Annotated in this window: 52 protein-coding genes (1 of these 52 only partly in view); 25 read left to right on the top strand and 27 right to left on the bottom strand. The window is 71.5% G+C overall.

Annotation, left to right across the window (positions count from 1 at the left end; genetic code table 11):
• Positions 1 to 287, bottom strand: partial view of a MarR family winged helix-turn-helix transcriptional regulator gene (locus tag ITJ54_RS14490; protein WP_194629468.1) — the 5' portion only. The gene continues 199 nt to the left of window position 1, outside the view; only the first 287 of its 486 coding nucleotides appear in the window; its start codon is at positions 285 to 287; its stop codon lies beyond the left edge, outside the window.
• Between the two features lie 60 nt (positions 288 to 347).
• Here ITJ54_RS14490 and ITJ54_RS14485 point away from each other — a divergent pair, with 60 nt between their 5' ends.
• From ITJ54_RS14485 to ITJ54_RS14475, 3 genes are all read left to right on the top strand, one after another.
• Entirely contained in the window at positions 348 to 716 is a 369-nt protein-coding gene (locus ITJ54_RS14485) for a VOC family protein (protein ID WP_194629467.1), read from the top strand.
• Between the two features lie 131 nt (positions 717 to 847).
• A complete protein-coding gene (locus ITJ54_RS18375) occupies positions 848 to 1,798 on the top strand; it encodes an AraC family transcriptional regulator (RefSeq protein WP_194629466.1) in 951 nt (316 codons plus the stop codon).
• A complete protein-coding gene (locus tag ITJ54_RS14475; protein WP_194629464.1) occupies positions 1,795 to 2,493 on the top strand; it encodes an NUDIX hydrolase in 699 nt (232 codons plus the stop codon). The genes ITJ54_RS18375 and ITJ54_RS14475 overlap by 4 nt, the downstream gene beginning before the upstream one ends.
• A gap of 421 nt (positions 2,494 to 2,914) precedes the next feature.
• Here ITJ54_RS14475 and ITJ54_RS14470 read toward each other — a convergent pair whose 3' ends face one another.
• The 9 genes from ITJ54_RS14470 to ITJ54_RS14430 all read right to left on the bottom strand — a co-directional run bounded on the left by ITJ54_RS14470 (position 2,915) and on the right by ITJ54_RS14430 (position 14,002).
• Positions 2,915 to 3,880, bottom strand: coding sequence for a class I SAM-dependent methyltransferase (locus tag ITJ54_RS14470; protein WP_194629462.1), 966 nt, complete (start codon positions 3,878 to 3,880; stop codon positions 2,915 to 2,917).
• 406 nt (positions 3,881 to 4,286) lie between these two features.
• Positions 4,287 to 4,922, bottom strand: coding sequence for a hypothetical protein (locus ITJ54_RS14465; RefSeq protein WP_194629460.1), 636 nt, complete (start codon positions 4,920 to 4,922; stop codon positions 4,287 to 4,289).
• Between the two features lie 4 nt (positions 4,923 to 4,926).
• Positions 4,927 to 6,306 (bottom strand): family 1 glycosylhydrolase, encoded by a 1,380-nt coding sequence (locus ITJ54_RS14460; protein WP_194629458.1) that lies wholly within the window; start codon positions 6,304 to 6,306, stop codon positions 4,927 to 4,929.
• Complete coding sequence (locus tag ITJ54_RS14455; protein WP_228509480.1) at positions 6,303 to 7,220, bottom strand: carbohydrate ABC transporter permease; 918 nt, start codon at positions 7,218 to 7,220, stop codon at positions 6,303 to 6,305. The genes ITJ54_RS14460 and ITJ54_RS14455 overlap by 4 nt, the downstream gene beginning before the upstream one ends.
• Positions 7,210 to 8,178: a sugar ABC transporter permease gene (locus tag ITJ54_RS14450; RefSeq protein ID WP_323741737.1), complete on the bottom strand. Its 969-nt coding sequence runs from the start codon at positions 8,176 to 8,178 to the stop codon at positions 7,210 to 7,212. The genes ITJ54_RS14455 and ITJ54_RS14450 overlap by 11 nt, the downstream gene beginning before the upstream one ends.
• Complete coding sequence (locus ITJ54_RS14445; RefSeq protein WP_194629456.1) at positions 8,175 to 9,437, bottom strand: sugar ABC transporter substrate-binding protein; 1,263 nt, start codon at positions 9,435 to 9,437, stop codon at positions 8,175 to 8,177. The genes ITJ54_RS14450 and ITJ54_RS14445 overlap by 4 nt, the downstream gene beginning before the upstream one ends.
• A 183-nt stretch (positions 9,438 to 9,620) precedes the next feature.
• The gene (locus ITJ54_RS14440) at positions 9,621 to 10,670 is read right to left on the bottom strand and encodes a LacI family DNA-binding transcriptional regulator (protein ID WP_194629454.1); all 1,050 of its coding nucleotides are present in this window, start codon (positions 10,668 to 10,670) and stop codon (positions 9,621 to 9,623) included.
• A gap of 438 nt (positions 10,671 to 11,108) precedes the next feature.
• Positions 11,109 to 12,995: an arabinofuranosidase catalytic domain-containing protein gene (locus ITJ54_RS14435; RefSeq protein WP_194629452.1), complete on the bottom strand. Its 1,887-nt coding sequence runs from the start codon at positions 12,993 to 12,995 to the stop codon at positions 11,109 to 11,111.
• Between the two features lie 536 nt (positions 12,996 to 13,531).
• Complete coding sequence (locus tag ITJ54_RS14430) at positions 13,532 to 14,002, bottom strand: hypothetical protein (protein WP_194629450.1); 471 nt, start codon at positions 14,000 to 14,002, stop codon at positions 13,532 to 13,534.
• Positions 14,003 to 14,242: 240 nt separating this feature from the next.
• Between ITJ54_RS14430 and ITJ54_RS14425 the strand changes: the two genes are divergently transcribed.
• Complete coding sequence (locus ITJ54_RS14425; protein ID WP_194629448.1) at positions 14,243 to 14,902, top strand: hypothetical protein; 660 nt, start codon at positions 14,243 to 14,245, stop codon at positions 14,900 to 14,902.
• A complete protein-coding gene (locus ITJ54_RS14420; protein ID WP_194629445.1) occupies positions 14,899 to 15,627 on the top strand; it encodes a hypothetical protein in 729 nt (242 codons plus the stop codon). The genes ITJ54_RS14425 and ITJ54_RS14420 overlap by 4 nt, the downstream gene beginning before the upstream one ends.
• A 119-nt stretch (positions 15,628 to 15,746) precedes the next feature.
• Here the strand turns inward: ITJ54_RS14420 and ITJ54_RS14415 are convergent, their stop codons facing one another.
• From ITJ54_RS14415 to ITJ54_RS14400, 4 genes are all read right to left on the bottom strand, one after another.
• Complete coding sequence (locus ITJ54_RS14415) at positions 15,747 to 18,101, bottom strand: glycoside hydrolase family 3 N-terminal domain-containing protein (RefSeq protein ID WP_416354915.1); 2,355 nt, start codon at positions 18,099 to 18,101, stop codon at positions 15,747 to 15,749.
• A 104-nt stretch (positions 18,102 to 18,205) separates the two neighbouring features.
• Positions 18,206 to 19,093 carry a carbohydrate ABC transporter permease gene (locus ITJ54_RS14410; protein ID WP_194629441.1) on the bottom strand — a complete coding sequence of 296 codons (888 nt, stop codon included), beginning with the start codon at positions 19,091 to 19,093 and terminating at the stop codon, positions 18,206 to 18,208.
• On the bottom strand, positions 19,090 to 20,118 hold the full coding sequence (locus tag ITJ54_RS14405) for a carbohydrate ABC transporter permease (RefSeq protein WP_071273980.1): 1,029 nt from the start codon (positions 20,116 to 20,118) through the stop codon (positions 19,090 to 19,092). Before ITJ54_RS14405 ends, ITJ54_RS14410 begins: the two co-directional genes overlap by 4 nt.
• Positions 20,119 to 20,126: 8 nt before the next feature.
• A complete protein-coding gene (locus ITJ54_RS14400; RefSeq protein WP_194629439.1) occupies positions 20,127 to 21,422 on the bottom strand; it encodes an ABC transporter substrate-binding protein in 1,296 nt (431 codons plus the stop codon).
• A 159-nt stretch (positions 21,423 to 21,581) separates the two neighbouring features.
• Here ITJ54_RS14400 and ITJ54_RS14395 point away from each other — a divergent pair, with 159 nt between their 5' ends.
• Entirely contained in the window at positions 21,582 to 22,634 is a 1,053-nt protein-coding gene (locus ITJ54_RS14395) for a LacI family DNA-binding transcriptional regulator (RefSeq protein ID WP_194629437.1), read from the top strand.
• Positions 22,635 to 22,640: 6 nt separating this feature from the next.
• On the opposite strand, the gene ITJ54_RS14390 is transcribed toward ITJ54_RS14395, so the two are convergent.
• Positions 22,641 to 23,609, bottom strand: coding sequence for an AraC family transcriptional regulator (locus ITJ54_RS14390; protein WP_194629435.1), 969 nt, complete (start codon positions 23,607 to 23,609; stop codon positions 22,641 to 22,643).
• Between the two features lie 119 nt (positions 23,610 to 23,728).
• On the opposite strand from ITJ54_RS14390, the gene ITJ54_RS14385 reads away from it, so the two are divergent.
• Both ITJ54_RS14385 and ITJ54_RS14380 read left to right on the top strand, forming a co-directional pair.
• Positions 23,729 to 24,187 carry a MarR family winged helix-turn-helix transcriptional regulator gene (locus ITJ54_RS14385; protein ID WP_194629433.1) on the top strand — a complete coding sequence of 153 codons (459 nt, stop codon included), beginning with the start codon at positions 23,729 to 23,731 and terminating at the stop codon, positions 24,185 to 24,187.
• 156 nt (positions 24,188 to 24,343) lie between these two features.
• Positions 24,344 to 24,493 carry a hypothetical protein gene (locus ITJ54_RS14380; RefSeq protein ID WP_175481309.1) on the top strand — a complete coding sequence of 50 codons (150 nt, stop codon included), beginning with the start codon at positions 24,344 to 24,346 and terminating at the stop codon, positions 24,491 to 24,493.
• Positions 24,494 to 24,783: 290 nt separating this feature from the next.
• Here the strand turns inward: ITJ54_RS14380 and ITJ54_RS14375 are convergent, their stop codons facing one another.
• A complete protein-coding gene (locus ITJ54_RS14375; RefSeq protein ID WP_194629849.1) occupies positions 24,784 to 25,797 on the bottom strand; it encodes a LacI family DNA-binding transcriptional regulator in 1,014 nt (337 codons plus the stop codon).
• Between the two features lie 232 nt (positions 25,798 to 26,029).
• Between ITJ54_RS14375 and ITJ54_RS14370 the strand changes: the two genes are divergently transcribed.
• The 6 genes from ITJ54_RS14370 to ITJ54_RS14345 all read left to right on the top strand — a co-directional run bounded on the left by ITJ54_RS14370 (position 26,030) and on the right by ITJ54_RS14345 (position 32,115).
• Positions 26,030 to 27,259, top strand: coding sequence for a sugar ABC transporter substrate-binding protein (locus tag ITJ54_RS14370; RefSeq protein WP_194629431.1), 1,230 nt, complete (start codon positions 26,030 to 26,032; stop codon positions 27,257 to 27,259).
• 222 nt (positions 27,260 to 27,481) lie between these two features.
• Positions 27,482 to 28,342 carry a carbohydrate ABC transporter permease gene (locus ITJ54_RS14365; protein ID WP_194629430.1) on the top strand — a complete coding sequence of 287 codons (861 nt, stop codon included), beginning with the start codon at positions 27,482 to 27,484 and terminating at the stop codon, positions 28,340 to 28,342.
• Positions 28,339 to 29,226 carry a carbohydrate ABC transporter permease gene (locus ITJ54_RS14360; RefSeq protein WP_194629429.1) on the top strand — a complete coding sequence of 296 codons (888 nt, stop codon included), beginning with the start codon at positions 28,339 to 28,341 and terminating at the stop codon, positions 29,224 to 29,226. The genes ITJ54_RS14365 and ITJ54_RS14360 overlap by 4 nt, the downstream gene beginning before the upstream one ends.
• A 50-nt stretch (positions 29,227 to 29,276) precedes the next feature.
• On the top strand, positions 29,277 to 30,080 hold the full coding sequence (locus tag ITJ54_RS14355) for a ThuA domain-containing protein (RefSeq protein ID WP_194629428.1): 804 nt from the start codon (positions 29,277 to 29,279) through the stop codon (positions 30,078 to 30,080).
• Positions 30,077 to 31,180 (top strand): Gfo/Idh/MocA family oxidoreductase, encoded by a 1,104-nt coding sequence (locus tag ITJ54_RS14350; RefSeq protein ID WP_323741734.1) that lies wholly within the window; start codon positions 30,077 to 30,079, stop codon positions 31,178 to 31,180. Before ITJ54_RS14355 ends, ITJ54_RS14350 begins: the two co-directional genes overlap by 4 nt.
• Positions 31,181 to 31,320: 140 nt before the next feature.
• A complete protein-coding gene (locus tag ITJ54_RS14345; protein WP_194629427.1) occupies positions 31,321 to 32,115 on the top strand; it encodes an SDR family NAD(P)-dependent oxidoreductase in 795 nt (264 codons plus the stop codon).
• Positions 32,116 to 32,469: 354 nt separating this feature from the next.
• Here ITJ54_RS14345 and ITJ54_RS14340 read toward each other — a convergent pair whose 3' ends face one another.
• The gene (locus ITJ54_RS14340) at positions 32,470 to 32,949 is read right to left on the bottom strand and encodes a MarR family winged helix-turn-helix transcriptional regulator (protein WP_194629426.1); all 480 of its coding nucleotides are present in this window, start codon (positions 32,947 to 32,949) and stop codon (positions 32,470 to 32,472) included.
• 163 nt (positions 32,950 to 33,112) lie between these two features.
• On the opposite strand from ITJ54_RS14340, the gene ITJ54_RS14335 reads away from it, so the two are divergent.
• The 5 genes from ITJ54_RS14335 (at position 33,113) to ITJ54_RS14315 (ending at position 39,128) form a co-directional block, all read left to right on the top strand.
• Positions 33,113 to 35,260 (top strand): MDR family MFS transporter, encoded by a 2,148-nt coding sequence (locus ITJ54_RS14335; protein ID WP_194629424.1) that lies wholly within the window; start codon positions 33,113 to 33,115, stop codon positions 35,258 to 35,260.
• On the top strand, positions 35,257 to 35,913 hold the full coding sequence (locus ITJ54_RS14330) for a TetR/AcrR family transcriptional regulator (RefSeq protein WP_323741733.1): 657 nt from the start codon (positions 35,257 to 35,259) through the stop codon (positions 35,911 to 35,913). The genes ITJ54_RS14335 and ITJ54_RS14330 overlap by 4 nt, the downstream gene beginning before the upstream one ends.
• Before the next feature lie 200 nt (positions 35,914 to 36,113).
• Complete coding sequence (locus tag ITJ54_RS18370; protein ID WP_194629423.1) at positions 36,114 to 37,520, top strand: sensor histidine kinase; 1,407 nt, start codon at positions 36,114 to 36,116, stop codon at positions 37,518 to 37,520.
• Positions 37,514 to 38,143, top strand: coding sequence for a response regulator (locus ITJ54_RS14320; protein ID WP_194629422.1), 630 nt, complete (start codon positions 37,514 to 37,516; stop codon positions 38,141 to 38,143). Before ITJ54_RS18370 ends, ITJ54_RS14320 begins: the two co-directional genes overlap by 7 nt.
• A 97-nt stretch (positions 38,144 to 38,240) precedes the next feature.
• Positions 38,241 to 39,128 carry a hypothetical protein gene (locus ITJ54_RS14315; protein WP_194629421.1) on the top strand — a complete coding sequence of 296 codons (888 nt, stop codon included), beginning with the start codon at positions 38,241 to 38,243 and terminating at the stop codon, positions 39,126 to 39,128.
• A 185-nt stretch (positions 39,129 to 39,313) separates the two neighbouring features.
• Here ITJ54_RS14315 and opgC read toward each other — a convergent pair whose 3' ends face one another.
• The 4 genes from opgC to ITJ54_RS14295 form a co-directional block, all read right to left on the bottom strand.
• Positions 39,314 to 41,806 carry an OpgC domain-containing protein gene (opgC, locus tag ITJ54_RS18365; RefSeq protein ID WP_194629420.1) on the bottom strand — a complete coding sequence of 831 codons (2,493 nt, stop codon included), beginning with the start codon at positions 41,804 to 41,806 and terminating at the stop codon, positions 39,314 to 39,316.
• Complete coding sequence (locus ITJ54_RS14305) at positions 41,803 to 42,204, bottom strand: ATP-binding protein (protein ID WP_194629419.1); 402 nt, start codon at positions 42,202 to 42,204, stop codon at positions 41,803 to 41,805. The genes opgC and ITJ54_RS14305 overlap by 4 nt, the downstream gene beginning before the upstream one ends.
• Positions 42,201 to 44,225, bottom strand: a complete 2,025-nt coding sequence (locus ITJ54_RS14300) for a glycosyltransferase family 2 protein (protein ID WP_194629417.1) — start codon at positions 44,223 to 44,225, stop codon at positions 42,201 to 42,203. Before ITJ54_RS14300 ends, ITJ54_RS14305 begins: the two co-directional genes overlap by 4 nt.
• Before the next feature lie 113 nt (positions 44,226 to 44,338).
• Positions 44,339 to 45,079, bottom strand: a complete 741-nt coding sequence (locus ITJ54_RS14295; RefSeq protein WP_194629415.1) for a TetR/AcrR family transcriptional regulator — start codon at positions 45,077 to 45,079, stop codon at positions 44,339 to 44,341.
• Positions 45,080 to 45,205: 126 nt separating this feature from the next.
• Between ITJ54_RS14295 and ITJ54_RS14290 the strand changes: the two genes are divergently transcribed.
• Entirely contained in the window at positions 45,206 to 46,132 is a 927-nt protein-coding gene (locus ITJ54_RS14290) for an NAD-dependent epimerase/dehydratase family protein (protein ID WP_194629413.1), read from the top strand.
• A gap of 81 nt (positions 46,133 to 46,213) precedes the next feature.
• Here ITJ54_RS14290 and ITJ54_RS14285 read toward each other — a convergent pair whose 3' ends face one another.
• Positions 46,214 to 47,542 carry a fibronectin type III domain-containing protein gene (locus tag ITJ54_RS14285; RefSeq protein ID WP_194629411.1) on the bottom strand — a complete coding sequence of 443 codons (1,329 nt, stop codon included), beginning with the start codon at positions 47,540 to 47,542 and terminating at the stop codon, positions 46,214 to 46,216.
• Between the two features lie 229 nt (positions 47,543 to 47,771).
• Positions 47,772 to 49,532, bottom strand: coding sequence for a DEAD/DEAH box helicase (locus tag ITJ54_RS14280; protein ID WP_194629409.1), 1,761 nt, complete (start codon positions 49,530 to 49,532; stop codon positions 47,772 to 47,774).
• 74 nt (positions 49,533 to 49,606) lie between these two features.
• On the opposite strand from ITJ54_RS14280, the gene ITJ54_RS14275 reads away from it, so the two are divergent.
• The 3 genes from ITJ54_RS14275 to ITJ54_RS18360 are packed head-to-tail and all read left to right on the top strand — an operon-like array spanning position 49,607 to position 51,817.
• A complete protein-coding gene (locus ITJ54_RS14275; RefSeq protein ID WP_194629407.1) occupies positions 49,607 to 50,404 on the top strand; it encodes a helix-turn-helix domain-containing protein in 798 nt (265 codons plus the stop codon).
• On the top strand, positions 50,397 to 51,107 hold the full coding sequence (locus tag ITJ54_RS14270; protein WP_194629405.1) for a GAF and ANTAR domain-containing protein: 711 nt from the start codon (positions 50,397 to 50,399) through the stop codon (positions 51,105 to 51,107). The genes ITJ54_RS14275 and ITJ54_RS14270 overlap by 8 nt, the downstream gene beginning before the upstream one ends.
• Positions 51,104 to 51,817 (top strand): GAF and ANTAR domain-containing protein, encoded by a 714-nt coding sequence (locus tag ITJ54_RS18360; RefSeq protein ID WP_194629403.1) that lies wholly within the window; start codon positions 51,104 to 51,106, stop codon positions 51,815 to 51,817. Before ITJ54_RS14270 ends, ITJ54_RS18360 begins: the two co-directional genes overlap by 4 nt.
• Before the next feature lie 95 nt (positions 51,818 to 51,912).
• Here the strand turns inward: ITJ54_RS18360 and ITJ54_RS14260 are convergent, their stop codons facing one another.
• Positions 51,913 to 52,866: a manganese catalase family protein gene (locus ITJ54_RS14260; protein WP_194629401.1), complete on the bottom strand. Its 954-nt coding sequence runs from the start codon at positions 52,864 to 52,866 to the stop codon at positions 51,913 to 51,915.
• Between the two features lie 164 nt (positions 52,867 to 53,030).
• Between ITJ54_RS14260 and ITJ54_RS14255 the strand changes: the two genes are divergently transcribed.
• Entirely contained in the window at positions 53,031 to 53,543 is a 513-nt protein-coding gene (locus ITJ54_RS14255) for a DUF427 domain-containing protein (protein ID WP_194629399.1), read from the top strand.
• A 71-nt stretch (positions 53,544 to 53,614) separates the two neighbouring features.
• On the opposite strand, the gene ITJ54_RS14250 is transcribed toward ITJ54_RS14255, so the two are convergent.
• The 3 genes from ITJ54_RS14250 to ITJ54_RS14240 all read right to left on the bottom strand — a co-directional run bounded on the left by ITJ54_RS14250 (position 53,615) and on the right by ITJ54_RS14240 (position 55,181).
• Positions 53,615 to 54,214, bottom strand: a complete 600-nt coding sequence (locus tag ITJ54_RS14250; RefSeq protein ID WP_194629397.1) for an acyltransferase — start codon at positions 54,212 to 54,214, stop codon at positions 53,615 to 53,617.
• A gap of 180 nt (positions 54,215 to 54,394) precedes the next feature.
• On the bottom strand, positions 54,395 to 54,994 hold the full coding sequence (locus ITJ54_RS14245; protein ID WP_194629395.1) for a TetR/AcrR family transcriptional regulator: 600 nt from the start codon (positions 54,992 to 54,994) through the stop codon (positions 54,395 to 54,397).
• A gap of 13 nt (positions 54,995 to 55,007) precedes the next feature.
• Positions 55,008 to 55,181 (bottom strand): hypothetical protein, encoded by a 174-nt coding sequence (locus ITJ54_RS14240; protein WP_194629393.1) that lies wholly within the window; start codon positions 55,179 to 55,181, stop codon positions 55,008 to 55,010.
• A 213-nt stretch (positions 55,182 to 55,394) separates the two neighbouring features.
• Between ITJ54_RS14240 and ITJ54_RS14235 the strand changes: the two genes are divergently transcribed.
• Positions 55,395 to 56,348 (top strand): helix-turn-helix transcriptional regulator, encoded by a 954-nt coding sequence (locus ITJ54_RS14235; protein WP_194629391.1) that lies wholly within the window; start codon positions 55,395 to 55,397, stop codon positions 56,346 to 56,348.
• Positions 56,349 to 56,610: the final 262 nt, after the last annotated feature.

Raw genomic sequence — 56,610 nt, 5'->3', positions numbered from 1 at the left:
AGGGCCTTGCCGACGGGTGCCTCGGCGGCGCGGGTGACGGAGCCGTCGCGCTCGAGGGCCTGCAGCAGCACGTTCATCGACTGCCGGGTGACGAACGCACCGCGGGCGAGTTCGGAGTTCGAGAGGCCGGGGCGCTGCGCGAGGAGCTCCAGGCACGAGTAGTGCGTGACGGTCATGCCGAGCGGTCGGAGGACGGCCTCCATCGAGGTCCGGAGGGCGCTGGCCGCCTCCTTCAGCAGGTAGCCCAGCGAGGTGTCGAGGTCGATCCCGGGGAGGTCTTGACGCATGTCAGGATTCTGACATAGATTCCTCCGTGTCAGAAGACTGACACACATCGAAGGAGCACCATGCCCGCCACCGGCCCCGACTTCATCTCCCTGCAGGTCCGTGACCTCGACACCTCCCAGGCGTTCTACGAGCGCTACCTCGGCCTGGTCCGCTCGCCAGCCGGTCCCCCGCACGCCGTCGTGTTCGCGACGACACCGATCGCCTTCGCGCTGCGCGACGTCGTGCCGGGGACGGACCTCGACGCCATCCCCCAGCCGGGCATCGGCACCGCGCTCTGGCTCCACGCCACCGACGTGCAGGACATCCACGACGCCCTGGTGTCGGACGGCCGGACCATCGTCGCCGACCCGATCGACGGGCCCTTCGGCCGGACCTTCACCTTCGCGGACCCCGACGGCTACCACGTGACGCTCCACGACCGCGCCTGACCTCCGCGGCGGGACCGGCTGGGCCACCGTGGACCGTCCGGAGAACGGACCCCGCTGTGACCTCGCCGATGTCCGATTCCGGAAGTGCGTGTCCGCTTGCAGGACGGGGGCGTTCCGGTGAGGATCGAACCGTGCCAGAACTCCTGCGTCGGACGCGAATCGAGACCCGCACCCGGGACCGCCGGGTCGCAGCGGGCGCCGTGATGCAGGCCGACGTGACCCACGGCCTGCTGGTCGAGGGCCGCGATTCGTCGTTCTCGTTCGAGGACCGGTCGCGTGGCACCCACCTGCTGTCGTTGGGCTCCTGCAGCTGTGTCGGGGTGATCTCGGGGGAGATCGCGCCGGACGACTCGGTGACGCTCATCTGGCTGAAGTCCGGACGCGGGCACCTCGACGGCGACCAGATGACCATCGGCCGCCCGACGTTGCTGCGCCAGGAGTCGCAGCCGTTCCGGTGGGAGTCGTTCCACAAGGACGTCATGCGCATCGACCGGGCCACGGTCGAGGCCGTCGCGGCGGAGCGCGGCGACTGGGAACCCGGTCCGCTGGTGTTCCAGCCCCGGCACGTGCCGGAGGGGCCGAACCTCGCCGCCTGGTGGCTCATGGTCCGGACCGTCGCAGCCGAGGTCCTGAACGGCCCGGACGAGGTCCCGCTCGAGCGCGAACAGGAGCTCACCCGGTTCGCCGCCGCCGGCCTGCTGTCGGCGATCCCGCACTGGCCCGTCGGGCAGCACGAGCCGCCGCGGACCGCCGCGAGCGCTCGGTTCGCCCGCGCCGAGTCCTTCCTGCTCGAGAACGCCACCCAGCAGATCACCGTCGCCGACGTCGCCGCGGCCGCCGGCCTGAGCGTGCGCGGGCTGCAGGACACGTTCCAGCGGCACCACGGCATCGCGCCGCTGACGTACCTGCGCGGCATCCGTCTGCTCCTGGCACGCGAGCGGCTGCAGGAGGAGCCGGACCTGAGCATCGCCGAGGTCGCACGGGCCACGGGGTTCGCGCACCTCGGACGCTTCGCGGCCGCCTACCGCGCGGAGTTCGGGGAGCTCCCCCGGCAGACCCGGCAGGCGGCGCAGGAGTCGTGACGGCCACGGACCGAGTCGTGGGCGCCAGGGCCGAGCTGGCGGCGGTCCTCGCGGCGACGGGGACCGACCCGCTCGTCGCCGGGCTCCCCCCGGCCGTCTCGCCGCGACAGGCCGCGGTGCTCAGCCTCTTCGGCGTGCTCGACGGCGTCCCGAGCGACCGTGCGGACGCCGCCGTCTCCCGGGACCTCGACGTCCTGCTGCTCTCCCGCGCGACGACCCTGCGCGCCCACCCCGGCGAGGTGGCCTTCCCCGGCGGGCGCGTCGACCCCGGGGACCGCGACCCGGTGGCGGCCGCCCTCCGCGAGGCCCGCGAGGAGACCGGCCTGGACCCATCCGGCGTCGACGTGCTCGGCACGCTGCCGGTGGTCCCGCTCGCGTTCTCACGGCACCTGGTCTCGCCGGTGCTCGGTTGGTGGCGGGACCCGTCACCCGTGCGGGTCGTGGACCAGGGCGAGTCGGCGGCGGTCTTCCGCGCACCCGTGGCCGACCTGCTCGACCCCGCCCACCGCGGCGTGACGGTGATCCGGCGGGACGGTCAGGAGTGGCGCGGGGCGGCCTTCACCGTGGACACCGACGCCGGGTCGCACGTGGTGTGGGGCTTCACGGCGTCACTGCTCGACGCGCTGTTCGACCGCGCGGGGTGGACCGAGCCGTGGGACCACGAGCGCGAGGTGCCGCTGCCCGCTGCGCGCTGACGGCCGCGCGGCGGCGGCCGGCGGCGGCGCGTGTCGGCACGAGCCTCGTGCTCGGCGACATCCCGTGGGCTCCGGAAGGCGAGGGCTGTCGGCGGACTCGAGGCTCGTCTCCGCGGTGGCGGCGGCGGCGGCGGTGGCGGGAGCGCGCGGACGGGAGGCTCGGTGCCGGACGTGCGCCGAGCCTCCCGTCCGGCGCGTGGTGACGCACGGTGGCTGCGGGCCGGACCTGCGCGACGGCAGAAGCGACATGCCGCGTGCGGATGCGCGGCGCAGACGGCCGCACCGTGTCGCTCGATGCGCACGTATGGCCGCAACGGGCCGGGTGGTGTCGCTCGATGCGCTCGCATGCGGACGTCGGGCCACCGTGGACTCGGCGCGGGCGGTCTCGGCGTGGGCGCTCGGTCCCACCGCAGTCCGGTGGTCACGCGTGCATCGGTGTGCACGTGGCCATGCCGCCGACGACGACGCCTCCTGCCCGGATCCGCCAGGGTTCGGTGTTCTCGAGCCTCCAGCCGAGCCCCCGGAGCCACTCATCGAGTCCGGCGTCGTCGTCGCGGGTGTCCATGAAGAAGCGGTAGGGCTCACCCGCAGCGGCGACGCTCTGCCGGAGCTGGGAGGAGAGGGCCCTGTCGAAGGCGTTCGGCAGCTCGAGCAACTCCCGGGAGACGAAGTCGAAGGCAAGGACATCGCCGGGCCGGGCGATCCGCGCCAAGCCGCCGACGCACTGCGCGGCGTACGCGGGTTCGAGGTAGGGCAGGAGTCCCTCGAGGATGAAGACCGTGCGGCCCGGGCTTCCCGCCAGTCCTCGCTCCAGGTCGCCGATCCAGTTCGCGTCGTCGGCGTCGGCCGGGATGAAGGTGACCTTCCCCGTTCCGGTCCGCGCCTGGCACGCCTGCTTCGTCGCTTGGGTGGCCAGCAGGTCGACCTCGAAGGCCGCACCACCGGCATCCGCTGTGGCAGCCGCGCGCGAGTCCCACCCCGCCCCGATGACGACGATCGCCCCGACGTTCTCGGAGCAGATGCGGTCGTAGAAGAACGGACGACGTCGGCCTTGCGTGAGCATCGTCGCCTCCCCGGCGGGGACTTCGTTGCGGGAGCGGGGGACGTGGCCCGAGAGTGCGTGGGCCAGACGCTCGGGAGCGAGCATGAGCCACAGGGGGATCGTGTGGACGCCGGGCAGCGAGAACAGGAGGTCGAACGATCGCTGGTCGGATCGGACCCCGTGCAGGTGGAGCCGAGCCCGAGCGAGGAGCGGTGCGTACGCGGTCGCTGAGATCCCGAGACCACGGCTGGTCCGTCTGAGGTGGGACCAGAAGAACAAGCTCCCGGTGACCTGTACGCCAGCGAGCAGGAAGCGGATCGTCCACGAGGAGATCGAGCGCAGCATGGTGGTTCTTCACTGGGGGCTGGCTGCCGAGGCGGCAGCCAGCCCCGTCAGCCGAGGCTAGAGAGCAACCCCGAGCCAGATGCCTCCGGCGGCAGCCACAGCGACTCCAGCGACGCAGGCGATGATCGCTCCGATGATCATGGTGTCCTTCTCTCTCTCAGGGTGAGGGCGCTCCTCACGCTGGAACGCACTGTTGCTTTTCGCGTTCTGGATGTCACCATATCTGAACTGATGTACACAGAATTCTGTCCTCCCCCAGCAGCGCCCGTCATTCGGCGGACGGCGGATGGCCGGGCGCGCCGGACGGGAGACTCGGCGCCGTGTCGCTCGATGCGCGCGCATGGTCGCAGCGGGTCGGGCGGTGTCGCTTCCGTCGGCGCGGGAGGTCTCGGCCGTGCGTGCCCGGTCAGGGGCGGAGCGCGCGGAGCACCCGCGCGAGGACCTGCAGCTTCGCGGCTGCGATCCCCGACGGCCGGCCGAGGGCACCCCGCGGGGCGAGCACGACGTGGCCGCGGTCGGTCGCGAACCACAGGCCGTAGTCCTCGTCCAAGCCGCCGCGCCCCCGGTGCGTCGCGACGTCGATGCGGCGGATCCGCTCCCACGGCAGGTCGTGCACGGGCCGGTCGTCGCCGGAGGGCCAGCCGTGGAACCCCTCGGCGTCGACGGTCCAGAGCACGGGGGCCGGGTCCGGGAGTTCGTCGGGCTCCCGGATGACCGGCGCGGTCACCGGCAGGTGGAACGCTACCGGGCTGCCCGCGCGGCGGATCCTCGCCAGGACGCGGCGGTCCCGGCGAGACGCCCACCACGCGGCGACACCGGCAGCGGGCCCCGCGACCAGCAGGGCCGGTGGGACCAGCACGAGGATCCCGATTCGACGGGTGTGCTCCCAGAAGTCCGCGACCCACTCGAGGTGCAGCGCCTCGGCCCAGACCAGCAGGGCACCGACGACCGAGAGGACGAGGAGCCCGACCACGAGTCCGCGGACGGGTGGGACCTCGCCGTCACGGAGCCGGCGTACCCACGGTTCGGCGTCGTCGTCCACCTGCTCAGCGTGGCACGGTCGCGAGCCCGCGGTACGTCTCAGCGGCACTGGTGACGACCCGGGCGAGGGTGCCGTCCGCCTGCTCCTCCAGTCGGACGAGCCCCATGCGGCGCAGGTACGGGGTCTTGCTCCCGGTACCCGACCGTTCGGCCACCACATCCTCCGACACGGCGAACTCCTCGACGTTCCTCCCACCGGAGGCGTAGGACCAGTCGACGAAGTCGAACACCGGCCACCACGTCCACCCGCGGACGTCGACCCCGGCGTCCACGAGGGCACGGACGGCGGCCACCGAGTCACGGACCCACGCCGAACGGACGGCGTCGGAGCCCTCGATCGAGGTCTCGGTCACCACCATCGGTACCCGGTAGCGGGCACCGAAGCGGGTGACCGACTCCACGAGCCCCTCGCTCCAGCGGTCGTACGCGTGCTGCACCGTGCCGGTGGGTCCGCCGACGAGCCGCCGGGGCGAGAGGTCCGGGTAGTAGTTCACGCCGAGCAGGTCGATCGTCACCGCGCCGTCGACCAGGTCGGCGAGCACGGCCGGGTCGGCGCCGTGCTCCACGAGCCAGGTGTGGGACGGGTGGCTCTCGACGACACGTCCGAGCACCAGGTCCGTCGGCACCCAGCCGAGGTCCTCGAGCAGCGCGGCCTCGGCGGCGAGTGCAGCGCCGTCGTGCCCTGCTGCGCCGTCGTGACCCGCCGCGCCGTCGTGCCCCGCCGCGTCGTCGTGACCCGCTGTGTACAGGGACGACGCCTCGACGTGCACGACGACCGCGTCCGGGTTGGCGGACCGGACGGCCGCGACGGCCTGCTGGAAGCCCGCGGCGATGCCGAGGACCACCCGCGTCCACCCCTCCCACCCGGTGAGCGCCGGCGGCCACACGCCGCGCAGCCCGGCGAACGAGGCCGTCGTGATCGGTTCGTTCAGGGGCGTCACGTGGTCGACGACCCCGGCGTACCGAGCCGCGAACGCACCGGCGAACGACGCGATCGCGGCCGGGTACCCGGGATCGGCGAACGACTCGGCGAGCCAGCTCGGCGTGCCGTAGTGCACCAGGTCGGCGATCACCGTGATCCCGATCGAGGCGGCGTACGGCAGCCGTTCGTCGAGCACCGCCCAGTCGAAGACCCCGGGTGCGACGTGCACGCGCGGCCAGTCGACGCCGTAGCGCAGGGCCGTGGCACCGAGCGACGCGACGAGGTCGAGGTCGTCCCGCCACTGCTCGTCGTGACCGGTCAGTTCGTGCTCGTCGAGGGGCGCCATCGCGAAGTGCTGCGGCGGGTACACGCAGGTGTCCTCGATCCCGGCGACGAACGTGAACGTCCCCGGGGCGAACACCTGCCCGACGGTTCGGACGTCAGCGGGGCCGGGCGCGCTCACTTCAGCCCCGTCGTGGCGACGCCGGCGACGAAGAACTTCTGCGCGAAGAAGAACCCGAGAGCGATCGGCAGCAGCGAGATCACCGCGCCGGCGAGCAGCACCGCGTGGTCGGTCACGTGCGCTCCCCCGAACAGCGTCAGCCCGGCCGGCAGCGTGAGCATGTCGTTCGAGGTCGTCACGACGAGCGGCCAGAGCAGGTCGTTCCAGAGCGCCATGCCGTTCAGCACGGCGACCGTGGCGATCGCGGGCTTCGCCAGCGGCAGGATCACCTGCCAGTAGATCCGCCAGTGTCCGGCGCCGTCGATGCGGGCGGCCTCGTCGAGCTCGGCGGGGATGTCCACGAAGAACTGCCGGAACAGGAAGATGCCGAACGCGCTGGTCGCCCGCGGGATGATCAGCCCCTGGTAGGTGTTGAGCCATCCGAGGTGGAACAGCTCGACGAAGACCGGGATGAGCGTCACCTGGAACGGCACCATGAGCGTCGCGATGACGAGCACGAAGGCCACGTTCCGCCCGACGAACCGCATCCGCGCCAGGGCGTAGGCGCACATCGAGTCGAACAGCAGCGTCAGCACCGTGGTGACCACGGTGAACAGGAGCGAGTTGAGGAGCAGCCGGAGGAACGGCAGCTGCTGCCAGACCCCGACGTAGCCGTGCAGGGTGGCGCGGGTCGGGAACAGGCTGGCCGGGTGGCCGAACAGGTCGGCCTCGGACCGGAACGACCCGCTGACCATCCAGATGAACGGCACGAGCACGAAGACGAGCCCGATGCCGAGGTACACCCACTTCAGGACGGAGCCGGTGCGCTCGACACCGCTCCGCAGCACCGGGCGCCGGTTGCTGATGCGGCCCGGACGGGAGGCTCGGGTCGGCTCCGTCAGGGACGGTCGCCGCGTGCGCGCCTCAGTCGACATCGTCGTACCGGAACAGCCGGAGCTGGAGGAGGGAGATGAGCATGATGATCACGAAGAGGACCCAGGAGATGGCCGACGCGTAGCCGGTCTGGTAGTTGACGAACCCGTCGCGGTAGAGCAGGTTCACGAGTGTGTCGGTGTGGAAGACCGGGCCGCCGCCCGTCATCACGTACACCAGGTCGAACACCTGGAACGACTGGATCGTCAGGATCATCGACGTGAAGAGCATCGTGGGGCGGATGCTCGGCAGGGTGATCCGCCAGACGGTCTGCCAGCGGTTCGCACCGTCGAGCTCGGCGGCCTCGTACCGTTCCGCCGGCACGCCCTTCAGCCCGGCGACGAAGAGGATCATCGCGAAGCCGAGGCTCTTCCAGACCGAGACGGCGATGATCGTCGGCAGGGCCAGCGACGTCGACTGCAACCAGGCGATGCTCGGGAGTCCGAGTGCCGCGGTGATGCCGCCCACCAGGCCGATGTCCGGGTCGAGCAGGAACTTCCACACCAGCCCGATCGTCACCAGCGACACGATGGTCGGGAAGAAGAAGACCGATCGGACGATGCGGTTCGCCAGGGTGTCCTGCTGGAGGAGGAGGGCCGCGAGGAACCCGAGCACGACGAGCAGCACGACCGAGACGACCGTGTACTCGAGCGTGATCCGCAGGGCGTTCCAGAACTGCTGGTCGTGGAACAGCTTCGTGTAGTTCCCGAACCCGACGAAGGGCTGCGACACCGCCCCGACGGTCCAGTCGAAGAACGAGTAGTACAGCGACCGGAGGATCGGGAAGACCACGAACGCGCCGAGGATCAGCAGCGACGGGGCCATGAAGAGCCAGGCCGGCTGGAACCGACGCGATCGGCGGCGCGTGGGGCGGGCCTCCCGTCCGGTGTCGTGGCCGGAGGCCGGGGCCCCGCCACGCGGCGTGCGTGGCGGGGCGGACCCGGTGAGCTGGTCGGTCACTGACCGCAGCCGGTCAGGCCGTCGATCGTCTGACCCGCGCTCTTCGTGGCCGACTCGACCGACTTGCCCCGGGTGATCTCGCCGATCAGGGGGACGTAGCCGTCGGAGTCGACCTTCGTGGCGTTCGGCACGTGCGGCAGGTACAGGCGCGCGTTCGGCACCTGGCTGGCGAAGACCGACACGGTGGGGTCGGCCTTCAGCTCCGCATCGTCCGACAGGTCGGTCCTGAGCGGCGGGAAGCCCGTCTGCAGCGAGAACTTCTGCTGGGCCGACTTCGACGTCCAGTAGGCCAGGAACTCCTGCGCCTGCTTCGGGTACTTCGTCTTCGCCGAGATCGACAGCGGGGCGATCGCGCCGAGGGTGCTCGACTTCCCGTCCACGCCGACCGGGATCGTCGCGATGCCGAGGTCGATCCCGGCGGCCTTGTACCCGGAAGCAGCCCACGGGCCGTTGATCTCCATGGCGGCCTTGCCGGCCGAGAACAGCGAGTCGGCTTCGGCGCCGGTCAGGCCGACCGGGCTGACCTTGTCCTTCGCGACCAGGTCCGCCCAGGTGGACAGTGACTTCTGCCCGTCGGAGGACTGCACGACGCTGCAGTTCTTGCCGTTGACGATGTCGCCGCCCTCGAGCCACTGCAGGACGGGCCACATCTGGATCGTCTGGTTGTCGGCGAGGGCGATGCCGTACTTCCCACCGGAGGTGAGCTTCTTGGCGTCCGCTGCCATCTCAGCGACGCTCGACGGCGGGTCCGTGATGCCGGCCGCCGCGAAGAGCTTCTTGTTGTAGTACAGGCTCAGCGTGGCGAAGTTCGCCGGGACGCCGTAGAGCTTGCCGTCGTAGGTGAACTCGTCGACGGTGCCGGGGGCGAAGGCATCCGTGTTGATCTTGCCGTCACCGCTGCCGGTCGCCGTGATCGGCATCACCGAGCGCGTCTTGACGTACTGGGCGACGGCGTTCGGGTCGGAGGACACCGCGGCGACGTCCGGGCCCTGCCCGGTGAGCCAGGCCGAGGGGAGCTTCTGCTGGATCGTGTCCCACGGCTGCACGGTCATGTCGACCTTGACGTCGGGGTGGGCCTTCTCGAAGTCCTTGACGATCGTGGCGTAGCCGGGGCGGTCGCCGCCGGTGAACCCGGTCCAGACCTTGAGGGTGACGGGGCCGTCCGTGCTGGCGTTGCCGCCCGCGGAACAACCGGTGAGGGCGAGGGCCGCCACGGTGGCGACGGCGCCGATCGTGAGGGCCTTGCGTGCGTGCTTCATCGGGAACGCTCCTTTGCGTTGCTGTGCTCGCAGGACGGGGTGGGTGCTGCGGCTGGGATGGGTCGACGACCGTCGGTGCGGTCAGCGGGTCGTGCGTCGGGTGTGCGGTGTGCGTCGGGTGGTGCGGGTGCTGGTGCGTCGGGGTGGTGCTGGTGCCTCGGGTGGTGCTGGTGTCGCGCCCGCTCAGGTGCGGACGCGTTCCGCGTCGGGGTCGCACCCGCAGGACCGGCGGGTGACGAGGTCGACGGGGAGCTCGGTGCGGGCGGGGAGGCCGCCACGGTGGTCGACGAGGTCGAAGAGCCGCTCGGTGGCGATGCGGCCCATCTCCTCGGCGGGGACACGGATGGTCGTGATGCCCGGGGTGGTGACGCGGGCGAGACCGAAGTCGTCGAAGCCGACGACGGACACGTCCTCGGGCACGTCGACCCCGGCGCGACGGAGCGTGTGGAGGCCACCCACCGCCATGTCGTCGTTCGCGAAGACGACGCCGTCGGGTCGGGTCGCCGCGTCCTCGCGCAGGAAGTGCTCCATCGCGGCGGCACCGGAGGTCTCGGACAGGTCGCCCTCGACGACGGACACGTCGGTGAGACCGTGCCGCTCGGCAGCCCGGAGGAACCCGGTCCGCCGGTCGAGCCCGGTCTGGTGGTCGAGCGTGCCCGTCACGTGCAGGAGGCGGCGGCGTCCGTGCACCTCGACGAGGTGGTCGACGAGGCGCTCGGTGGCGGCCACGTCGTCGATGCCGACCGTGACCGCGTCGGCCAGGTGCGGGTAGTTGCCGATGAGGACGGCAGGCAGCCCGCTCGCGACGAGCCCCTGGACGTGGTCGTCGTCGACCGCCGCACTCGTGACGATCGCGCCGTCGGCGGTGCGGGAGCGCATGACCCGCTCGTACGCGACACCACCGTTGGAGGTGTCCGCGTTCGTCGAGACGATCACCTGGGCGTCGTGGGCGTTGGCTGCGGTCGACATCCCCGTCAGCACGTGCATGAAGTAGAGGTGCCCGAACACGTGCGCGGAGGAGTTCGGCACGATGAGCGCCACGGCGTCGGCGCGCTGGCTGCGGAGCGCCCGGCCGGCCGAGCTCGGGACGTAGCCGAGCTCGTCGGCGGCCTGCTTGACCGCGGCTCGGGTGCGCTCGCTGATCCGCTCGTGTCCGGCGAGCGCCATGCTCGCCGCGGCGGACGTCACGCCGACCTTCGCGGCGACGTCCTTCAGGGTGACGGACTTCGGCATGGTCGCCTCCTCGGGTCGGGTGCTTTATCGATTAACTGCGCTCATCATGCACCTGCTTAATCGATGAAGCAAGCCCCGGTGCGGATTGCGTAGTGCGCAGCGAGCGGCCGCGGCGCCGACTCCCGCCCGCCGGCCCGGCCGGGGGCGGGCCGCCGAGTCTCGCCCTCCCGGACACTGTGCGCCCCGCAGACGCCGCAGACTGTCCGCGGCGCCGAGTCTCGCCGCCCGCAGGTACGCGTGCGGGCGCGGGGCGCGGGGCGCGGCCGCAGCCGCGGCAGGCGCGAACCAGCGGCGCGGAGCGAGTCTCGCCCGGGCGGACATCGCTCGGGGCGAGCGCGGCGCGATGTGTCCGCGGGGCCGAGACTCGGCGGGTGCCGAGCGCAGCCAGACGGGAGGCTCGGTGCCAGCTGGCACCGAGCCTCCCGTCCGCTCTGTGGCTCAGTTGAACGAGAAGACCTGGGGGGCCTGTCCGTTGCAGTCGTAGAGCTGGAGCGCCGTGCCGTTCGCCGTGTTGCCCGACGGCACGTCGAGGCAGCGGCCGGACTGCGGGTTCCTGATCGAGCCGTTGGCCTGCGGTGCCCACTGCTGGCCCCCGACGCCGTTGCAGGCGTAGAGCTCCAGGTGGGACCCGTTCGCCGTCGCGTTGCCGTCGACGTCGAGGCAGCGGCCGAGCGTGCGGATCGTGCCGTCAGCGGCGTTGAAGGCCCACTGCTGGTCGGTCGTCTGCTCGTCGGTCAGCAGGGTCTGGCAGTCGAACACCTGGACCTGCTGGCCGTTCTGCTGCAGGTCGTTCCCGGCGACGTCGACGCACTTGCCGCCGATCGTCGTGATCGGGACGGCTGCGACGAACTTCTGTGCGGCGTTGCCGTTGCAGTCGTAGATCTGCAGCGCCGTGGCGTTCGCGGTGGTGCCCGACGGCACGTCGAGGCACCGCCCGGACTGCGGGTTCTTGATCGACCCGTCCGGCTGGACGATCCACTGCTGCCCGCCGGCCCCGTTGCAGTCGTAGAGCTCGACGTGCGTGCCGTTGGCCGTCGCGTTGCCGTTCACGTCGAGGCAGCGCCCGAGCGTGCTGAGGGTGTGTGCGCCGTACACGCTGCCGAGCCAGTGCTGGTCGGCGGCGAGCGCCTTGCAGTCGTACAGCTGCACGACCGCGGTGTTGCCACCCACGTCGTCACCCGCGACGTCGACGCACTTGCCGCCGACGCCCGTGATCGACGCACCCGGGCCGCCACCGGTCGAGACGCCCTGGTAGTTCTGGGCCACGACGTTCGCCTGCACGGCGTTGTCCGCCGCGTCGGTGGAGTAGCCGCTGGTCATGACGCCCTCGAAGAAGGACTGCGTCCCGCGGTTGGAGTTGTCGCCGCCGGCTCCGAGCACGATCGAGCCCTCGAGCTTCATCGGCGTGTAGCCCTGCCCGTCGCCGTCCCGGTCCGTGGGCAGTGCGCCCTCGTACCACTTGGACAGCGTCCCGGTCTGGGCGTTGCCGCCCTTGAGCGCGAAGTTCGCGACGCCGTCGTTCTTCAGGAGCGCGGTGACGAACTTCGAGCTGTTGCCCGTGTTCGCCGTGGTGATCGCGGTCTTGCCCTCGTAGACGCCGTTCTCCAGGTCCGCCTGCACCCAGGGCCCGCGACCAGCGCTGCCCTTGCCGTTCAGCATCGACAGGTTGAGCGCGTCCATGTGCCCCTTGCCGGTGTCCTTCGACTGGGTCTCGACGTTGCCGAAGTCCGAACAGCAGCCGTGGTTCACGTTCGTGCCGCTGGCGACCTCGTACATGGACTCAGGACTCGCGCCGCGCGCCGTGCCCTTCGCGGCCGTGCTCGAGATGCGGTAGGCCACCTGCTGCGGCATGAACACGCCGTACGCCTTGTGGCCGGCGACGGTGACCGGCAGGGCCCCGGCGTCGGCGGCGTGGTTGGCCGGCCCCGCGTCCCCGGCGCCGGCGACCGTGAGGTCGTTGTGGTTGGCCGTCTGGTCGTAGATCTTGAGGATGGTGCACGTCGTGCCGGAGCAGAACGCGTCCTGCGTCGCGGCGTTCGCGGTGCCGCCGGCAGCGAGCAGCCCGACGTTGGTCGTCGCACCGTCCGAGGCTCGTTGCACCTGGTAGAGCGGTCCGTTGTAGGAGGAGTACAGCGCCCTGGTGGAGCTGTACGCGGCGACACACGAGGTGCCGGCGCTGGCGTAGGTGTCGCAGGGACCGTTCGTCGCGGCGGTGGCGCTGTCGGCGCCGACCGTGCTCGCGAACAGGCTCCCGGTGACGAGAGCGAGTGCTCCCAGTGTCGCGGCGACGATGCGCCGTGGTCTCGAGATCGAGCCGATGTGCATGCTGATGCGTTCCTTCCGAGCGTCATTGCTGGGGGATGTGGTCATCGATGGGGTAGCGACGATGTTGCTTAATCGATTAACCAAGCTCAGCCTACCGTCCGGGTGCGGCGGCGTCCACGCGCCGTCCGCATTGCGGCCGGCCGCGCGGGCGCGTGGCGGCGGCGGTGCGGGCCAGCGGCCCGGAGCGAGTCTCGGCCGGGCGGACGTCGCGCGGGCCGCGCTCAGCGCGGACTGTCCGCGGAGGCGAGACTCGCGCGTGTGACGAGCCACGGGCGGACGGGAGGCTCGGGGCCGGCTGGCACCGCGCCTCCAGTCCGGCGGGTGGTGCGGAACGGGCAGACGGATGTGCGTACGTGCCTGCGTTCCTGCGTGCGGCAGAAGCGACAGCGTCGGTGCGGATGCGCAGCGCGGACGCCCGCTCCGTGTCGCTCGATGCGCGAGCATGCGCTTCCGTGCGACATGCTGCCGCCTCCTGCGATGGACCAGGGCCGGGAGCCTGCCCGTACGACAGCGGCATCCGGCCCGAGCGGGAGCTCCTACTTGCCGGCGCCGTCCGTCACGCAGTTCTCGACGCGGCTGGCGGCGGCGGAGTCGGCGGCGAAGGTCTTGGGCGCCGGGGACGCCGTCGCCGTCGGCGCGTTGACCTCGTCGGTGGCGGTGCGGTTCAGCGGGAAGACCGTGCCGTCGAAGTCGTCGGTGGTGGGGTCGACCGTCGTGGCCCAGAGGGCGACGTCGCCGCCGGACGCAGCAGGCGTGCCGAGGTACCAGCCACCGTCAGCAGCCTCGAGGTTCACGGACTTGACGTCGTCGCTGCCGGTCAGGGCGTTGACCGCGTCGACCGTCGCACTCGAGGCGGTGTCGCACGTCGCGGCCCTCGTGGTGTTCTCCGCGAGGGGGCCGGTGTTCGCCGGGTCCGGCTCCTGGGCTCCCCCGTTGCAGGACGCGAGCAGCAGGGCGAGGGTGACGGACCCGACGAGGGCGGAGGCGGTCTTCGCAGTGGTTCGCATGACCGGGACGGTAAGCGCTCGGCGATGCAGCCCGGCACAGGCGCTGCGTCCGCCGGACACGCGGAGCGGTGCCGGTCGCTGCGCGCCTGCCCGACGGCCGTCCACGGGTCACTCCTCGTCGTGGCCGCGACGGCAGGCGGGCGTGCCAGGACGGCGACGGAGATCGTCCACCGCACGGAAGCGGGGTCGGCTCCAGGCTCGTCGACACACAAGGCAACGGGTTCCGTTACGCTTGTGTGCATGGCTGATGTGACGGTGGCTGAGTACGCGCAGCACCACGGGCTCTCGGAGCAGGTGATCCGGAAGCAGGTGCGGTCCGGGAAGCTCGCTGCGCGGAAGTCCGGGAGCATCTGGTTGATCGACGACGCGCTCCGGCACCGGCCCGCTGCGAGACGGCCCTTGGCGGATCGCGCCGCGGACGCGCTCCTCGCTGTCATCGACGGTCGCGACGCGCTCGCGCACCTCGAGCCGACGGAGCGCACACGACTGCGTCAGCGGCTCGTGTTGCTCCGTGAGCCGGAAGACGTCGACGTCGCCGACGTCTTCCGCGACTGGCTGTGGAGGCGCCTCCCACTCGTCGAGGAGTTCTTCGTCCAGCCCGACGACCTCCCCGAACTCCGGGCGGACGAACGGCTCGTCGCCGGGGGTGTGAGTGATCCCAGGTCGGAGATCAGTGCTCCTGACGTGCTGGAAGCACACGTCGTACGCGCGGACGTCGACCCCCTGCGCCGTGAGTACCTGCTCCGGTCGTCCTCGACGCCCAACGTCGCGCTGCACGTCCACGACCACGCTCCGGAACGCCCGCTGCCCCTGTCGCAACTCGTCCTCGACCTGATCGCCGACGACGGCCCGCGCGAACGCCGTCGTGCCGTCGAGCTCCTGCGGACGGCGACGGCGTGATCGAGGCACCGCCGCTTCCTCGCGAGCAGGCCGCGGCCTGGCATGCACTGTTCGACGTCCACGAACGTCTCCCGGCAGGCTGGTCGCTCGTCGGCGGGCAGATGGTCCAGTCGCTCTGCGGGGAACGCGGCGTCCGGAGCGCTCGCCCGACGCAGGACGTCGACGCTGCGCTGGACGTCCGCCTCCACCCGACCATGCTGTGGGACTTCACGAACGTCCTCGCGTCGCTCGGCTTCGAGCCGGACGGGACGTCGTTCGAAGGGCACCAGCACCGGTGGCTGCGCGACGGCGCCCAGGTGGACATCGTGCAGCCTCGGTTCCTCGGGCCCCGCGCAGACGACCGACGGGGTCATGGCGGAGGAACGACGGTCGCCGCACCGGGGACGCAAGGAGCACTCGACCGCAGTGTCCTCATCGACCTCTCGGTCAACGGTCGCATCGGTCGGCTCAGGCGCCCCACGCTGCAGGGCGCCCTCTTCAGCAAGGCTGCCGCTGTCGACCAGTTGCCCGGACAGGACAACACACGCCACCTCGTCGACATCGCCACGCTCGCCTCGCTGGTCCGGCGTTCCGATCGCATCGGCGAGGGCGTGACGCAGGACGAACGTCGGCGGCTGCTCGGGGCGACCGCGCTGATCCGCCGCGACCCCGCCCTCGCACGACGCGCGGGGGTGGAGATCACCGTGGTGGAAGCGGTCCGCCTCGCACTCGGCGCCGAGTCCTGACGCCGCGGACGACGAGCTCCACCACACACCGCCGCGAGACGCCCCTGAACCCCGGCGTCTCGCGGCGATGCGGCTCTGCGCCCGGCAGGCCCGAGGCCCAGCCGGCAGACCCCGTCCCCTCAGACCAGCGACCACTCCACGATGCGCGGCTCGCTGAGCGCGACCTCGTGCACGGCCCCCGTGACGGCGACCGTCGCACGCTCCGTGGCGGAACCGGGCACGGGCACTGCAGCCGGCCCGTCGCCGACGGCGACGATCCCGCCGGAGTCGAGCGGGCCTCCAGGCCGGGACGCCGCCGCGTGGGACGCGACCCACACCTCGACGTCACCGGGCTCGACCACCTTGCGGAGGTGCCGGTCGGTGTACGCGAACCGCTGCACCGGGACGCTGAAGCGCACCCGCGCGGACTCCCCCGGGCCGAGCGCGACGCGGGCGTACCCGAGGAGCTGCACGACCGGGCGGGTGACGCTGGCGGCGACGTCGTGGCCGTAGAGCTGGACGACGTCCTCCCCCGGGCGGGCACCGGTGTTGTGGACGGTGACCTCGGCGGTGAAGCTGCCGTCGGTGGTGACGGAGGGGTCGACGACGAGGTCCTCGTGGGCGAAGGACGTGTACGACAGGCCGAACCCGAACGGGCGCACCGGTGTCGAGTCCGTGGCCGTGACGTCGGACGGGCCGCCGAGCCGCGGGTGCAGGTACGTGTACGGCTGCGCGCCGGCGGACCGCGGGAGCGAGACCGGCAGGCGGCCGGAGGGCCCGGCGGCACCGGTGAGCAGGTCGGCGATCGCGAGACCGCCGCCCTCCCCCGGGAAGAACGCCTGCACGACGGCGGCGGGGCGGGCGCCCGGGCCGTCGAGGGCCCAGCCGATCGCGTACGGCCGGCCCGTCAGCAGCACGAGGACCGTCGGGGTGCCCGTGGCGACCACGGCCTCGACGAGCTCGCGCTGCACGCCGGGCAGTTCGAGGGACTCGGAGTCGTTGCCCTCGCCGACGGTGCCGCGGCCGAACAGGCCCGCCTGGTCGCCGACGACCAGGACGGCGACGTCGGACGCGGTAGCGAGGGCGACGGCCTCGTCGAAGCCGGAGCGGTCGGTACCCGTGACGGCGCAGCCGGGCGCGAAGCGCAGGTCGGCTGCGTCCTCGTTGCTCGCGTCGCGCCCCGCCAACGCCGCCGGCAGCGCCTCGAGCACCGTCGGGATCGAGAACCCCAGCGGCAGGTCGGGGTGCGTCGCGAGCACGTGGTTCGCGAACGAGTAGCACCCCTGCAGGGCCTCGGCGCGGTGCGCGTTCGGGCCGATCACCGCGATCCGGTCGGCCGGCGCCTGCAGGGGCAGCACCCCGTCGTTCGCCAGGAGCACGAGCGAGCGGGCGGCGAGCCGACGAGCGAGGTCCTGGTGCTCGACGGTGTCCAGGTCGACGCCGGTGGGGGCGTCGTCCTCGAAGACATCGGGGTCGAGCAGCCCGAGCCGCTCCTTCTGCCGGAGGACGCGCAGGACGGCCCGGTCGACCAGGGCCTCGTCGACCGCACCGCTGCGGACGCGCTCGACGAGCGGCGCGAGGTACGCGTCACCCGTGGGCAGCTCGACGTCGATGCCGGCCTCGAGCGCCATCGCCGCGGCGTCACCACGGTCGGTGGCGATGCCGTGCATGACCTCGAGGAACGCGACCGAGAAGTAGTCGGCGACGACGGTGCCCTCGAAGCCCAGGCGGTCGCGGAGCAGGTCGGTGAGCAGGGCGACGTTGGCCGCGACGGGGACGCCGTCGACCTCGGCGTACGAGTTCATCACCGAGCGGGCGCCGCCGTCGAGCAGCGCCATCTCGAACGGCGGCAGGTAGACGTCGGCGACCTCGCGGGGGCCGGCGTGGACCGGCGCGTGGTTCCGACCGGCCTGCGAGGCCGAGTACCCGAGGAAGTGCTTCAGCGTCGCGTCGACGCCGGCGCTCTGCAGACCCCGGACGTAGGCGGTGCCGACGGTGCCGACCAGGTAGGGGTCCTCGCCGATGCATTCGTCGACGCGGCCCCAGCGGGGGTCGCGGATCACGTCGAGCACGGGCGCGAGGCCCTGGTGCACCCCGAGCTGCCGCATGGACCGGCCGATGACGGCGCCGACCTCCTCGACGAGCTCCGGGTCGAAGGCGGCACCCCATGCCAGGGGCGTGGGGAACGTGGCCGCCTTCCACGCGGCGAGCCCGGTGAGGCACTCCTCGTGGACGAGCGCGGGGATCCCGAGTCGGGTCTCGCGCTTCAGGCGGCGCTGTTCGTCCCAGAGCCAGGCCGCCCGCTCGTCGGGTTCGACGGGGCGGGTGCCGTAGACGCGGGTGAACTGGCCGAGGCCGTCCCGGGTGACCTCGGCGAGCGTCGCCGTCGGCCCCTCGGGCGTGCCGCTCGTCATCTCGCCCTGCATCGGGGCGACGAGCCCGTTCTGGTCGAGCCAGTAGCCGACGAGCTGCGCCGTCTTCTCCTCGAGCGTCATGGCGGCGAGCAGGTCCTCCGCCCGGCGGGCGGGCGCGGTCCCGCCGTCCTCTCCGGCCTGGAGGCTCGGGGCCACGTCCGTCACGTTGGTCGCGTCCGTCGCGGTCATCCCTTCACCGCACCCGTCAGGCCACCGACGATGCGGCGCTGGAACACCGCGAAGAACGCCAGCGCCGGGATCATCGACAGCGAGGTGAACGCCAGGACCCTGGCGGTGTCCACGGAGTACTGCGACGAGAACGCCTGCACCCCGAGCGGCAGTGTGTAGGCCGACGCGTCGTTGAGGATGAACAGCGGCAGGATGTAGCTGTTCCAGCTGCCGATGAACGCCAGGATGCCGGTCGTGACGACGCCGGGCAGCGACAGCGGCACGACCATGCGGAAGAAGAACCCGAGGCGGCTCGCGCCGTCGATGGAGGCCGCCTCCTCGAGCTCGTCGGGGATCGCCTTGAGGAACGGCACCAGGATGATGACGGTCGTCGGCAGGCCGAAGGCGATCTGAGGCAGGATCACACCGGCAAGGCTGTTCGTGAGACCGAGGTCCTTCACGAGCAGGTAGAGCGGCGTGATCGCGACGGTGATCGGGAACATCAGGCCGGCGGCGAACAGCGAGTACAGCGCGCCACGACCACGGAAGTGGTACCGGGCCAGCACGAAGCTCACCATCAGGCCGAGCACGACGACGCCGAGGGTGGTCGTGATGCCCGCGATCAGCGAGTTGCCGAGCTCCTGCCAGAACACGCCGCTGGAGAGCACGGCGCTGTAGTTGCCGAAGTTCCACGGTGCGGGCAGGCCGGCCGGGCTCGACGTGATCTGCGCGTTGGTGCGGAAGCCGCCGAGCACGATGTACGCGACGGGGCCGACGCACACCGCGATGAACAGCAGCGCGATGAAGTACGTGCCGAGGTTCCGTTCGCGGCGGACCGGGCCGGAGTCCCCGCGCCCGCGGTCACGGCGGCCCTTCGGCGCGATGATGGATGCGGTGGCGGTCATCGTGTGGCCTTCTCCGTGAGAGCGCCGGCGGTGTCGCGACGCAGGACGAACCGCTGGTAGACGAGTGCGATCACCAGCGAGATGAGGAAGATCACCACGGCCACGGCGTTGCCGTACCCGTAGTTGCCCGAGTTGCGGCCGTTGGCGACCATGTACGTCGCCATCGTCGAGGTGCCGGCAGTCGAGGCGATGTACTGCCCCCAGATGATGTAGACGAGATCGAACAGCTGCAGCGAGCCGATGATCGACAGGAACGCCCAGATGCGCAGCGTCGGGCCGAGGAGCGGCAGCGTGATGCGCCGCTGGATCTGCCAGTAGCCGGCGCCGTCGAGCTGTGCGGCCTCGAACAGCTCCTCGGGGATGCTCTGCAGGCCGGCCAGGAACAGGATGACCGCGAAGCCGATGTACTTCCACGAGATGATCGCCAGGAGCGTCCAGATCGCGATGTCCGGGTTCGAGAGCCAGTCGTTGCGCAGCCCACCGAGTCCGAGCGTCTGCAGCAGGTCGTTGACGGCCCCGCTGCTCGAGAGCATCAGGCTCCACCCGGTTCCGACGATCACCTCGGAGATGACGTACGGCAGGAAGATCAGCACGCGGATGAGCCCGCGGCCGCGGATGCGCTGGTTCAGCAGCAGCGCGAGGATGATCGCGATCGGCCCCTGCACGAGCAGTGACCCGATGACGATGAACAGGTTGTGCCAGAGCACGCCCCGGAAGTCGGGGTCGGTGAAGATGATCTTGTAGTTGTCGAACCCGACGAAGTCCGTCGGGGTGCCGTAGCCCTGCCACTTGTAGAAGCCGTAGTAGGCCGCGAGGGCGACGGGCAGGATGACGAAGCCGACGAACATGATCGTCGCCGGCCCGGCGAGCAGGGCGATCTCGACCCGCTGGCGGACGTCGGCGACCCGGCGCTTCCGGGGCCGGCCGGCCGGGGCCGACGGCTGTGCGCCGTCGGCCCCGGTGGTGCGTCCCGCGTCCGCCAGCTCACCGGAGCGGGACGGACGGGGTGCGACAGAGGTGGCCATGGGTCGGGTCAGCCCTTCGCCGCGGCCTGGTTGACCGTCTTCACGATGTCGTTGACGGACCCCTTGCCGGCGAGCAGGTCGACGACGCTGGTGTTGAGCGCGTTGCCGACGTTCTGGCCGTAGAGGGTGTCGAGGTAGTTCGAGACGAACGGCGCCTTGTTGTAGGCCGTCAGGACGGTCTTCAGGTAGGGCTCGGTGACGACGGACTGGGCCGACTCGTTCGCCGGGATCGCGTTGAACGCCTTGTAGTACTGCTCCTGCACGTCCTTCGTCGTCATGTAGTTGAGGAAGTCCGTGCACGCCTGCTTCGGCGCCTTGGCCGAGCAGGAGTACCCGTCGACGGCACCCATCATGGAGCCGGGCTCACCCTTGCCGCCGGACATCTCCGGGAAGGGGAAGAAGCCGAGGTCGGCGAGGGGCTTGGCGTCCGGGGTGAGCGAGGAGATCACGCCCGGGTCCCACGCGCCCATGAGCTCCATGGCGGCCTTGTGGTTGGCGACGAGGCCGGCCGAGCTGCCGGCACCCTGCTGGGCGGCGGTGGTCAGGTAGCCGTCGTTGAAGGGCTTCGTGTCGAAGAACGTCTTGGTGTCCTGACCGGCCTGCTTCCAGCAGCTGTCGGTGAACTTCAGGTCCTTCGCGGCACCGTTCAGGGTCTTCTCGCTGCAGGCACGCAGTGCGAAGTTGTAGTACCAGTGCGCGGCGGGCCAGGCGTCCTTCGCGCCCACGGCCACCGGCTGGATGTCGGCGTCCTTGAGCTTCTGGATGTCGGCGTTCAGCTCGTCCATCGTCGTGGGCGTGCCCTCGATGCCGGCCTGCTTGAAGAGGTCCTGGCTGTACCAGATGCCCTCGGGGTTCACGTCGACCGGCATCGCGTAGGTCTTGCCGTCGAGCTCGTAGCCCTTGAAGGCACCGGCGCTGACCTCGGTCTTGGCGTTCTTGCCGATGGAGCTGGTGATGTCCATGAGCTGGCCGGCCTTGGCCATGGCGTTCATCTTGCCGCCGCCGCGCTGCAGGAACACGTCGGGAGCGGAACCGGAGTTCAGCGCCGTCTGGAGCTTGCCGTCCAGGTCCTCGTTCTGGATCGCCTGGATCTTGATCGTGACCTTCGGGTTGGCCTGCTCGAAGTCCTTGACGGTCTTCTCCCAGAAGGCCTTGCCCGGGCCGGTGGTCGAGTTGTGCCAGAAGGTCATCGAGACCTTGCCGTCACCACTCGATGCGTCACTGCCCGCGGAACAGCCTGCGGCCGTCAGTGCGGTGGCCCCGATCAGCGCGATGGCTGCCGCGGCTCGGATCTTCCTCGTCATCGTGGAACTCCTCGGTGTCGTCGTTGACATGCGCGACATCGACTGCCGCTGCGAGAGAGCGTGCCAGGCGCTCCACCGCCTTGTCAATCGATATCGATAACGTTTTCTTTACCAAGCCGCGATCCCCCGTCCGGGCCCGCACACCGGTACGGTGAGCACATGGAGACCGCTGTCGGTGCGCATCGCGGCCATGACCGCGTGACGATCGGCGACGTCGCGCGCGCTGCCGGGGTGTCCATCCCCACGGTGTCGAAGGTGATCAACAACCGCGACGGCGTGGCCTCGGCGACGATGCTCCGTGTGCAGGAGGTCGTCGAGCGCCTCGGCTACGAGACCTCGCTCGTCGCCAGGAGCCTCCGCAGCTCCCGCACCGGCGTGATCGGCATCCTGGTCCCCGAGTTCGAGCCGTTCTCCACCGAGCTGCTCCGCGGCGTCTCGCGCGCGGCGATCGGCACCGGGTACGAGCTCCTCGCGTACGCCGGCCTCGTCACCGGCGCGAGCCAGCCTGGGTGGGAACGCCGCTCGCTCTCCCGGCTCTCCGGAACCCTCATCGACGGCGCGATCGTCGTGACGCCGAGCACCGCGCTGTCGAGCTCGTCGATCCCCGTCGTCGCGATCGACCCGCACACGGGTCCCGAGGGCCACGCCACCGTCGACACCGACAACGCCGGTGGCGCCAGGAGCGCGGTCGAGCACCTCATCGCCCTCGGCCACACCCGGATCGCCCACATCCACGGGCGTGCTGACCTGGCCTCGGCACAGCTCCGCGAGACGGGGTACCGCGAGGCCCTGACCGCCGCCGGCATCCCGGTCGACGAGGACCTGGTCCGCGCCGGCGACTACCAGGAGGACCAGGCCACGGCCGTCGCCTGCGAGCTGCTCACCGCGCCGGACCGCCCCACCGCCGTGTTCGCCGCGAACGACTCGTCCGCGATGGGGGTCCTGCGCGCCGCCGCGGACCTCGGGCTCCGCGTGCCGGAAGAGCTCTCCGTGATCGGGTTCGACGACGTGCCGCAGGCCTCGATGACCTCGCCGCCGCTCACCACGGTCGCCCAGCCCCTGGCCGAGCTCGGCGCAGCGGCGGTCGACATGCTGCTCGCGATGCTCCGCGGCGAGCCCGGCCCCGACCACGTGCGGATGACGACGAGCCTCCGCGTGCGCCGGAGCACCGCGGCCGTGCCGACCGAGGTCAGAGGGGTCGACGCCGCCTGACCCGCCTCAGCGCCGTAGCGTCTGCTTCGGGTACTCCCCGAACCGTTCCCAGTACGCGGCCGAGAACCGACCGAGGTGCGCGAACCCCCACCGCCGCGCGACGTCGCCGACCGTCACCGACTGCGGGTCCTGCTCGAGGAGGTCGTCCCGGACGCGCTCGAGCCGGACCTCGCGCAGGTAGGTCAGCGGCGAGACGCCGAGCACCCGCGCGAAGGACTCCTGCACGCTCCGCACGCTGAGCTCCCCGACGACGGCGAGGTCACCGACCGTCAGGGCCTCGCGGACGTGCGCGTGCACGTACTCGACCATCGTGCGCAGCCGGGCGTTCCTCGGCAGCGACAGCTCCGCGGGCAGGGCGTCCGAGCGCGGTGGGTACAGCCCGAGGAAGGCCTCCGCCGCCGCACGCTTCGCGTCGGCCCAGGCCCGGGACTCCACTCCGTCACGGAGCGCCCGCGACAGGCTGACCAGCGCGTCGCCCCACCGGCGGAGCGCGCTCGCGTCGGGCGCACGGAGGCGGTCGAAGCGCAGTGGTGTCTCGCCGACATCGTGGTGGTCGACGGCGACGTCGTGGACCATCGCGCGGGACAAGTGGACCAGGCGCTGGTCGGAGTCACTGCCGACCACGACGAAGGCCCGCTCCGTCGGGTAGAGCGTCGGGACGTCCCGGCGGGAGTCGACGCGCTCCCCGTCGACGTCGACGACCACGGAGCCGGCCGTCACCCACTGCACGACGTAGTCGTCCGCGGGGTCGACGACGCCGCGGATGAAGCCCTGCACCCGGGAGCGGCGGATCGTCACCTCGCTGTCACCGATCGCCGTGTAGCGGTACGAGTAGTCGGGGCCGGTGCGTCGCGACGTCCACTGTCGACCCGCGCCGACGGCGGTGAGGTCACGAGTGGCGGACTCGGGGTCGCGTCCGGTGACCTCGATCCGGATCTGGTCCACCGATGCGGCGTGGTCGTGCGATCCGGGCATCAGCGGGCCGCCCGCCACGCCGCGGGGGTGCCTGTGACGTTCTCCTCGCTATCTGGATACGCTGTTGCCCTGACCTGGGCGTGACGTGACGCGCAGCCGAACCGCACGGAGGAGACCGGGTGACCGCCAGCGACCTGGAGCTCGACCTCGACTCCGCGCTCACGCGACTCGATGCCTCGATGGCGGCACTGCGGAACCGGCTCCGCGAGCACATGGGCATCGCGGGCGTCGACCTGACCGTCGTGCAGTACGTGTCCCGCGCCGAGACCGGCGGACGCCCCGTGCGGGTGAAGGACCTGTCCTCGCACCTCGGCATCACCGGGCCGGCGGTCACCAGTGCGGTCGACCGACTGGAGCGGTCGGGTCACCTGCTGCGCAGGCCGAACCCGGACGACGGTCGGAGCCGTCTCATCGAGCTCACGGACACCAGTCGGGAGCAGTACCACGCCGCGATGGACAGCACGAACGAGCACCTGCACGAGCTGATGTCCTCCTTCTCCGATCGCGACAAGGCCCGGTTCGTCCGCATCATCGACCGCGTGGTCCGGGCGCTCGACGGCGGGGCCCCGAGCCCCTGAACGGCAGGTTAGAGGGGCCGGGACGAACCTCCTGGTTCAATGTCCGCGGAGCGCAGTTGGATAAGTCTTCTACCTAAATCCGGGCATCGCAAGAGGCCCCGTCGTAGCGTCTGAGCCGGTGGGAACACCTGGGGACGGATCAGGACGGAGGACGCTGTGAGCAACTACGACACCGAGCCGGGCATCGACCCGGTCCGCATCACGACCTTCCGACGGATGCGACGGAAGTGGAAGTTCGGGGAACAGCCGACCGAGGACCAGACGGTCTTCGACGACCTGTTCACCGACACGGCGCGCCAGCGCTGACGCTGCACGCACGAGAGCGGCGCGACATCCCCCGAAGGTGTCGCGCCGCTCTCGTGCGTGGTGGGTCGTTCCCTGCGGAGGAGGTCGCCACGCACCTCGGGAGTCGAATCGCGCGCAGCGGGTCGATCCCCGCGTAGGGGGTCGAACCGCGCGTAGGAGGTCGCATCTTCCGACCGACAACGCGCGGAACCACCTGCCATCGCGGGTGCGATGGGTGCGAACGCGCACCGCGACGGACGGGAGGCTCGTGGCGGCCTGACCCCGAGCCTCCCGTCCGAAGCGTGCGCGGGTCAGGCGGACTGCGGGGCCGCGGCCGTGGACTCCGCGGGGCGGAGGACACACGGCAGCAGGAAGTGCGGGAGGTCCGCCGAGGTGCCGTCGAGCTGCTCGATGAGGGCGTCGGCGGCCCGCGTGCCGAGCTCACGGCCGGGCGCGACCATCGTGGAGAGCCGCGGGTAGTGCTGGTCCCCCGCGGCACCGGACGACGCGATGCTGAGCACGGAGACGTCCTCGGGGATCCGGCGCCCCGCGGCGTACAGCCCCACCAGCAGGCCGGCGGACGAGTCGTCCTTCATGATGAGCACCGCGGTGACGTCGGGTGCGGCCTCCAGGAGCTTCCGCGCGGCCTCCCGACCACCCTCGCTCCCGCTCTCGGCGTACACGACGGTGCCGGTGAGGCCGCGGTCGGCGATCGAGCGCTCGAAGGTGTCCTCGACCCGGAGGTGTGGCGCGTAGCCGTCCATCGGGGTGCCCGCGAGGTCCTCGAGCACGAGGCCGAAGTGGCGGTGCCCGAGCTCCTCGAGGTGGTCGAGGCTGTCCTCGATCGTCGTCTCGAAGTCGATGTCGACGTACGGTAGCCCGCTGCTGTCCCGCGTGCGGCCGATGAGCGTGAAGGGGACGTCGAGTTCGGAGAGCTTGGCCACCCGAGGGTCGTCCATGCGCACCTCCATGAGCACCACGCCGTCGACGAGCCCACCGGAGACGAGGTCGTCGAGGTCGTCGCCCGCGGGGTCGACCGGCCAGAGCACCAGGTGGTAGCCGCGCTCGGACGCCCGCTCGGCCGCGGCCATGAAGAACTCGGACGTGGTGGGGCTGAACCGGTTGCCGGTGGTCGGGAACAGCAGCGCGATGATCCGGGTGCGGCGTGACGCGAGCGCCCGTGCGACCACGTTGTTGCGGAACTTCAGGTCGCGCATCGCTGCCTTGACCCGGGCGGTCGTCGCCGGGGTCACGTACTTCGTGCCGTTGACCACGAAGGAGACGGTGGCGATGGAGACGCCGGCGCGGTCGGCGACCTGCTGCATCGTGGCCAAGGCGGTTCCTGCTCTCGGGGTCGTGGTCTGGACCAGGCCGAGGTCGTACCGACATCGAACTGAGACGTTCCCAGCTTAGCGGCGTCCGGTTCCAGAAAAGCGCTTTACAGGCAAAGCGCTTATCTGTTAGCTTCTCGCCTCAAGAAGACCCGCGACGACGACGTCCCGAGCGTCGGCGACGCGTGCCTCACCCCAAGCACCCGTCAACGAGAAGAGCTATGCAATGAAGCCCAGCCTCCCCTCCACGTCACGCAGGATCCGCGCCCTCGTCGGCGCCGTCGCGGTGGTCGCCGCGATCCCGCTCGTCCTCACCGGATGCTCCGGCAGCGGCGCCGCGTCCTCCGGTGGCAAGACCCTCACGATCGAGGACTACTACGCGGCGAACTACAACCCGATCTACAAGCAGTGCGCCAAGACGGTGGACGCGAAGCTCACCATCAACCACGTCGCCGGTGCCGGCCTGATCGCGAAGGTGCTGCAGCAGGCATCGTCCCGGTCGCTGCCCGACGTGCTCATGCTCGACAACCCCGACGTGCAGCAGATCGCCGCCTCCGGTGCCCTGTCCGACCTCGGTGACTACGGCCTCGACGCCAGCGGTGACGTCCCCGGCGTCAAGGCGGCGAACACGTACAAGGGCAAGCTCTACGGGCTGCAGCCGGCGACGAACTCGATCGCGCTCTACTACAACAAGAAGCTCCTCGCCGATGCCGGCGTCCAGCCGCCCAAGACGTGGGACGAGCTGCAGGCGGCCGCCAAGAAGCTCACGAAGGGGTCGACCTACGGCTTCGCGATGAGCAACATCAACACCTACGAGGGCACCTGGCAGTTCCTGCCGATGTTCTGGTCGAACGGCGGGGACGAGAAGGACATCGCCACCCCCGAGGCCGCGCAGGCCCTGCAGTTCGTCGAGGGCCTGCAGAACGACGGCTCGATGTCGAAGAGCTCGATCAACTGGGCGCAGGCCGACGTGAACAGCCAGTTCATCGCCGGCAAGGCCGCCATGATGATCAACGGCCCGTGGCAGCTCCCCGCGCTGAACGCCGCGAAGAACCTGGAGTTCGACAGCGTCCCGATCCCGACCCGCACCGGGGACGCCACCGTCGCACCGCTCGGTGGCGAGGCGTTCACCGTCCCGCAGACCGGCAACAAGGACACCATGACGCTCGCCGGCAAGTTCGTCGGCTGCCTGAACTCGGTGAAGATGCAGAAGGTCATCGCCGGCACCACCGGCAACGTCCCGACGAACATCGAGGCCGGCGCCGCCTGGGCCACCGACCACCCCGAGGTCGCCTCCTTCGTCACCACGGTGAAGACCGCTCGTGCCCGCACGGGTGAGCTCGGACCCGACTGGCCCAAGGCCGCGACGAAGATCTACACCGCCGTCCAGCTCGCCCTCACCGGCAAGGCCGACCCCGAGGCAGCGCTCAAGCAGGCGCAGTCGCAGAGCCAGTAGTGCGGCGGGGGTCGGCCGTCCGGTCGACCCCCACCGCGGGGAGCCGGTCGTCCGGCCGGCTCCCCCTCCGGTGGTGAACGTGGGAGCCGGCCGTCCGGCCGACTCCCCCGGTGGTGAACGAGAGGAACCGGCGTGAGCGCCTCAACACAGACCCGACCACGGACCCAGGTGCCCGTGGTCCCCCCACGACCCGGCCAGCGGCGAGCGCGCATGCGGGCCGGCATGACCCGGTGGCTCTTCGTGGTCCCGGCAGCCCTGTTCGTCGCGGTGTTCTTCGGCTACCCGGTGGCCAAGAACATCGTGATGTCCTTCCAGGACTACACGACGAAGACCTTCTTCACGGGCGAGGCCCCCTGGGTCGGCCTGAGCAACTACATCGCGGTCTTCCAGAGCTCCGTGTTCGCGACGAGTGTCGTGAACACCGCCCTGTTCACGGCCGGCTCGATCGTCCTGCAGTTCGTCATCGGGCTGAGCCTGGCGCTGTTCTTCCGCCGCCACTTCCCGCTGTCGGGCTTCCTGCGCGGACTCCTGCTGCTGCCGTGGCTGCTCCCCCTCATCGCCTCGAGCGCGGTGTGGAAGTGGCTGCTCGACCAGGACAGCGGTGCGCTCAACCAGCTCCTCGGCGTGGTCGGGATCGCCCCCGTTCCATGGCTCGTCAGCCCGAGCCTGGCGCTGATCGCCGTCATCGGCGTGAACGTGTGGCTCGGCATCCCGTTCAACACGACGATCCTGTACAGCGGGCTGCAGTCCGTCCCGCCCGAGCTCTACGAGGCCGCGTCGCTCGACGGCGCCACGGGCATCAAGGCCTTCCGGTACATCACCTGGCCGAGCATCCGGTCGGTGGTGAGCGTCGTGATCGTCCTCGGCGTGGTCTACACGTTGAAGGTCGTGGACATCATCCTCGGGCTCACCGGCGGCGGGCCGGCGAACTCGACCCAGACGCTGGCGACCAACGCGTACCACCAGTCCTTCATCAACTTCCAGTTCGGCATCGGAGCCGCGGTCAGCAACGTCCTGATCGTCGTCTCGTTCGTCTTCGCGATGGTCTACATCGCGATCTCCCGGAAGGCGGTCGACGAATGAGCGTCGGCATCGTGAACCAGACCGTCACCGCGACCCGCGCGATCACGACCAGGCGCGGCGCGAAGGTCCCACGACCGCGCGGCAAGCGGGGCATCCCGCTGACGGTCCTCGGGATCGTGTTCCTCGCGATCATGGTGTTCCCCGTCTACTGGATGGTGAACACGAGCTTCCAGGCCACCTCGGGCGCTGCCACGGCGACGTGGTTCCCGTTGGCGCCGACCCTCGCCGGCTACCGCGCGGCACTCGAGCAGCAGGGCCAGAACTTCGTCTCGAGCATGGTGATCAGCCTCGGGACCGTCGTCCTGACGCTCGTCGTCGCCACCCCGGCGGCGTACGGCCTGGCCCGGTTCCGGATGCGCGGCACGCGGGTGTTCCTGCTCGTGCTGCTCATCACGCAGATGATCCCGGCGATCGTCATCGCGAACGCCCTGTACACGCTGTTCAACAACGTGGGGCTCCTGAACAGCTACATCGGCCTGATCCTCGCCGACAGCGCCGTGCAGGTGCCGTTCGCCATCCTGCTGATGCGCGCCTTCATGGAGTCGATCCCGCCGAGCCTGGTCGAGGCGGCCCTGGTCGACGGGGCGAGCGACTTCCGGGCGTTCGTGTCGATCGTGGTCCCGATCAGCCGGAACGCCATCGTCACCGCGGCGCTGTTCACGTTCCTCGGCGCCTGGGGCGACTTCCTCATCGCCCTCACGCTGACCTCGACGACGGCCGTCCGCCCGATCACGCTCGGCATCTACAACTACATCGGGTCGAACGTCACCGACTGGGGGCCCGTGATGGCGACGAGCGTGCTGGCGTCGCTGCCGGCCGCCGTGCTGCTGATCTTCGCGCAGCGGTACATCTCCGCCGGCGCCCTCGGCGGAGCCGTCAAGTGACCCACACATCCGAACGACACCACCCCGACCAGGGAAGAAGAACCAACCACATGAGCGACACGACCACCACACCGCTCCGCATCACCGTCTGGGGCGAGAACGTCCACGAGCAGGTCGAACAGCACGTCGCCGAGCGGTACCCCGACGGCATGCACGGCGCGATCGCCGACGGCATCCGCGAGAACCTGCCCGACGCGGTCGTCCGCACCGCGACCATGCAGGACCCCGAGCACGGCCTGACCGACGAGGTCCTCGCCCAGACCGACGTCCTCACCTGGTGGGGCCACGCCGCCCACCAGGACGTCGACGACGCCGTGGTCGACCGCGTGCACAAGCACGTGCTGTCCGGCATGGGCCTGATCGTCCTGCACTCGGGCCACTGGTCGAAGATCTTCGGCAAGCTGATGGGCACGACCTGCACGCTCCGGTGGCGCAGCGAGCACGACCAGGAACTCGTCTGGACCGTGAACCCGCAGCACCCCATCACGCGCGGCGTCCCGAACCCGATCGTCATCCCCGAGCAGGAGATGTACGGCGAGTACTTCGACGTGCCGACCCCCGACGAGCTGGTCTTCATCTCGGGCTTCACCGGCGGCGAGGTGTTCCGGAGCGGCATGACGTACCGCCGCGGCCTGGGGAAGATCTTCTACTTCTCCCCCGGTGACCAGGACTTCCCCGTGTACCACCACCCCGACGTCCGCCGGGTGATCGCGAACGCCACCGAGTGGGCACGGCCCGAGCGCGAGCGGGAGATCCCGACGCTGCGCCGCTACGACCTCGGCGAGTACTTCGACGGCCAGCACTACCGCGGCCCGTTCGACGACGCCCCCGTCGAGGACGAGGTCCGCGCGTGACCGCCCTCCGCGTCGTCCAGGTCGGCGCCGGCGGGATGGGCCGCGCCTGGCTCAGCACCGTCGCCGCCGACCCGGACGTCGAGCTCGTCGGCATCGTCGACCTGGACCTCGACGTCGCCCGGGCCGGTGCCGAGCTGGCCGGCGACCCCGGGATCCCGGTGGGCACGAGCCTGACCGCCCTGGCCGCCGAGACCGGCGCCGAGGCCGTGCTCGACATCACCGTGCCCGTCGCCCACCACCCGATCACGCTCGAGGCCCTGCACGCCGGCCTCCCGGTGCTCGGCGAGAAGCCCGCCGCGCAGACCGTCGCCGAGGCGCTCTCCCTGGCCGCGGCGGCCGAGGCCACCGGCGAGCTGTTCATGGTGTCGCAGTCACGGCGCTACAACGACCAGCTCGTCGCGTTCCGGCAGCACGTCCGCGACCTCGGCGACCTCGGCACGCTGAGCACCCGGTTCGCGAAGGCCCCGCACTTCGGCGGCTTCCGCGAGGAGATGGACGACGTCTTGCTCCTCGACATGGCCATCCACCCGTTCGACTCGGCCCGCTACGTGCTCGAACGGGACCCGGTGTCGGTCTACTGCGAGTCGTACAACCCCTCGTGGTCCTGGTACCGCGGCGACGCGGCGGCCGCGGCGGTCTTCACGTTCGAGGGCGACGTCCGCTACGTCTACGACGGCTCCTGGTGCGCACCTGGCGCCGAGACCTCGTGGAACGGCGACTGGCGAGCCTCGGGCGCCGCCGGCACCGCGCTGTGGGACGGCGACCACGACCCGTCGAGCGACCGCGACGGCACGCCCGGCTCCCCCGAGGCCGCCCCGGGCGTCGGGACGGAGATCGGCGGTGCGCTGACGTCCTTCGTCCGTGCACTCCGCACCGGCGTCACGCCGGACGGCGAGGTGCACACGAACATCATGAGCCTCGCGATGGTCGAGGCCGCGATCCGCTCCACCCGGACCGGCACCCGCATCGTCATCGACGAGGTGCTCGAGCAGGCGCACACCGACGCGTTGGCCGCGGAGCGGCACGACGCGGTGCGCGAGCGCCTGGCGGCATGGGGTTCCGTCCGCAGCGCGTTGACGAGTGCGGTGGCCGCCGGCTGATCCGTCACCAGTTGCTCCGTCAGCACGGGACGGACGGGAGGCTCGGTGCCAGCTGGCACCGAGCCTCCCGTCCGTCACGGGGTGCGGCAGGGCGGACGACGCGGGACGATGGAGGTCCACCCACGACCCAAGGAGCTCCCGTGCAGATCGACCTCAGTGGCAAGACCGCCCTCGTGACCGGATCCGCCCAGGGCATCGGCCTGGCGATCGCCACCGGTCTCGCATCGGCTGGTGCCTCCGTCGTGGTGAACGGCCGATCCGAGGAGAGCACCACGCGGGGCGTCGACGCCGTCCGCGAGGCCGTGCCCGACGCGTCGGTGCGCGGCGTCGCTGCCGACCTGGCGACGGACGAGGGCGCGGCGACGCTGTTCGCGGCACTGCCCCGGGTCGACGTGCTCGTCAACAACCTCGGGGTGTTCGGCAGTGCCGACCCGCTGAGCATCGAGGACGACGAGTGGCGCCGGTACTTCGAGGTGAACGTCATGGTCGGCGTCCGCCTGACGCGGCAGTACCTGCCCGCGATGACGTCCTCCGGCTGGGGTCGCGTCCTGTTCATCGGCAGCGACTCGGCCGTCGTCACCCCGGCGGAGATGATCCACTACGGCATGACCAAGACGGCGCTGCTCGGGGTGTCACGCGGGTTCGCGAAGGCGGCGGCCGGCACCGGCGTCACCGTGAACAACGTCCTGGCGGGGCCGACGCACACGGGTGGTGTCGAGACCTTCGTGCGCGAGCTCGTCGGGGACGACCTGTCGTGGGACGAGGCGCAGCGGGAGTTCATGAAGGAGCACCGACCGCAGTCGCTGCTGCAGCGGCTGATCGAGCCGTCGGAGATCGCGAACATGGTGGTGTACCTGGCGTCGCCGCTGGCGTCGGCCACGACGGGTGCTGCGGTGCGGGTGGACGGCGGGTACATCGACGCGATCCTGCCGTGAGGGGTGCGCGTCTCACGCTGACGGGCGCAGGGACGCGGGCTTCGGGCTTCGGGCTTCGTCGTGCGCGAGACACCGGTGTCTTGACGAGACGCCGCCAAGTCCTCGAGACGCCGCGGAAAACGGTGGCGTCTCGGCAGGTCGGAGGCGTCTCGCGCAGACAGGGGTGTCTCGCCACGCAGGACCTCGGCGAGACGGAGGCGTCTCGCGCAGACAGGGGTGTCTCGCCACGCAGTACCTCGGCGAGACGGAGGCGTCTCGCGCAGACAGGGGTGTCTCGCCACGCAGTACCTCGGCGAGACGGGGGTGTCTCGCGCGGCCGGGGTGTCTCGCGCGGCTGGGGCGTCGGCCGGGGCGTCAGCGCGAGCGGACGGTGGCGCCGAGGACCTCGTCCGCGCGGTCGTTCAGCCGCGCGAGCAGCGCCGACAGCGCCCGCAGGTCGTCGTCGGGGAACACCTCGATGAGCTCGTCGAAGACCTCGTCCCCGTGCGCGTCGAGCACGTCGAGCAGGCGCTGCCCGGCGGGAGCGACCTCGAGCAGGCTCGCGCGGCCGTCCCCGGGGTCGGTCGTGCTCGCCAGGTGCCCCGCCGCGACGAGCGACGTCACGCGACGGCTCACCACCGGACGCGACAGCCCGGTGAGTTCAGCGACGACGGTGGAGCGCACCGGCCCGAGCCGTTCGACCGCGCGCAGGATCACCCGCGCCGTCGCGTCGAGCCCGCCCCGGTCCTCGATGAGCACGGAACGCAGCGCCTGCCGCACCCAGAGCCGGTCGAGCTGCTGCCGGAGCGCGCGCTCGGAGTCGCCGCGCGTGGCACCTGACTGGTCGTCCGTCACGTGCCCAGCCTACGGCGACAATTAGTTGCTTGCTGGAAGCATCTAGTGTAACTTTGCACTCGCTGCAAGGTCGAGAACGGTGCCGGCGCCCACCCCACGGGTCCGCGCGACGGTGCGTCCGGTCTCCCGAGCAGCCGCCCCACCGATCGAACCGAAGGAACCCATGTCAACCGCCACCGCACCGGTGCAGCGCGGACGTCACGACGCCTCTGCAGCCGGCACCCCCGGCTCCGGGCAGCCGCTCATGACGCACCGCCAGATCCTGCTCGTCATCTACGGCCTGATGGCCGGCATGTTCCTGTCCTCGCTCGGCCAGACCGTGTTCGGCACCGCCATCCGCACCATCGGCGACGACCTGCACGGGCTCGACCAGCAGGCCTGGGTCACGACGGCGTACCTCATCACGTCGACCATCGCGACGCCGATCTACGGCAAGCTCTCCGACATCTTCGGCCGCCGTCCGCTCTACATCTTCGGCATCGTGGTCTTCATCCTCGGCGCCGTGCTGTCGTCGATGTCCACGTCGATGCTCATGCTCGCCGGCTTCCGCGCCGTGCAGGGCATCGGTGCCGGCGCGCTGATGTCGCTGCCGCTCGCGATCATGGGCGACATCCTCGCTCCGCGTGAGCGCGCGAAGTACCAGGGCTACTTCCTGGCCGTGTTCGGCATCTCGAGCGTCATCGGCCCGCTCATCGGCGGCCTGCTCGCCGGCACGAGCGAGATCCTCTTCATCACCGGCTGGCGCTGGGTGCTCCTGATCAACGTGCCGATCGGCATCGCCGCGCTCCTCATGGTCATCGTCTTCCTGCACCTGCCCAAGGTGCACGACGCCACCGCCAAGCCGCGCGTCGACTGGTGGGGCGCCACGGCGGTCATCGTCACGCTCGTGCCGCTGCTGCTCGTCGCCGAGCAGGGCCGCATCTGGGGCTGGGGCTCCGCAGCCGCCATCGCCTGCTACGTGATCGGTGTCGTCGGCCTGGTCGCCCTGCTCGCCATCGAGTCGAAGATGGGCGACGCGGCGATCATCCCGCTCAAGCTCTTCCGCTCGGGCACGTTCTCGATGGCCACGGTCATCGGGTTCCTGGTCGGGTTCGCGATGTTCGGCGCGATGCTGACCATCCCGCTGTACCTGCAGATCGTCGTCGGGCTCAGCCCCACCGAGTCCGGCTTCGCCACGCTGCCCCTGGTCGGTGGCCTGATGATCGCGTCCATCACCTCCGGGCAGATCGTCGCCCGGGTGGGCCGCTACCGCATCTTCCCGGTCATCGGCACGGCCCTGGTGTCGATGGGCTACGTCGTCCTGACGTTCATGTCCATCGACAAGCCGCTCTGGTTCCTGATGATCGGCATGTTCCTCATCGGACTCGGCCTCGGTTCCGTGCTGCAGTCGCTGACGCTGGCGTCGCAGGGCTCCGTCGAGGCGAAGGACATGGGCGTCGCGACCAGCTCGGCGACCTTCTTCCGCCAGATCGGCGGCACGCTCGGCACCGCCGTGCTGCTCTCGATCCTGTTCTCGGTGATGCCGGCCAACATCCTCAGCGCCACCGCGGACAAGGGCAACCTGACCGACGGTCTCGACGCCGCGCTCAACCCGGCCGTCGCCACCGCCCCGCGGAACGCCGGCGTGATGGACCAGATCTGGGACCCGATCGTCACCCCGCTCCGCCAGCAGGTCGAGTCCGGCCTCGCCGACGGCACGGCAGCGGCGAAGCAGGCAGCCGACCAGGCCGTGACCCAGCAGGTCACCGCCGCCGTCCAGCAGCAGGTCGCCGCGGGCACCGTCCCCGCCGCTGCCGCACAGGGCGTCATCGACCAGCAGGTCTCGGCCGCGCTGCCCGCAGCCGAGGACGCCGCACTCGAGCAGGCCGCCGACCAGGCACACGCCACGGTCGAGAACGGCGGCCTGGCCGTCGACTGGTCGGACCCGGACCAGCGTGCCTACTACGTCGACCAGGCCGTCCCGTCGATCGTCAAGGAGCTCAACGGCTCCGCGAAGGGCGACTCGGGTGCGTCGAGCACCAACGACACCTCGTTCCTCACCGGTGCCGACAGTGCGCTGACGCGGCCGTTCATGGCCGGCTTCAACGCCTCGTCCGTGACGATCTACTGGGTCGGCCTCGGGGTCATCCTGCTGGCGTTCGTCCTCAGCTGGTTCTTCAAGGTCCCGCCGCTGCGCCAGCGCTCGGCCCTGCAGGAGCGCGCCGACGTCTCCGCCGAAGCCCAGCTCGAGGCCGACGCCGGTCTCGCCGCGGCCGAGGCGGGGTCCTTCACCGGTCCGATGACCGGCTCCACCCCGACCACCCGTCGGTGACCGACCGGGTCCTGCGCCGTGTCCCCTTCCCGGCGCAGGACCCCTCCACCAGGGACGAGAACGTGACCCCCACCGCACTGCCCACCGGCGCGGAGCCCTGCGCCTCCCTCCGCGAGCGGAAGAAGCAGCAGACCCGCCAGGCCATCCACGACGCCGCACTCCGGCTCGTCGGTGAGCAGGGCCTCGGCGGGGTCACCGTCGAGCAGATCTGCGCCGAGGCGGACGTCTCCCCGCGGACCTTCTTCAACTACTTCCCGTCGAAGGCCGACGCGGCGCTCGGCTTCCCGCCGAACTCCGTGCCGCCGGCCGTCCGAGCGCGGTTCCTCGCCTCGGACGGCCCCCTGGTGTCCGACCTGTGCGACCTCGTCGGACACACCGTGGCACTCCCCCAGGACCGGCACCGCGCCCGTGACCTCGTCGAACGGCACCCCGAGGTCATGCCGACGATGCTCGACTGGATGGCCGCCGTCCGCGCCGCCGTCATCGAGGTCGCCGCCGAGCGCACCGACCGACAGACCGCCAGGACCGCCGTCACCCTCGTGATGGCCGCCCTCATCGAGCTGGCGCAGCGCACCACGGTCGCGGACAGCGACGAGCTCGCCGCCACGCTGCGCGTCGTCGCCACCGAGATGGGCGCGCTGACGCGCGTCTGACGGACTGGAGGCTCCCCACCAGCCGGTGGGGAGCCTCCAGTCCGAACTCGGTGCCGGTTGGCGAGTCGTTTCGCGCGTAGGGGGTCGGAACTTCCGAACCCCTACGCGCGTTTCGACCTCCTGCGCGCGATCTGACCTGCCACGCGGGAATCGGCCCGCACCGCGCAGCCCGACCGCCTGCGCGCGGCTACGGTGACCACGTGCCCCGAGCAGCGTCGACGACCGACCCCCGCGTCCCCGACGACGGCAGCGTCCTCGTCGTCGCTCCCGACGCCCGCCGTCGCCCCGCGCGCAGCACCCCGTGGGGCCGGGTCCTGGCGGGCGTCGTCCTCGTCGCCCTGCTCGGCGGCGCTGCGGTGGCCACGGTCGGGACCCTCGTGTCGCAGCGCACCGCGGAACGCTTCGCAGTCGAGGACGCCACCGACGACACCGCGGCCGTCGCGCGCTCGGTGGTCCAACCCGCGCTGCTCGACGACCTGGCGGACCGCGACGCACCAGCCGACCGCCGAGCGGCGGCAGCGGAGGAGCTCGCCCGCGCCGTCCAGGGCGTGACCGCGGCGAGCGCCGCCGTCCGCGTGAAGCTCTGGGCCGCCGACGGCACCGTGCTGTGGTCCGACGAACCGCGGCTGGTCGGACAGCGGTTCGCCCTGTCCGAGGACGACCTCGAGGCGCTCGAGACCGACCGGTCCGATGCCGAGGTGTCCGACCTCACCGAGCCGGAGAACCGCTACGAAGGCGGTCAGGGGCGGCTGCTCGAGGCGTACCAGGCGGTGCACACGCCGTCGGGCGCACCGCTGCTGCTCGAGGTCTACTACCCCTACGACTCCGTGCTGGCCAGCGCCGCATCGCTCAGGTCCGCGTTCGCCACCCTGGCCTTCGGCACGGTCGCGGTCGGCATCGCACTGCTCCTGCCCGTCGTGCTGTGGCTGCTGCTCCGGCTGCGGGCCGGACAGCGGGAGCGGGAGCGCCTGCTCGTGCGGGCGCTCGACGCGGAGACCGCTGAGCGTCGTCGCCTCGCGGCAGACCTGCACGACGGGCCGGTGCAGGACATCGCAGGGCTCGCCCTGTCGCTCGGCGCCGCAGCGCGGACCACGACCGGCGCAGGGGCTGCCGTGCTCGACGAGTCCGCGACGACACTCCGGGCGGCCGTGTCGACCCTGCGCTCCTCGATGTCCGCGATCCAGCCGCCGGTCCCCGACCGGCAGGGGCTCGTGGCGGCGCTCGACGACGCCACGGCTCGGGGTCGGGCTGCTGGCGTGCGCGTGGTCATCGACGTGCCGGCGACGATCGAGGCCGCTCCCGCCGCGCTGCTCGCGACGGTGCGGTTCGTCCGCGAGTCCGTCGCCAACACGGTCCGGCACGCGGCGGCCTCGGCGGTGGAGGTCGTCGTCCGTCGGACCGGCGAGGACCTCGTCGTGGTGGTCGCGGACGACGGCGTCGGGTTCGACCCGGACGCCGTCCTGTCGACCACGCGGAGCGGCCACCTCGGTACGACGCTGCTGCGGCAGATCGCGGAGGACGCCGGTGGCTCCCTCCGCCTGCGGACCGCGCCGGGCACCGGCACGCGGTGGGAGCTCGCGATCCCAGCAGGGGGCACAGGATGGTGAGGGTGCTCCTCGTCGACGACCACGCCCTGGTGCGGAACGGGCTGCGTGCCGTGCTCGACACGACCGACGACTGCGAGGTCGTCGGCGAGGCGGCCACCGGCGAGGACGCCGTCGAACTCGCTGCCGTGCTGCTGCCCGACGTCGTCGTGATGGACCTGTCGATGCCCGGCGCCGGCGGGGTGGCGGCGACGCGGGCTCTGCGTGCGCGGGTGCCCGGCGCCCGGGTGCTCGTGCTGACGACGTTCGCGGACGACGAGCGGGTCCGCGCCGCCCTGGTCGCCGGTGCCACCGGGTACCTGTTGAAGGACGCGGACCCGGACGACGTCGTGCGGGGCGTCCGGGCCACGGCACGGGACGAGGCACCGATCGACCCCCGCGTCGCGCACGGCCTGCTGCCAGCAGACCCGGCACGTGCCGCCGCGCACGACACCGCGCCGGCGATGCCCCCGCGGGAGCGGGACGTGCTGGTCCGCCTGGCTCGCGGGCTGTCGAACCGGCAGATCGCCACCGAGCTCGGCATCGCCGAACGCACCGTGAAGGTCCACGTCGGCAGCGTCTTCCGGCGCATCGGCGTCGCCGACCGCACGAGTGCGGCGCTCTGGGCACGGGACCACGGCTGGTGAGCGGGTACTAGTACCAAGGTCCGATGGTGGTCGCCGGGCGGACCGGCGACGATCGTGCCGAGGAGGCGAACCGCCACCGCAGACCAGGAGGCACACCATGGACACCACCCGCGAACGACGCCGGGCGACCGGCCGACACACCATCGGCATCGCCGCCACGATCACCGCGCTCGCCGTCACGGCCGTCGCCCTCGTCGGGGTCGCCCCGGCACAGGCGTCCGGCAAGACCTCGACCGGCGGGGACTACGCCGTCACCGTCAACGGCTCCACCACGAACCCGGCCGTCGGCAAGGAGTACAAGCTCAAGGACACCGCAGTCTCCGGCACGATCGCGGTGCGCGGCAAGCACAACGGCTTCGACGTCCGAGTCGCCGACCTGGGCGTGTACGACTACACGCTGACCGGTGCCGCGGACACGCAGCGCATGGTGACGAAGCCGACCGTCGTGTTCGCGTCCAAGGTGCCGTCGCTGACCGCCGCGCAGCTCGCCGGGACGAAGCTGTCCTCGCTCGAGGTCAAGGACGACACCCTCGTCGCGATCTTCAGCACCGGCGCCGGCAAGTTCAAGATCCAGGCGAAGGACGGCGCGCAGGGTGGGATCTTCCAGATGGAGACCGAGTTCGCCGCTCCGGTCACCTTCACGCACACCCTCGGTGCCGGGCTCTTCTACTTCACGAACCCGTACACCGGGAAGATCAACTTCGGTGACGGCACCCCCGCGGTGACCTCGGGCAGCGGGGCGCACCAGATGCTCCTCGGCAAGGACAGCCCGCAGGTCGCGACGAAGACGTCGCAGACGGCCACCACGACGACGTGGACCGTCCAGCCCGGTGGTCGCCTCGGTGGTGTGCTCGGCGAGGACGCGATCGAGCTGAGCGCCGGGGCGACGAACTGCACGAGCGACTGCCAGGCACAGAACCAGATCCGCGGGTCGCTCCCGGTGCCGCCGGACCCGGTGGACCCGACGCCGCTCGCGACGCGCTGACGCGCACCTGACGGACTGGAGGCTCGGTGCCAGCTGGTACCGAGCCTCCAGTCCGTCGCGGTGCCGGCTGGCAAGTGGAATCGCGCGTAGGGGGTCGGAAGTTCCGACCCCCTACGCGCGAATCGACCTGCAACGCAGGGAAGGACCCGCGGGGGCACGACCTGCAACGCGGGGAAGGACCCGCGTCAGCGGGGGATGACGCTGAACAGGAACTTGCGGCGGATCATCACCCAGACCAGCAGGATCAGGGCCGAGTGGACGGCGAACCCGATCCAGCCGTTGCTCCAGTCGACGCCGGGGATCGACGCGATCGCCAGCGCGAAGAACACCTGCCAGACGAACACGTAGAGGCTGGCCTGCCCGATCGGGATCCACAGCCAGCCGAGGCATGCGTTGATCGGCTTCCAGAACACGGTGAGCAGCGCGTAGGACACGATCGCGAAGAAGGCGATGTCGACCAGGCGTCCCCACTGCAGGTCCACGCGCTGGTACGCCGTGTTGTAGAGCTGGTCGTACATCGACGCCGGTAACGGCACGGGCGTGAACCCGAACTGCGCCGCGGCCCAGACGTAGACCAGGAAGCCCGCGTAGCCGACGACCCCGACGCCGATGAGCACCTTGCCGAGGCGGCCGGTCAGCGCGCCGACGATCTGGCGTCGGTAGTAGCCGAGCACCAGTCCGTGCGTGAAGACGACCTGCCAGGTGAGGAGCGGGAACACCGCCTCGAACTGCGAGTGCAGCGGCTGGAAGCCCGGATTGAACGCCTGGAACACGTACAGCGCCCAGCTGCCGGCGAGCACGGCCCACCAGAAGCCCCGGCGGATCACCCAGAGCAGGGGCGGGATGAACAGGCTCAGCACCACGAAGAGCCCCATAATGTTGAACGGCCACGGGCCCATCTCGAGCAGCAGGAACTGCCGGATCGCGTACCAGGGCGGCGGGTACGCGAGGAGCTGCATGGCGTTCGGGTAGAGGTCGTAGACGCGTCCCTCGGCTCCGACGCCACCGGTGCCGGTCCCCCGGTCGGTGAACGTGGTGATCGCGTCCGTGTCCAGGAACGGCACGAAGCTCAGCGCGAAGACCACCGCGATCACCACGAGCGTGACGAGGTACTGCTTCCGCGCGCGCTTCCACGCACCGACGGCCGCCGCCCACTCGCCCGACCGCTTGATCGCGAGCGGGTACGTCATGCCGAGGACCATGCCGGACAGGAACACGAACATCTCCGCGCCCGTGATCGCCCCGACCGCGTGCAGCGTCAGGTACGAGTACGGGCCGCCGATCTCGATGTGGGTGATGACCACCGCGAGGATGATGAACCCGCGGAACAGGTCGAGGCGCAGGTCGCGTCCTGGCTTGCCGTCGTCCGGGTACCGCCAGCTCGGCACGAGCCGGCCGACGACACCGCTCAGCAGGAACGCCAGGGCCAGACCGACCGCGAGCCAGACGATCCACGCCATCTGGTCGCCGCCGGTGTCGAGCTGCTGGTTCGTCGCGGCGGCGCCGTCCTGGTGCGTCACCTCGGCTGTGACCGGGCCGGTCACGAACCGGTCGGTGGCGAGGAGGTCCCGGCGGAAGGACGCCGCCACGCCACGGTCGGCGGTGTCGCGCCAGTCGGCCAGGCGGTTGCCGGCCTCGGGCTCGCGCCGGTTGGTCTCGACGAAGGTCACGCCCCGCACGTACGGACGGTCCTGCACCGCCGTGAACACCTGGTTCCACCAGCCCTGCTTCACCGCGAGCTCGTCGGCACCGCGCAGGGAGTGGTCGTACAGGGCGCCGGTGTCGAGCAGCATCGGGCGGTCGTGGCCGACGGCGAAGCGCTCGGAGAACGTCTGCGGCTGCTGCTGGTCGTAGCCCCAGCGCTCGTCGAAGCGGGCCTCGACCTCGTCGGCGGCGGGCACCTCGTTCGTCCGTAGCGGCACGTCGCGCCCGGCGGCCTGGGTCGCCGCGCCCTTGCCGAAGGAGAACATCGACAGCCCGACCCAGTCGACGGAGGCGTCGCCCGGCCAGTACGGCCCGTACGGGTCGTCGGCGGCGGTGAGCGCGCCGTCGCCGTTCGTGTCGAGGCGTCGGACGTCGGTGGCGGACAGGTCGCGGAGCCGTCCGGCCGACTCCCCGAACGGGTAGCCGGCACCGTAGGACGGCGACCAGACCATGGCCGCGTCGGACGAACCGGTGTGCACCGCGTCGGCGAGCGCCTGGAACGCCCGCACGTAGTGCGTCGGCTGCTGGCCCCACCGCACCCACGTGCCGTTCATCTGCGGGGCGAACCGGACGAGCAGCTGCGTGCCGTACTGCCGGTGGATCCGCTCGAACAGGGCGTTCGTGCCGTTGGCGTCGGCGGTGGTCAGGGACCCGAGGGCGACCCCGGGTTCGAGGCCGACCACGAGCGTCGCGCCCTGTGCCGCGGCCGCGCGGGTCGAGCGGAGGAGCAGGCGTTCGGCGCTGCGGTCGAGCGGGTACTGGATCTCGACGCCGTAGGTCGAGGGGGTGGCACCGAGGCGCCCCTCGTACCCGTCGGGGGCGTCGGCACCCCAGTCGAGGTCCGGGCCGAACCAGGCCTTCCCGCTGGGCGGGGTGATCGGGCCGGTCGCCGCCTGTGCGGGCGCGACGCCGCCGAGCAGCAGCGTGCCGGCGGTGACGAGGAGGGCGATCAGGCGGACGAGGTGTCCCCTCACCGCTCGCACACCAGGGTCCAGACGTTGTGGCCGTGCTCGTGCCGGTGCTCGAGTCGGTCGAGCGCGGCCAGCGCCAGCGCCAGGCCGCGGCCGCTCTCGGCCTCGACGTCCGCCATGGTCACCGCGGCGAGGTCGATGTCGACGGGCAGCCCGTTGTCGCGGAGCACCGCGGTGAAGGCCTGGTCCGTGGCCTCGAGCTGCACGGAGTACCGGCGCCCCTCCTGCTGGTCGCGGCGCGCGGTGTGCTCGACGATGTTCGCCGCGATCTCCGCCACCGCGGTCTCGAGCGCGAACCGGCGGGCGACGTCGTCGACGCCCAGGCTCTCCCACCAGGTGCCGAAGCGGTCCTGCACGGTGTCGAGGCTGGTCGGGACGGCGGGGACGTCGAACGCGGTCACAGGGGTCCTCCGGCGGTGCTCGAGGTGTGGCTGGACTGCCCGGTGGGGGCTGGTCCGCGGTACAGCACCGCTCGGATGACGATGCTGAAGATGACGAGGTCGAAGACGACCCACGCGGTGTTGACGAGGGGGGCGATCCCGGACGCCTGCCCGCTGAGGTACCGGATGCCGATCATGAGCAGCGCGGCGACGAGCGACGCGATCGCGATCAACTGCGGCCGGACCAGGTCCCACCGGGGCTGCCACTCGGTGTCGTCGCGGACCTTCGGGGTCACGCGGAACCCGAGGGGCTTGCCGCGGAACACGTTCTCGAAGGCACTGGTCACGCTCTCGATCCACACCGGGAACAGCGCGAGCGAGTACTGCTGCCCGCGCCAGGTCGGCCTGCCCGCGGCGACCACCCAGAAGAGCAGCTGGTTGAGCACCAGGAACGGGATGAGCCGCGCGAAGAAGTCGACGCTGTAGGCCTGCACCGGGACGACGCCGAACGACAGGCAGAGCACCGGCGCGGCGATGTACACGACGGCCGCGAACCCGGACAGGTAGCTCCACATGGTCGAGAAGTACATGAGCCGCTGCCCGAACGACAGGCCCTTCTGCACCAGGGGGTTCTCGCGGAAGAACACCTGCATGGTGCCCTGCGCCCACCGGAGGCGCTGGACGAGCATCGTCGGCAGGTCCTCGGGCGCCAGCCCCTTCGCCAGGATCTCGTCGTGGTACGCCGACCGCCAGCCGAGCCCGTGCAGGCGCATCGCGGTCGCCATGTCCTCGGTCACGGAGATCGTCGCCAGCGGCATGATCGGCTGGGCCTCGTCGCCACGGTTCACGTCGACGGCCCTGGCCAGGACCGCGATCGCCTCGATGGCCGCGACCGGTGAGGCGTTCCGCTGCCCGAGGAGGTCGAGCGCCGCGTCGTCGAGGCCGGCGAAGGTGTCGGCCTCGGTGGACATCGCCGCGAGTTCCTGCAGGTCGTTCCGCACCGACTCGAGGTCGGCCGCGGCGAACCGGAACGCGATGGCGTCGATGCCGCGCTGGAAGTCGTACGTGACGTCGCCGAGGGGCTCGTCCGCGGCCATCTGGTCGCGGGCGCGGTCCACCACGGTCGCGGCGTCGTCGAGGGCGCCGAGCACGCGCGGGTCGGTCTCGTCCTCCCGGGCACGGGAGAGCAGCCGGCGCGAGGTCACCAGCGTGCGTCGCACCGAGGTCTCGACCTCCTGTACGTACCGGGATATCCCGAGCTGCATCAGCGCCTCGCGCCGGAGGATCGCGTTCGACCCGCAGAAGAACGCGGCGTCCCAGCCGTCCTTCGACTGCTGGATGGGGCCGTAGAACAGCGGCGCCTGGCTGCCGAGCGGGTCGGCGTCCGGCACGTTCTCGAACCACTGCGGGGTCTGCACGAGTGCGATCCGCGGGTCCTTGAAGTACCCGAGCGTCCGGTCGAGGATCGCCAGGTCCGGCACCTGGTCGGCGTCGAGGACGAGCAGGAACTCCCCCTGCGTCGACAGCAGGGCGTTGTTGAGGTTGCCCGCCTTCGCGTGCCGGGGGCGGTCGACCCAGTCCTGCCCGCGGGTGACCACACCGAGCCCGGCCTGCTCCGCCGCGGCACGCATGTCGGCGCGGTTGCCGTCGTCGAGGATCCAGGTGCTGTGCGGGTACCGGATGGCCTTCGCTGCCAGCGCGGTGCGCATCACCAGGTCGACGGGTTCGTCGTAGGTCGTGATGAAGACGTCCACGGTGACCTCGGTCGCCGGCAGGGTCGGTGGTTCGCCCCGCTCGCGGAGCTTCCACGCACCGAACGCGAAGAGCAGCGAGTCGATCACGCTGTACGTCTCGGCGAGGACCAGCGGCACGGCGATCCACCACGAGTGCCAGTTCACCGACGCCGCCCAGCGCCAGCCGACGTAGTTGATGCCCGCCAGCGAGGCCAGGAGCGCGACCACCCGCACCGTCACCAGCCGTCGGCGTCCGGTGTTGCCACCGAGTCGACGGCGGTCCTGCCTGCTGACGTCGAGCGCGGTCACCCTCTGGCTGCCGATCCGACGACGTACGTCATGCTCCGCTGCACCGTTGCTCCTGATCGCGCGGGGTGGTTGGTTCCTCGCCGTCGGGTCTCGGCTCGGGTGTCCGGACCTGTCTACCTCAGGGGAGGCGCCGTTGTCACGCCCCCGATCGCGGAGAAGCCGATGTCCGCTGCCAACCGTTCGACCAGCCGGTCGAAGTACTCGGCATGGTCGGCGACGACTCCGACGGTGTGGCCGAACAGCTCGAAGGACACCGCGCCGAACAGCGTCGTCCACGCCATGATCGTCCGCATGACGGCCTCGGCCGGGGCGTCGTCCGTGATCCCGCGTGACCGGACGTACGCGAGCGCCGGCGCCACGACGCCGCCGACCGCAGCGGGCGCCGGGGACACCGGGGACGGCGGGACGGGACGGTCGGCCATGGCGTCGACCGCGATCCGGACCAGCACCTGCGTGACCCGGGTCGCCGGTTCGACCGTCTCCTGCGGTGCCGCGTACCCGGGCACCGGACTGCCGTAGAGCAGCGCGAAGTCCCCCGGGTGCGCGAGCGACCAGGTGCGGACGGCACGGCACGCGGCGATCCACCGGCCACCGACGTCCGTGCGCTCGTGTCCGCCGTCCGCCCGCTCGACGGCGTCCCCGAGCTCGTCGTAGTCCTGCACGAGCAGCGCGGTGAGCAGGTCGTCGCGGCTCGGGAAGTACCGGTAGACCGCGGACGAGACCATGCCGACGTCGCGGGCCACCGCCCGGAGGCTCAGCTGCGCGGGACCCTCCTCGGTCAGACGCGCGCGGGCCGCGTCGAGGATCCGGGAGCGGAGCGCCTGTCGGGCCAGTGCGCGTGCCGTCTCGACCATCCGTCAACCCTCGCACGCGAGAGCGGTGCCCACAAACGAGAGCACTGCTCTTGCGCAGTGCTCCACCGCATGCGATCCTCAGCGAAGCGAGAGCACTGCTCTCGCTTCGCTGAGGAGAGGACCCCCATGTCGCAGCACCACCTGGTCGTCGGCGCCGGACCCGTCGGCCGTCACGTCGCGGCCCTGCTCGTCGAGCGTGGCGACCGCGTCACGGTCGCCACGCGCTCCGGTCGTGACACCGGGGTCGGAGGCGCGGCGCACGTCGCCCTCGACGCCTCGGACGCCGACGCGCTCACCCGGGCCACCGAGGGCACGGCCGTCCTGCACAACTGCGCCAACCCCGGCGACTACACGCAGTGGGAGGCACTGTGGCCCCCGCTCGCGGCCGCCCTGCTCACCGCGGCCGAGCGGACCGGCGCGGTGTACGCGATCACCGGCAACCTGTACCCGTACGGCCCGGTCGACGGCCCGATGCACGAGGCTCTGCCGGACGCGGCGACCGATGCCAAGGGACTCCTCCGGGCCCGGCTCTGGCAGGACGCGCTCGACGCCCACCGCGCGGGTCGACTCCGGGCCGTCGAGGTGCGCGCGTCGGACTACATGGGCACCGGCACCGGGGACAACGCCCACGTCACCCGCGTGCTGCCCGGGGCGCTCCGGGGGAAGGGCGCCTGGATGATCGGCCGGACCGACCTGCCGCACACCTTCACGGACGTGCTCGACGTCGCGCGGACCCTCGTAGCGGCGGCGGACGACCCCTCGGCGCACGGCCGGACCTGGAACGTGCCGTCGAACCCGCCGGTGTCGCAGGCGCAGGCCCTGACGGACGTGCTGGCCGCGGCGGGCAGGCCCCCGGTGCGGGTCCGCGGCCTGTCCGTGCCCGCGATCCGCGCGCTCGGCGTCGTGTCACCGCTGCTGCGGGAGATGGTGCCGCTGCAGTACCAGTGGACGGCTCCCTACGTGCTCGACGACGCCGCGGCCCGCGCGCACTTCGGCATCGAGCCGACGCCGTGGGCCGAGGTCTGTCGGCGGACACTCGTCGGCGTGGCCTGACCGCACGGGTCACCGGCACCACGCGAGGAGGGCCCAGCACCGCGGTGCTGGGCCCTCCTGTGTGTGCTGGTGTCGCCCGGGTCAGATGACGAGCAGGCGGCTGAACTGCGCGCCGGAGAGCTGCTGGGCAGCGCCACCGGCGGCCGGCAGCCGCCAGAGGCCCGGCGTCGCGCCACTGTCTACGTCGAGGAACACGTCGCCGGCCTCGTCCGCAGCACCGACGTTGGCGCCGCGCTTGCCGGCGGTGACGCCGCTCACCGGCACGGTGGTCGTGGTGCCGTCAGCGGCGCGGACGACGGTCGTGGTGATCGAGCGGTCCACGCCACAGCCGGTCGGCGTGTACTCGGACGGCGTCGGGCACCACCCGGCCGACTGCGCCAGGCGGAAGCCGGCGGAGTTGGTGGCGCCGTACTCGAACGCGAGCCTGGGCTCGGCCACGGTCCAGGTGGTCGCACCGGCCGGCAGCGCCTGCCAGATGTAGGCCCCGGCAGCACCCGGCGAGAGCCAGTTCACGTAGAGCCCACCGCGCCCGTCGGCGATCATGGTGCGGACGTAGCCGAAGGTCCCGGTCGCGCCGTAGCTGAGGGTGCGGGTGGTGGTCGTCCCCGCCGGGGTGCGGCTGGTGACGGAGGCCCTCGAGGTGTCACCGGTCCACGCCGACACGGTGCCGTCGCGGCCGACCGCCCACGTGATGCCGGTGCTCGGCAGGACCGTCACCGGGGTGCCACCGGTGACCGGCAGCTCCTTGACGGCGCCGGAGACCGAGTCCTGCCAGTACAGGTTGCCCGCGACGTCCGAACGGAGGTCGGCGGTCAGGTGCAGCCCCGTCGCGATCGTCTGGGGTGCGCGGCCACCGGCCGGGTACATCACGATCGAGGTCAGGTCGGCCGACGGCACGAACACGTCGCCGCGGTCGTCGGCCGTGTAGCCGGCGCCCTTCGCCGCGACGGTGGTGGCCGCCGTGGACCCGTCCGTGCCGAAGCGCACGACGGCACCGGTGGCGTCGAGCGCGAAGAGGGACTGCGACTCGGTCTCCGCGGGTGTCCCGGTCGCCGTGTACCGGACCTTCACGGCCGGCCCCGTCGCGGCCTTCGCACCGACGGCGCGGACGGCGAACGTGTAGGTCGTCCCGGCGTGCAGGGCGCCGAAGCGGTCCCAGCGCGCCGATGCGCCGAGCCGGTCGACACCGTTGTCGGGCTGCTCGTCGACGGGGGTGACGGCGACGGTCCAGCCGACGACCTTGCCACCGCTCTTCGGCAGCGCCCACTGGACGGTTGCCTGGTCGGCGGCGCCGACGACCCGCACCGAGGTCGGCGCACCTGGCTTCGCTGCCGGTGCGGCCGTCGCCGGGAGCGCCCCGGTGACGACGAGCGCGGCTGCTGCCGCGACGGTGAGCACTGTCTTGAACACGATCATTCCCCTGTCCACGCGACTTCCCGTCGCGTCCCGGGGACATGGAAGCACCGCCGGGGTGCCCGTGGGACGGCCGGCGGCCGATGTGCGGTCCACCGTGCGGAGTTCCGCAACGGACAGGGCCCACAGACGGACGGACAGGGCCCACAGACGGACAGGAGGCTCCCCACCGGACCGGTGGGGAGCCTCCTGTCAGGAGCGCAGCACGTCAGCGACGTGCGCCGAGTCAGTAGCGCGAGGTGCGCGCCGGACGGTCGTCGTCGTCGCGGGGGCGACGCGAGCCGCCGCCGCGGCGGTCGGGCTGGATCTCGATGAGCCGACCGCTGATGCGGGTGTCGCGGAGGCGCTCGATCACGTCACCGGGCATGTCCGACGGCAGCTCGACGATGGAGAAGTCCGGCTGGATGCGGATCGCGCCGAAGTCGTCGCGGCGCAGGCCGCCCTCGTTCGCCAGGGCGCCGACGATCTGGCGCGGCTCGACGCGGTGCCGACGACCGACCTCGATGCGGTACGGCGTCATCGGGACCGAGCGACGACGACGGTCGCCGCCGGCATCGGCATCGCGGGCAGGGCGCTCGTCGCGGCTCTTGCGCTGGTCGCGCTCGACCTGGCGGCGGAGGGCGTCCTCGGCCGGGTCGAGGAGCAGCGGGGTCTCGCCCTGGGCGACCACGGCGAGCGCTGCGGCCACGTCGGCCTCGGGGACGTCGTGGTGCTCGACGTAGTGGGCGATGATGTCGCGGAAGGCCTCGACCCGGCCACGCTGGTCGAGTGCCGCGGTGATCGCGTCGTCGAAGCGGGTCAGGCGGGTGACGTTGACGTCCTCGACCGAGGGCAGCGTCATCTCGGTGAGCGGCTGGCGGGTGGCCTTCTCGATCGCGGTGAGCAGGCGGCGCTCGCGCGGGGTGACGAAGCTGATCGCGGCACCGCTGCGGCCGGCGCGGCCCGTGCGGCCGATGCGGTGGACGTAGGACTCGGTGTCGACCGGGATGTCGAAGTTCACCACGTGCGTGATGCGGTCGACGTCGAGGCCACGGGCTGCGACGTCGGTGGCCACCAGGATGTCGAGCTTGCCCGACTTGAGCTGGTTCACGGTGCGCTCGCGCTGCGCCTGGGCGACGTCACCGCTGATGGCGGCGGCGGCGTACCCGCGGGCACGGAGCTTCTCGGCCAGGGTCTCGGTCTCGCTCTTGGTGCGGACGAAGATGATCAGGCCCTCGAAGTCCTCGACCTCGAGGATGCGGGTGAGCGCGTCGACCTTCTGCGCGTACGACACGATGAGGTAGCGCTGCGAGGTGTTCGCCGACGTGGTCGTCTTGGCCTTGACGGTGATCTCGGCCGGGTCGTTGAGGTACTGCTTCGAGATGCGACGGATCTGCGCGGGCATGGTCGCGGAGAACAGGGCGACCTGCTTGGTGTCCGGGGTCTCGGCGAGGATCGTCTCGACGTCCTCGGCGAAGCCCATCTTGAGCATCTCGTCGGCCTCGTCGAGCACCAGGTACTTCAGCTCGGACAGGTCGAGCGTGCCCTTCGCGATGTGGTCCATGATGCGGCCGGGCGTGCCGACGACGACGTCCACGCCACGGCGCAGTGCCGACAGCTGGACGCCGTAGGCCTGGCCGCCGTAGACGGGCAGCACGTGGACGCCCTTCATGTGGGACGCGTACTGCTCGAAGGCCTCGCACACCTGGAGCGCGAGCTCACGGGTCGGCGACAGCACGAGCGCCTGGGGCAGCTTGCTGCCGGCGTCCATGCGGGACAGGACGGGCAGCGCGAACGCGGCCGTCTTGCCGGTGCCGGTCTGCGCGAGACCGACGACGTCACGCCCGGCGAGCAGGGTCGGGATGGTGGCGGCCTGGATCGCGGACGGGGTCTCGTACCCGATGTCCTTGACGGCCTTGAGGACGGGCTCGCTGAGCCCCAGGTCGGCGAACGTCACCACGGGCCCCTCGTCGATGGGTTCGGTGGTGCTGTTCGTTTCGGAGCTCATCCTGGTACGGTACCCGGCCGGACCCGGGTCTGCCGAACCGAGGCGCGGTTCGGGGTCCCGCGTACGCTGTCCACATGCGCGACGACGTGTCCCCGGAGCGGCCTCCGGGGCCGGGTCCCAGACTCTCCCGGACCGTCCGTGACGCGCTGCACTGGCTCCACGACCACGCGCAGGAGCGGATCGCCGTGCCGGACGCCGCCGCAGCGGTCAACATCTCCGCGCGGGGGCTCCAGAAGGCCTTCCACCGCGAGGTCGGCATGAGCCCCGGGCAGTACCTCCGTGCGCTGCGACTGGAGGGCGTCCGTCGCGACCTGCAGTCCGCCGACCCAGCAGAGCGTCCCACGGTGGCCGAGGTCGCCCGGCGCTGGCACTTCAGCAACGCGGGTCGCATGGCTGCCGACTACCGCGCGGCGTTCGGCAGCGCCCCGTCCGCCGTCCTCCGGTCCTTCGAGTCGGACGACGAGCCGGGGGCACGGATCCCGGCGCTGGCGGAGCCGGGCAGCGAGCGGCACCGCTTCCGCCTGGTGCTCGACGTCGAGATCGACGTGGAGGACCCCGACGCGACCCTGGCGAGTGCCCTGCGTCGGGCCGAGCACGACATCGTGGCCTGGCAGGGCTACCGACCCGACGGCGGGACCGAGGACCTGGTGGCGTTCGTGGTGAACGACGCGGTCCGCCGGGCCCTGCGCGACACCGACGGGGTGCGGCTCACGTCGGTGAACCCGCTCCTGCGCCTGCCGGAGGCGGACGGGTCCTACGCGGCGGCCGAGCTGCCGCCGTGGGGGCCGACCGCGCCGTCCCCGACCCCGCGCGCCCGGGCAGCGGCGCCGCGGGTACGATCGGACACCGATCAGGGAGGCGCAGATGGATGACGCAGTGCAGCGCGCGTTCCGGGCGATCCGGTCGCTCGAGGTCCCCGACGACGAACTCAGCGAGCCGTTCCGCCAGGCCATCCCGATCGGTGGGGTCTCGGTGTCGTCGTTCGGCGCGATCGGGACGAACGAGACCATCTCCGCCTCTGACGACACGGCGTCCCGCGTGGACGAGATCCAGTTCGACCTGACCGAGGGGCCGTGCTGGACCGCGCTGCGTCGGCGCGCTCCGGTGCTCGAGGGCGACATCATCCGGCACCCGAACACCGAGTGGCCGGCCTTCAACGACGCCGTCCGCGGTGAGGCCGTGCGCGCCGTGTTCGCGTTCCCGATCGTCTTCGGACCGTTCCCCCTCGGCGCGGTGGACGTCTACGCGACCGAGCCGACCGAGCTCGACGACGAACAGGTCGAGTTCGGGTCGGCGCTCGCGACCGCGATGGGTCGCCGGGTGCTGCGCCGCGTGGTCCGCGCCGTCGAGGACGAGGACGCGCTCCTCGACCGCAACCCGTTCTCCCGCCGGGTCGTGCACCAGGCGACCGGGGTGGTCCTCGCGCAGCTCGACATCACCCCCGACGACGCGACCCTGCTCATCCAGGGCCACGCCTTCGCCCGGAGGACCTCGATGCGCCAGGTGGCCGAGGAGATCATCAGCGGTGTCGTGCGGTTCGAGCAGCACGGCGGCCTGATCGAGGACGTCCGGTGACCGACGCGGCGCGGGAGGCCCGGATCGTCGACACGTTCGCGACGCTCGCCGACACCCTCGTCGACTCGTACGACGTCGTCGAGCTCCTGCAGACCCTGGTCGAGACCTGCGCGGACGTGCTCGACGTCGACGCCGCCGGCATCCTGCTCGCGAACACGTGGGGCGAGCTCGAGGTCATCGCCTCGACCTCCGAGACCAGCCGGCTCATGGAGGTCCTGCAGCTCGACGCCGAGGCCGGGCCCTGCATGCGGGCCTTCGCCACCGGTCAGCCCGTCGTGTGCCCGGACATCGCGGACGCACCGGCGGAGTGGGCGGCGTTCAGCGCCGGAGCGCTGGCGCTCGGCGTCCGGTCGGCACACGCCGTGCCGCTGCGCCTGCGCGCCACGGTCATCGGGACGCTCAACCTGTTCGGCACGTCGACCGGCACGCTCTCCGGCCCCGACCTGCGGATCGCGCGCGCCATGGCGGACGTCGCGACGATCGGCATCCTGCACGAGCGGACCCTGCGCGAACACGAGGTCGTGCAGGCCCAGCTGCAGCGCGCCATCGGGTCCCGCGAGGTCATCGAGCAGGCCAAGGGCGTCGTCTCCCACGTCAAGGGCGTCTCCATCGAGGACGCCTTCGGGGTCATCCGGGCCCACGCGGTCGCCACCGGCGACCGTCTGTCGGACGTCGCGCAGGCGATCGTGGCCCGCACCCTGCGGCTCTGACGCCGCACCGGCCCTGGACGGCACCACAGACGGACGGGAGACCCGTGGCGGGTCCGCCACGGGCCTCCCGTCCGTCTGTGGTGCCGGTCAGCCGGTCAGGCGACCGGACCGTACAGCGGGTCGGCAGCCGCGTCGAGCTCGAGCTCGGCGGTCTGCTGGATGAGCGCGAGCAGGTCCTTGTCGAGACCCGGCGCGAACTCCTCGAGACGCTCCGGGGCGATGAAGGACGGCGCGCCCTTCGGTGCCTGCTCCGACGCGTCGAGGTCGGTGCCGTCACCCGACGGCGAGGCGCCGCGGAAGATCTTGGCGGCCTCGGACGCCCCGTCGAGGTCGAAGCTGTACTGCTTGCTCTGCAGACCGAGGTCGACGAGCTCCTTGACCTCGGGGAACTGCTCGGCGTTCGTCTTCGGGATCGGCAGGAGCGACTTCCACTCCACGCCGAGGGTCTCGAGCGCCTTCGCGTAGGCGTTCTCGTGGGCCTGGTCGCGGACGATCAGGTACGCGACCGTCGCGCGGGCCGTCGGGTTGTCCGTCATCTCGTAGATGCGGCACTTCTGCAGGCGTCCGGTCGACTCGAGCATGAGGTTGTAGAGCAGGTCGAGCGGCAGGTTGCCAGAGTTGTAGACGTAGCTGCCGCTCCACGGGTTGCCGGCCGAGTCGACCGGCAGGGCACCCTGCGCACCGACGAGGTAGTGGTGGATGTTGCCGGTGTCGAGGGCGATCGACAGCGGCGTCGCACCCTTGGCGCCCGGCTGGTCGACCGGGTCGGTGACCTTGCCCGAGTACCCGGGGGCGCCGTCGAGCAGGCGGGAGATCGTCGTGCCGATGAGCTCGACGTGGCTGATCTCCTCGGTGCCGACGCCCTGGATGAGGTCACGGTACGGCTTGGCGGCAGGGCCGCGGAAGTTCATGGCCTGGAAGAGGTACTGCATCATCGTGCGCATCTCGCCGAACTGGCCGCCGAGGCCCTCCTGCAGCGCGTTCGCGGCTGCGGGGTCCGGGTCGCCAGGAGCGATGTCGTTGATCCAGGTCTGTGCGTGGAAGTACATGGTGCCTCCGATCGTGCGACGGGACCACCGCACGCCCGACGCTGCTCGGGGTGCCCTGACCGGGCGGTCGTATGATCCGGCGAGCGCAGTCCTGACAGCCACGGTCGGCGCCCCGGTCGGTCGGGACACGGCCATCGCACCGCCTCGGCGGGTAGACCGGTCCCATGACACCTCGCTTCCCCGGACACCCGGCCCCGACCCAGCCCGGCCCCGGCCAGGAGTCCGTGTGGGACTACCCGCGGCCGCCGCGCGTCGAGCCCACGGCCGACCGGATCGTGGTGCGCCTCGGCGGCGCGGTGATCGCCGACACGACGGCGGCGGTGCGCGTCCTGGAGACCAGCCACCCGCCCGTCTACTACGTGCCCGCGTCGGACTTCGCGCCGGGAGCGCTGACCCGGACGAGCGGCTCGAGCATGTGCGAGTTCAAGGGCCGCGCCGCCTACTACGACGTGCACGGCGGCAGCGAGACCGTCGAGCGGGCGGCATGGCACTACCCGACGCCCGAGCCGGGGTTCGGCGAGCTCGAGGGCCGCGTGGCGGTCTACCCGTCCGCGATGGACTCGTGCGAGGTCGCCGGCGAGGTCGTGCAGGCCCAGGCCGGGGACTTCTACGGCGGCTGGATCACGTCGCGCGTGGTCGGGCCGTTCAAGGGCGAGCCCGGCACGCTCGGGTGGTGAGACGCGGCCGCTCAGCTCGGGGTCGCTGAGCGCTGGGTCGCTGAGCGCTGGGTCGCTCAGCGCTGGGTCGCTCAGTTCTGGGTGGTGACCGACTCCGGCTCTGACGGGCCCGGAGCGGGCGTCGGCCGCGCCAGCTCGCGGATGCGCCGGGCGGGGACCCCCGCGTAGACGCCGTGGGACTGCAGGTGGCCGGTGACGACGGCACCGGCCGCGATGACGACGTCGTCGTCGATGCGTGCACCCGGGAGGATCGTGGCGCGTCCGCCGATCCACACCCGTTCACCGATGGTCACCGCCCGCCCCTTTGCGACCGTGCTCCAGCCGCCGTCGGGGTCGATGGCGTGGTGGCTCGTCATGATGAGCACCTGCATGCCGATCGCCGTGTGGGCACCGATCGTCACCGGCGCGACCGCTTCGATGTCGACGCGGGTGTTGAAGTAGACGCCGCGCCCGATCCGCAGGTTCCTGGCGCTGCCGTTCAGGGAGAACGCGGTGCCGGGGCCGGACTCCACCTGCGCGCCGGCCGCGTTGAGCAGGACACGGCGGGCAGCACGCGGCATCAGCGCTGCCCCGAGCACGCTCGTGAAGAGCACGCTGCCGAGCCCGCCGACGACGTCCTCGCGCAGGCGGGAGACGAAGGTCGAGCTGGCCTTCACGGGTGGTGCTGCCATGCGGCGTCCGATCTCTGGGGCGGGCTGGGTTGCCCGCTCCTGGGGAGACTGACAGGACCGGCGGTCCTCGACAACGCTCGGGACCGGACCGTGCGGTGTCCCGCAACGAGCCCCGCATCCGGCACCCGAGCGACACCGCCGAATCGACATGTGTCGTCAGGACGTCGCGGTCGGACGGCTTCAGTCGCCGTCGGGCCGGTCGTAGACGGACATCAGCATCGCCGCCGCCGTCCGTGCGGAGCGAGCGGGCCGGGTGGTGCCGTGGATCGCGGCTTCGACCTGGGCACCCTCGATGAGCAGGGTCAGGGCGTCCGCGAGGTACGGCGGCAGCTCCGCGTCCGTGCAGAGGTCGGCGACGAAGCCCTCGAGGGCAGCGAGGTGCTCCTCGGCCAGGCCCGCGATCGTCGGGTCGTTCCGGCCGAGTTCGCCGTAGCTGTTGATGAACGAGCAGCCGTGGTAGCCCCCCTCGGCGAAGCAGCGCTCGAGGTACGAGAAGACGGCGAGCACCCGGTCCCTGGGGTCCTCGTACCCGGCGACGAACCGGCGGAGCCCCTCGGCCCACTCCCGGTGCCGGTACTGGAGTGCGGCCACGACCAGGGAGTCCTTCGACGCGAACGCGGTGTCGAGCGCCGGACGGCTGAGACCGGCCGACTCCGCGATCCGGTCGAGCGTGACGACGGCGATGCCCTCGGCGGTGAACAACGCGTCCGCGGACACGACGACCGCCCACTGCGCGGCGCTCCGCGTGGGCGGGTCGAGGAGGAGCGGCTGGTGCAGCATGCCGGTCGGTGGACTAGGCCGCGGCGAAGAAGTCGGCGTAGGCGGGCTCCCTGCCGTACGTCTGGGTCATGGGCTCGTGCAGGCGCGCTGCGACGATGGCGGCGAGTTCGTCCGGCGGCGTGAGGCCGCGACGGCGCCACTCCGTCGGGTGCTGGCGGAGGGCAGCGAGCGTGTGGCGGTCGAGCATGGGGGTGTCCTGTCCACGGTGCGGCAGGACCGTGTCGGTCCTGGCGGGGACGACGCTAACGGGGCGTGCCGGACCGGACGAACCGCGGCAGGGGCATCCGCGGAACGAGGACACCGACCACGCGCAGCGCCCCGTGCACCCGCGCAAGCCGGACATGTCCGGTCTCCGTCCGACGCAGCCGGTGCCGGTCCCCCGCCGTGGGATGCTGGAGGCATGTCGTCCGTGGAACCGGTGCCCGTCGACATCGGGATCAGGCTCACCGAACCGGCCGCCGCGTCGGCGGCGATCACCACGTTGTACGGCGGTATCGACCTCACGGTGGACCAGCTCGACGACTCGTTCTCCTTCCGCTACACCGCGCGGGGTGACGACACGATGACGATGCGGTCGTCGCACTTCAGCGGGCGTCTCGCCGGCGAGGTCCCGCCGGGGGACGACGTCGTCGTGCAGTGGCTGACGAGCGGCACCGGGTGGTTCGACACCGGCAGCAGCCCCCTGGAGCTCACACCGGGCCGTCCCGTGCCGTTGCTCCCGCAGCGCACGTTCTCCTTCGAGATGTCCGACTACGACCAGCGCCTCGTGCACCTGGACCGTGCCCTCGTCGAGCGGGTGGCCTCGGAAGGGGGCAGCGACGTCGGCGGCGGACTCCGCTTCGACATGCACGCCGGCCCCTCGCCCGCGGCGGTCCGGGCCTGGCACAACTCCGCCGCCCTCGTCGCCCACACCCTGCGGGACGACGGTTCCGGCGGCCTGCTCCACCGGGAGATGGCCCGGCTGATGTCGGCGGCACTGCTGGAGATGTACCCGTTGTCGCCCCTGCCCGACCTCGGCACCTCGCGCGTCCGGTCCGCCCACGTCCGAGCGGCGGTCGAGTACGTGCACGCGCACGCTCACCTGCCGATCACCACGACGACGGTCGCCGAGGCCGTCGACGTCGGCCTGCGCGCCCTGCAGGAGGCCTTCCGCTCCGAACTCGGCGTCACGCCCAACGAGTACGTCAGGAGCGTCCGGCTCGACCGGGCCCGCGACGAGCTCCTGCAGACGGACCCCACGACCACGATGGTCCGGGACGTCGCCCGGCGCTGGGGGTTCCTGCACCTCGGCCGCTTCTCGCAGACGTACGCGAGCCGGTTCGGCGAGTACCCGCGGGACACCCTGAGCCGGTAGCGGACGCCGCCGTCGAGGCCGCGGAAACTCGTTCCAAACCATCTGGCCGAGGGCGCCGAATCACTGTCACGACCGGGAAACCACCCGGGGCGCTCACCAGCAACACCATGCTGGTTCTCCACTCCTCGCACGGGGTGTGTTCGGCGCGCACACAGCAGCCGCGCCGAGCGCGACACAGCAAAGGAAACGAACACCATGCGCAAGATCACCAAGACCACGGTCTCCCTCGCCGCCGCTGGCGCGATCATCCTCACCGGTGCCG

This window comes from Curtobacterium sp. VKM Ac-2865, from assembly GCF_015350905.1.
Taxonomy (GTDB): Bacteria; Actinomycetota; Actinomycetes; order Actinomycetales; family Microbacteriaceae; genus Curtobacterium.
The sequence above is the reverse complement of the archived record's forward strand: the minus strand, read 5'-3'. Positions and strand labels throughout refer to the sequence as shown.

Bases quoted from the DNA above. Each gene is read 5' to 3' on its own strand.
- ITJ54_RS14455 (WP_228509480.1), bottom strand. From the start codon at position 7,220: ATGTCGACTGAGGCGCGCACGCGGCGACCGTCCCTGACGGAGCCGACC.
- ITJ54_RS14375 (WP_194629849.1), bottom strand. From the start codon at position 25,797: ATGCAGCAGGTCGCCGACCGCGCCGGCGTCTCCATCGCCACCGTCTCC.
- ITJ54_RS14255 (WP_194629399.1), top strand. From the start codon at position 53,031: ATGACACCTCGCTTCCCCGGACACCCGGCCCCGACCCAGCCCGGCCCC.
- ITJ54_RS14335 (WP_194629424.1), top strand. From the start codon at position 33,113: ATGTCAACCGCCACCGCACCGGTGCAGCGCGGACGTCACGACGCCTCT.
- ITJ54_RS14435 (WP_194629452.1), bottom strand. From the start codon at position 12,995: ATGCACATCGGCTCGATCTCGAGACCACGGCGCATCGTCGCCGCGACA.
- ITJ54_RS14485 (WP_194629467.1), top strand. From the start codon at position 348: ATGCCCGCCACCGGCCCCGACTTCATCTCCCTGCAGGTCCGTGACCTC.
- ITJ54_RS14390 (WP_194629435.1), bottom strand. From the start codon at position 23,609: ATGCCCGGATCGCACGACCACGCCGCATCGGTGGACCAGATCCGGATC.
- ITJ54_RS14440 (WP_194629454.1), bottom strand. From the start codon at position 10,670: ATGCCGAAGTCCGTCACCCTGAAGGACGTCGCCGCGAAGGTCGGCGTG.
- ITJ54_RS14410 (WP_194629441.1), bottom strand. From the start codon at position 19,093: ATGACCGCCACCGCATCCATCATCGCGCCGAAGGGCCGCCGTGACCGC.
- ITJ54_RS14240 (WP_194629393.1), bottom strand. From the start codon at position 55,181: ATGCTCGACCGCCACACGCTCGCTGCCCTCCGCCAGCACCCGACGGAG.
- ITJ54_RS14405 (WP_071273980.1), bottom strand. From the start codon at position 20,118: ATGGCCACCTCTGTCGCACCCCGTCCGTCCCGCTCCGGTGAGCTGGCG.
- ITJ54_RS14250 (WP_194629397.1), bottom strand. From the start codon at position 54,214: ATGGCAGCACCACCCGTGAAGGCCAGCTCGACCTTCGTCTCCCGCCTG.
- ITJ54_RS14245 (WP_194629395.1), bottom strand. From the start codon at position 54,994: ATGCTGCACCAGCCGCTCCTCCTCGACCCGCCCACGCGGAGCGCCGCG.
- ITJ54_RS14355 (WP_194629428.1), top strand. From the start codon at position 29,277: ATGAGCGACACGACCACCACACCGCTCCGCATCACCGTCTGGGGCGAG.
- ITJ54_RS14365 (WP_194629430.1), top strand. From the start codon at position 27,482: ATGACCCGGTGGCTCTTCGTGGTCCCGGCAGCCCTGTTCGTCGCGGTG.
- ITJ54_RS14260 (WP_194629401.1), bottom strand. From the start codon at position 52,866: ATGTACTTCCACGCACAGACCTGGATCAACGACATCGCTCCTGGCGAC.
- ITJ54_RS14415 (WP_416354915.1), bottom strand. From the start codon at position 18,101: ATGACGCTCGAGGAGAAGACGGCGCAGCTCGTCGGCTACTGGCTCGAC.
- ITJ54_RS14295 (WP_194629415.1), bottom strand. From the start codon at position 45,079: ATGGTCGAGACGGCACGCGCACTGGCCCGACAGGCGCTCCGCTCCCGG.
- ITJ54_RS14395 (WP_194629437.1), top strand. From the start codon at position 21,582: ATGGAGACCGCTGTCGGTGCGCATCGCGGCCATGACCGCGTGACGATC.
- ITJ54_RS14400 (WP_194629439.1), bottom strand. From the start codon at position 21,422: ATGACGAGGAAGATCCGAGCCGCGGCAGCCATCGCGCTGATCGGGGCC.
- ITJ54_RS14445 (WP_194629456.1), bottom strand. From the start codon at position 9,437: ATGAAGCACGCACGCAAGGCCCTCACGATCGGCGCCGTCGCCACCGTG.
- ITJ54_RS14425 (WP_194629448.1), top strand. From the start codon at position 14,243: ATGGCTGATGTGACGGTGGCTGAGTACGCGCAGCACCACGGGCTCTCG.
- ITJ54_RS14270 (WP_194629405.1), top strand. From the start codon at position 50,397: ATGGATGACGCAGTGCAGCGCGCGTTCCGGGCGATCCGGTCGCTCGAG.
- ITJ54_RS14315 (WP_194629421.1), top strand. From the start codon at position 38,241: ATGGACACCACCCGCGAACGACGCCGGGCGACCGGCCGACACACCATC.
- ITJ54_RS14280 (WP_194629409.1), bottom strand. From the start codon at position 49,532: ATGAGCTCCGAAACGAACAGCACCACCGAACCCATCGACGAGGGGCCC.
- ITJ54_RS14360 (WP_194629429.1), top strand. From the start codon at position 28,339: ATGAGCGTCGGCATCGTGAACCAGACCGTCACCGCGACCCGCGCGATC.
- ITJ54_RS14470 (WP_194629462.1), bottom strand. From the start codon at position 3,880: ATGCTGCGCTCGATCTCCTCGTGGACGATCCGCTTCCTGCTCGCTGGC.
- ITJ54_RS14235 (WP_194629391.1), top strand. From the start codon at position 55,395: ATGTCGTCCGTGGAACCGGTGCCCGTCGACATCGGGATCAGGCTCACC.
- ITJ54_RS14430 (WP_194629450.1), bottom strand. From the start codon at position 14,002: ATGCGAACCACTGCGAAGACCGCCTCCGCCCTCGTCGGGTCCGTCACC.
- ITJ54_RS14290 (WP_194629413.1), top strand. From the start codon at position 45,206: ATGTCGCAGCACCACCTGGTCGTCGGCGCCGGACCCGTCGGCCGTCAC.
- ITJ54_RS14275 (WP_194629407.1), top strand. From the start codon at position 49,607: ATGCGCGACGACGTGTCCCCGGAGCGGCCTCCGGGGCCGGGTCCCAGA.
- ITJ54_RS14320 (WP_194629422.1), top strand. From the start codon at position 37,514: ATGGTGAGGGTGCTCCTCGTCGACGACCACGCCCTGGTGCGGAACGGG.
- ITJ54_RS14370 (WP_194629431.1), top strand. From the start codon at position 26,030: ATGAAGCCCAGCCTCCCCTCCACGTCACGCAGGATCCGCGCCCTCGTC.